At 58.6% G+C, this 57,671-nt stretch carries 49 protein-coding genes and 4 tRNA genes (2 of these 53 running past the window's edge); 31 read left to right on the top strand and 22 right to left on the bottom strand.

Annotated features, from left to right (window positions below; genetic code table 11):
• Together ACQR35_RS11290 and ACQR35_RS11285 are read left to right on the top strand one after the other, a co-directional pair.
• Positions 1-341, top strand: the 3' portion of a protein-coding gene (locus tag ACQR35_RS11290; protein ID WP_430268822.1) for a hypothetical protein. It extends 217 nt beyond the left edge of the window; only the last 341 of its 558 coding nucleotides appear in the window; the start codon falls outside the window, past its left edge; it ends in the stop codon at positions 339-341.
• A 291-nt stretch (positions 342-632) separates the two neighbouring features.
• Complete coding sequence (locus ACQR35_RS11285) at positions 633-902, top strand: hypothetical protein (protein WP_430268821.1); 270 nt, start codon at positions 633-635, stop codon at positions 900-902.
• A 40-nt stretch (positions 903-942) separates the two neighbouring features.
• On the opposite strand, the gene ACQR35_RS11280 is transcribed toward ACQR35_RS11285, so the two are convergent.
• On the bottom strand, positions 943-1,623 hold the full coding sequence (locus ACQR35_RS11280) for a winged helix-turn-helix domain-containing protein (RefSeq protein WP_430270097.1): 681 nt from the start codon (positions 1,621-1,623) through the stop codon (positions 943-945).
• Entirely contained in the window at positions 1,620-2,828 is a 1,209-nt protein-coding gene (locus ACQR35_RS11275; protein WP_430268834.1) for a sensor histidine kinase, read from the bottom strand. Before ACQR35_RS11275 ends, ACQR35_RS11280 begins: the two co-directional genes overlap by 4 nt.
• A gap of 207 nt (positions 2,829-3,035) precedes the next feature.
• Here ACQR35_RS11275 and phoU point away from each other — a divergent pair, with 207 nt between their 5' ends.
• Entirely contained in the window at positions 3,036-3,692 is a 657-nt protein-coding gene (gene phoU, locus ACQR35_RS11270) for a phosphate signaling complex protein PhoU (RefSeq protein WP_430270096.1), read from the top strand.
• A gap of 98 nt (positions 3,693-3,790) precedes the next feature.
• Here the strand turns inward: phoU and ACQR35_RS11265 are convergent, their stop codons facing one another.
• On the bottom strand, positions 3,791-4,537 hold the full coding sequence (locus tag ACQR35_RS11265) for a phosphoglyceromutase (RefSeq protein WP_430268818.1): 747 nt from the start codon (positions 4,535-4,537) through the stop codon (positions 3,791-3,793).
• 144 nt (positions 4,538-4,681) lie between these two features.
• Here ACQR35_RS11265 and ACQR35_RS11260 point away from each other — a divergent pair, with 144 nt between their 5' ends.
• A complete protein-coding gene (locus tag ACQR35_RS11260; RefSeq protein WP_430270095.1) occupies positions 4,682-5,506 on the top strand; it encodes a class I SAM-dependent methyltransferase in 825 nt (274 codons plus the stop codon).
• Between the two features lie 19 nt (positions 5,507-5,525).
• Here ACQR35_RS11260 and ACQR35_RS11255 read toward each other — a convergent pair whose 3' ends face one another.
• On the bottom strand, positions 5,526-5,867 hold the full coding sequence (locus ACQR35_RS11255; protein WP_430270094.1) for a DUF2516 family protein: 342 nt from the start codon (positions 5,865-5,867) through the stop codon (positions 5,526-5,528).
• Between the two features lie 27 nt (positions 5,868-5,894).
• Positions 5,895-7,133: a trans-sulfuration enzyme family protein gene (locus ACQR35_RS11250; protein ID WP_430267534.1), complete on the bottom strand. Its 1,239-nt coding sequence runs from the start codon at positions 7,131-7,133 to the stop codon at positions 5,895-5,897.
• Between the two features lie 81 nt (positions 7,134-7,214).
• Between ACQR35_RS11250 and tmk the strand changes: the two genes are divergently transcribed.
• The 3 genes from tmk (at position 7,215) to ACQR35_RS11235 (ending at position 10,682) form a co-directional block, all read left to right on the top strand.
• On the top strand, positions 7,215-7,916 hold the full coding sequence (gene tmk, locus ACQR35_RS11245; RefSeq protein WP_430267533.1) for a dTMP kinase: 702 nt from the start codon (positions 7,215-7,217) through the stop codon (positions 7,914-7,916).
• Positions 7,913-9,055, top strand: coding sequence for a DNA polymerase III subunit delta' (locus ACQR35_RS11240; RefSeq protein ID WP_430270093.1), 1,143 nt, complete (start codon positions 7,913-7,915; stop codon positions 9,053-9,055). Before tmk ends, ACQR35_RS11240 begins: the two co-directional genes overlap by 4 nt.
• Before the next feature lie 73 nt (positions 9,056-9,128).
• On the top strand, positions 9,129-10,682 hold the full coding sequence (locus ACQR35_RS11235) for an alpha/beta fold hydrolase (RefSeq protein ID WP_430270092.1): 1,554 nt from the start codon (positions 9,129-9,131) through the stop codon (positions 10,680-10,682).
• Positions 10,683-10,687: 5 nt separating this feature from the next.
• On the opposite strand, the gene ACQR35_RS11230 is transcribed toward ACQR35_RS11235, so the two are convergent.
• A complete protein-coding gene (locus ACQR35_RS11230; protein WP_430270091.1) occupies positions 10,688-11,419 on the bottom strand; it encodes an HAD-IA family hydrolase in 732 nt (243 codons plus the stop codon).
• Between the two features lie 382 nt (positions 11,420-11,801).
• Here ACQR35_RS11230 and ACQR35_RS11225 point away from each other — a divergent pair.
• A tRNA-Thr gene (locus tag ACQR35_RS11225) sits at positions 11,802-11,874 on the top strand.
• Between the two features lie 134 nt (positions 11,875-12,008).
• Here the strand turns inward: ACQR35_RS11225 and ACQR35_RS11220 are convergent.
• From ACQR35_RS11220 to ACQR35_RS11185, 8 genes are all read right to left on the bottom strand, one after another.
• Positions 12,009-12,848 carry an aldo/keto reductase gene (locus tag ACQR35_RS11220; protein ID WP_430270090.1) on the bottom strand — a complete coding sequence of 280 codons (840 nt, stop codon included), beginning with the start codon at positions 12,846-12,848 and terminating at the stop codon, positions 12,009-12,011.
• Between the two features lie 104 nt (positions 12,849-12,952).
• Positions 12,953-13,198 (bottom strand): hypothetical protein, encoded by a 246-nt coding sequence (locus ACQR35_RS11215; protein ID WP_430267528.1) that lies wholly within the window; start codon positions 13,196-13,198, stop codon positions 12,953-12,955.
• A 111-nt stretch (positions 13,199-13,309) separates the two neighbouring features.
• Entirely contained in the window at positions 13,310-13,774 is a 465-nt protein-coding gene (locus ACQR35_RS11210) for a hypothetical protein (RefSeq protein ID WP_430267527.1), read from the bottom strand.
• A 9-nt stretch (positions 13,775-13,783) separates the two neighbouring features.
• Positions 13,784-14,395 carry a bacterial proteasome activator family protein gene (locus ACQR35_RS11205; RefSeq protein WP_430270089.1) on the bottom strand — a complete coding sequence of 204 codons (612 nt, stop codon included), beginning with the start codon at positions 14,393-14,395 and terminating at the stop codon, positions 13,784-13,786.
• 46 nt (positions 14,396-14,441) lie between these two features.
• Positions 14,442-14,660 carry a YbdD/YjiX family protein gene (locus ACQR35_RS11200; protein WP_430267525.1) on the bottom strand — a complete coding sequence of 73 codons (219 nt, stop codon included), beginning with the start codon at positions 14,658-14,660 and terminating at the stop codon, positions 14,442-14,444.
• Positions 14,660-17,002, bottom strand: coding sequence for a carbon starvation CstA family protein (locus tag ACQR35_RS11195; RefSeq protein ID WP_430267524.1), 2,343 nt, complete (start codon positions 17,000-17,002; stop codon positions 14,660-14,662). The genes ACQR35_RS11200 and ACQR35_RS11195 overlap by 1 nt, the downstream gene beginning before the upstream one ends.
• A gap of 248 nt (positions 17,003-17,250) precedes the next feature.
• Positions 17,251-17,865, bottom strand: coding sequence for a PadR family transcriptional regulator (locus ACQR35_RS11190; RefSeq protein ID WP_430270088.1), 615 nt, complete (start codon positions 17,863-17,865; stop codon positions 17,251-17,253).
• Between the two features lie 145 nt (positions 17,866-18,010).
• Positions 18,011-18,994: an NAD(P)H-quinone oxidoreductase gene (locus ACQR35_RS11185; protein WP_430270087.1), complete on the bottom strand. Its 984-nt coding sequence runs from the start codon at positions 18,992-18,994 to the stop codon at positions 18,011-18,013.
• A gap of 197 nt (positions 18,995-19,191) precedes the next feature.
• Between ACQR35_RS11185 and ACQR35_RS11180 the strand changes: the two genes are divergently transcribed.
• The 3 genes from ACQR35_RS11180 to ACQR35_RS11170 all read left to right on the top strand — a co-directional run bounded on the left by ACQR35_RS11180 (position 19,192) and on the right by ACQR35_RS11170 (position 25,135).
• Positions 19,192-19,279 (top strand) — tRNA-Ser (locus tag ACQR35_RS11180).
• Positions 19,280-19,457: 178 nt separating this feature from the next.
• On the top strand, positions 19,458-20,240 hold the full coding sequence (locus ACQR35_RS11175) for a VOC family protein (RefSeq protein ID WP_430270086.1): 783 nt from the start codon (positions 19,458-19,460) through the stop codon (positions 20,238-20,240).
• A 353-nt stretch (positions 20,241-20,593) separates the two neighbouring features.
• Positions 20,594-25,135: an ExeM/NucH family extracellular endonuclease gene (locus tag ACQR35_RS11170; RefSeq protein WP_430270085.1), complete on the top strand. Its 4,542-nt coding sequence runs from the start codon at positions 20,594-20,596 to the stop codon at positions 25,133-25,135.
• A gap of 76 nt (positions 25,136-25,211) precedes the next feature.
• On the opposite strand, the gene ACQR35_RS11165 is transcribed toward ACQR35_RS11170, so the two are convergent.
• Positions 25,212-27,233, bottom strand: coding sequence for an FAD/NAD(P)-binding protein (locus tag ACQR35_RS11165; RefSeq protein ID WP_430270084.1), 2,022 nt, complete (start codon positions 27,231-27,233; stop codon positions 25,212-25,214).
• Positions 27,234-27,334: 101 nt separating this feature from the next.
• On the opposite strand from ACQR35_RS11165, the gene ACQR35_RS11160 reads away from it, so the two are divergent.
• The 4 genes from ACQR35_RS11160 to ACQR35_RS11145 all read left to right on the top strand — a co-directional run bounded on the left by ACQR35_RS11160 (position 27,335) and on the right by ACQR35_RS11145 (position 30,672).
• A complete protein-coding gene (locus ACQR35_RS11160) occupies positions 27,335-29,518 on the top strand; it encodes a prolyl oligopeptidase family serine peptidase (protein WP_430270083.1) in 2,184 nt (727 codons plus the stop codon).
• An 89-nt stretch (positions 29,519-29,607) separates the two neighbouring features.
• A tRNA-Ser gene (locus ACQR35_RS11155) sits at positions 29,608-29,695 on the top strand.
• Positions 29,696-29,923: 228 nt separating this feature from the next.
• Entirely contained in the window at positions 29,924-30,319 is a 396-nt protein-coding gene (locus ACQR35_RS11150) for an SRPBCC family protein (protein WP_430270082.1), read from the top strand.
• 50 nt (positions 30,320-30,369) lie between these two features.
• Positions 30,370-30,672 (top strand): hypothetical protein, encoded by a 303-nt coding sequence (locus tag ACQR35_RS11145; protein WP_430270081.1) that lies wholly within the window; start codon positions 30,370-30,372, stop codon positions 30,670-30,672.
• 105 nt (positions 30,673-30,777) lie between these two features.
• Here ACQR35_RS11145 and ACQR35_RS11140 read toward each other — a convergent pair whose 3' ends face one another.
• Positions 30,778-32,997, bottom strand: coding sequence for a RecQ family ATP-dependent DNA helicase (locus tag ACQR35_RS11140; RefSeq protein WP_430270080.1), 2,220 nt, complete (start codon positions 32,995-32,997; stop codon positions 30,778-30,780).
• 162 nt (positions 32,998-33,159) lie between these two features.
• Here ACQR35_RS11140 and ACQR35_RS11135 point away from each other — a divergent pair, with 162 nt between their 5' ends.
• Together ACQR35_RS11135 and ACQR35_RS11130 are read left to right on the top strand one after the other, a co-directional pair.
• Entirely contained in the window at positions 33,160-34,590 is a 1,431-nt protein-coding gene (locus ACQR35_RS11135) for a phosphomannomutase/phosphoglucomutase (protein WP_430270110.1), read from the top strand.
• The gene (locus tag ACQR35_RS11130; RefSeq protein WP_430270079.1) at positions 34,587-35,060 is read left to right on the top strand and encodes a hypothetical protein; all 474 of its coding nucleotides are present in this window, start codon (positions 34,587-34,589) and stop codon (positions 35,058-35,060) included. The genes ACQR35_RS11135 and ACQR35_RS11130 overlap by 4 nt, the downstream gene beginning before the upstream one ends.
• Before the next feature lie 14 nt (positions 35,061-35,074).
• On the opposite strand, the gene ACQR35_RS11125 is transcribed toward ACQR35_RS11130, so the two are convergent.
• On the bottom strand, positions 35,075-35,488 hold the full coding sequence (locus tag ACQR35_RS11125; protein ID WP_430270078.1) for a winged helix-turn-helix transcriptional regulator: 414 nt from the start codon (positions 35,486-35,488) through the stop codon (positions 35,075-35,077).
• Between the two features lie 103 nt (positions 35,489-35,591).
• On the opposite strand from ACQR35_RS11125, the gene ACQR35_RS11120 reads away from it, so the two are divergent.
• Entirely contained in the window at positions 35,592-36,197 is a 606-nt protein-coding gene (locus ACQR35_RS11120) for an NAD(P)-dependent oxidoreductase (protein ID WP_430270077.1), read from the top strand.
• A gap of 76 nt (positions 36,198-36,273) precedes the next feature.
• Here the strand turns inward: ACQR35_RS11120 and ACQR35_RS11115 are convergent, their stop codons facing one another.
• Entirely contained in the window at positions 36,274-38,103 is a 1,830-nt protein-coding gene (locus ACQR35_RS11115; RefSeq protein ID WP_430270076.1) for a phosphoenolpyruvate carboxykinase (GTP), read from the bottom strand.
• Between the two features lie 292 nt (positions 38,104-38,395).
• Between ACQR35_RS11115 and ACQR35_RS11110 the strand changes: the two genes are divergently transcribed.
• Positions 38,396-38,472: transfer RNA gene (locus tag ACQR35_RS11110), tRNA-Arg, on the top strand.
• 165 nt (positions 38,473-38,637) lie between these two features.
• On the opposite strand, the gene ACQR35_RS11105 is transcribed toward ACQR35_RS11110, so the two are convergent.
• Positions 38,638-39,372: a FadR/GntR family transcriptional regulator gene (locus ACQR35_RS11105; protein ID WP_430270075.1), complete on the bottom strand. Its 735-nt coding sequence runs from the start codon at positions 39,370-39,372 to the stop codon at positions 38,638-38,640.
• 447 nt (positions 39,373-39,819) lie between these two features.
• Between ACQR35_RS11105 and ACQR35_RS11100 the strand changes: the two genes are divergently transcribed.
• The 11 genes from ACQR35_RS11100 (at position 39,820) to ACQR35_RS11050 (ending at position 53,206) form a co-directional block, all read left to right on the top strand.
• The gene (locus ACQR35_RS11100) at positions 39,820-41,445 is read left to right on the top strand and encodes an ABC transporter substrate-binding protein (RefSeq protein WP_430270074.1); all 1,626 of its coding nucleotides are present in this window, start codon (positions 39,820-39,822) and stop codon (positions 41,443-41,445) included.
• Positions 41,446-41,561: 116 nt separating this feature from the next.
• Positions 41,562-42,518, top strand: a complete 957-nt coding sequence (locus ACQR35_RS11095; protein WP_430270073.1) for an ABC transporter permease — start codon at positions 41,562-41,564, stop codon at positions 42,516-42,518.
• 3 nt (positions 42,519-42,521) lie between these two features.
• On the top strand, positions 42,522-44,624 hold the full coding sequence (locus tag ACQR35_RS11090) for a dipeptide/oligopeptide/nickel ABC transporter permease/ATP-binding protein (RefSeq protein ID WP_430267505.1): 2,103 nt from the start codon (positions 42,522-42,524) through the stop codon (positions 44,622-44,624).
• Positions 44,621-45,427 (top strand): ATP-binding cassette domain-containing protein, encoded by an 807-nt coding sequence (locus ACQR35_RS11085; protein ID WP_430270072.1) that lies wholly within the window; start codon positions 44,621-44,623, stop codon positions 45,425-45,427. Before ACQR35_RS11090 ends, ACQR35_RS11085 begins: the two co-directional genes overlap by 4 nt.
• A gap of 65 nt (positions 45,428-45,492) precedes the next feature.
• The gene (locus tag ACQR35_RS11080; RefSeq protein WP_430270071.1) at positions 45,493-46,422 is read left to right on the top strand and encodes a dihydrodipicolinate synthase family protein; all 930 of its coding nucleotides are present in this window, start codon (positions 45,493-45,495) and stop codon (positions 46,420-46,422) included.
• A gap of 1 nt (position 46,423) precedes the next feature.
• A complete protein-coding gene (locus tag ACQR35_RS11075) occupies positions 46,424-47,440 on the top strand; it encodes an ROK family protein (protein ID WP_430270070.1) in 1,017 nt (338 codons plus the stop codon).
• Positions 47,424-48,110: an N-acetylmannosamine-6-phosphate 2-epimerase gene (locus ACQR35_RS11070; RefSeq protein WP_430270069.1), complete on the top strand. Its 687-nt coding sequence runs from the start codon at positions 47,424-47,426 to the stop codon at positions 48,108-48,110. The genes ACQR35_RS11075 and ACQR35_RS11070 overlap by 17 nt, the downstream gene beginning before the upstream one ends.
• Before the next feature lie 49 nt (positions 48,111-48,159).
• The gene (locus ACQR35_RS11065) at positions 48,160-49,623 is read left to right on the top strand and encodes a dihydrolipoyl dehydrogenase family protein (protein WP_430270068.1); all 1,464 of its coding nucleotides are present in this window, start codon (positions 48,160-48,162) and stop codon (positions 49,621-49,623) included.
• Between the two features lie 96 nt (positions 49,624-49,719).
• Positions 49,720-50,526: an ABC transporter ATP-binding protein gene (locus ACQR35_RS11060; protein ID WP_430270067.1), complete on the top strand. Its 807-nt coding sequence runs from the start codon at positions 49,720-49,722 to the stop codon at positions 50,524-50,526.
• Positions 50,526-52,577 (top strand): YhgE/Pip family protein, encoded by a 2,052-nt coding sequence (locus tag ACQR35_RS11055; RefSeq protein WP_430267498.1) that lies wholly within the window; start codon positions 50,526-50,528, stop codon positions 52,575-52,577. Before ACQR35_RS11060 ends, ACQR35_RS11055 begins: the two co-directional genes overlap by 1 nt.
• Positions 52,574-53,206, top strand: coding sequence for a TetR/AcrR family transcriptional regulator (locus tag ACQR35_RS11050; RefSeq protein ID WP_430270066.1), 633 nt, complete (start codon positions 52,574-52,576; stop codon positions 53,204-53,206). The genes ACQR35_RS11055 and ACQR35_RS11050 overlap by 4 nt, the downstream gene beginning before the upstream one ends.
• 509 nt (positions 53,207-53,715) lie before the next feature.
• On the opposite strand, the gene ACQR35_RS11045 is transcribed toward ACQR35_RS11050, so the two are convergent.
• The 3 genes from ACQR35_RS11045 to ACQR35_RS11035 all read right to left on the bottom strand — a co-directional run bounded on the left by ACQR35_RS11045 (position 53,716) and on the right by ACQR35_RS11035 (position 56,770).
• Complete coding sequence (locus ACQR35_RS11045) at positions 53,716-54,240, bottom strand: SixA phosphatase family protein (protein ID WP_430267496.1); 525 nt, start codon at positions 54,238-54,240, stop codon at positions 53,716-53,718.
• Positions 54,241-54,297: 57 nt separating this feature from the next.
• Positions 54,298-55,212 carry a winged helix-turn-helix domain-containing protein gene (locus ACQR35_RS11040; RefSeq protein ID WP_430270065.1) on the bottom strand — a complete coding sequence of 305 codons (915 nt, stop codon included), beginning with the start codon at positions 55,210-55,212 and terminating at the stop codon, positions 54,298-54,300.
• A gap of 643 nt (positions 55,213-55,855) precedes the next feature.
• Complete coding sequence (locus tag ACQR35_RS11035) at positions 55,856-56,770, bottom strand: hypothetical protein (RefSeq protein ID WP_430270064.1); 915 nt, start codon at positions 56,768-56,770, stop codon at positions 55,856-55,858.
• Between the two features lie 176 nt (positions 56,771-56,946).
• Between ACQR35_RS11035 and ACQR35_RS11030 the strand changes: the two genes are divergently transcribed.
• Positions 56,947-57,671 carry the 5' portion of a response regulator transcription factor gene (locus tag ACQR35_RS11030; RefSeq protein ID WP_430270063.1) on the top strand. Its footprint extends 16 nt past the window's final position, so 725 of the gene's 741 nt are visible here — the first part of the coding sequence; it begins with the start codon at positions 56,947-56,949; its stop codon lies off the right edge, out of view.

Genomic DNA, 57,671 nt, shown 5'->3' with positions numbered 1-57,671 from the left:
GTTTGATCGGTAGCGTGTTCAACTCTTCGTCGAATGCTGTAACCCTGACGGTTAATGGCGCCGATGGATCCCAAACCAGCATCCCAGTTAAGGCCAACGGCACAACGGGTCTGACTGAAAAGACTGATGCAGCCATCTTGAGCACTGCCGGCGGCAACCCCGGCTCCTTGGTTGAACTCAAGCTCAGCGAAAACGCTAGCCAGCAGACCAGCACCATCAAGGTCCCGGTACTGGATGGCACCTTGACGCAGTACGAGCAGTACTTGCCCACCACGGCGACTTCCGATGCCAGCACCGAATCTGCAACCCCCACTCCCACGGCAAGCAGCACGGGGCACTAGTACCCCTTCAAACATCACTCTGGGCTCTGCGCAAATGCGCGGGGCCCAGAGTTTTTTGTAGGTGAACATTTGGCGTCAAACCGGCTCCCACGGTCCCCAAATCTGGGCTATTACCGAACCTGTGCTGGACCCGGATTCCAGATGTGAGCAATCTAACGCGATCAATTTGTGCTTTGGGGGTGTAACTCACAGGGTTGAGCCGCAAAATAGGTGAAGGACGTAGAAACGAAAGTTTCCGTCTCCCCCTCCTCCACGAATGTCCGCCGCTTTAGTGACCCCCGGGAAACAACCATGACCAGCCTCAGCTACTACTCCACTGAAAATGTCCGCAAAGCCGTGCAGCAGCTCCAGACCCCTGGCCGCTTTTTCACCGCCTATGCACTGACACTTCTGGTTCTGTTGGCACTGATGGTGGGCGCTGGCTCGCTAGGACAATTCACCCTGAGCTTGGGCATCACGGCTGTTGTGGCTTTGCTCTTTGCCGAATTGCTGCTGACCGTAGCCTTTGCCGCCGTGGCAATTTTGGCCCCACTGTACTGGGCACGCCGTCACCGCGCCTAGGCGCTGACTGAATCAGCCAGCGCCTGCTAGTACACGCAGTTTACGGTTCGAACTTGTAACCCAAACCGCGCACCGTCACAAGGTAGCGCGGCACTGAGGGGTCCGGCTCAATTTTGCTGCGCAGGCGCTTGACGTGGACGTCCAAAGTCTTGGTATCCCCCACGTAGTCAGAGCCCCATACGCGGTCAATCAACTGACCACGAGTGAGCACACGGCCCGAGTTGCGCAACAGCATCTCAAGGAGCTCAAATTCCTTCAACGGCAGGGCAACTTGTTCCCCGCCTACGCTGACAACGTGGCGTTCAATGTCCATCCGCACCGGGCCAGCCTGAACGGTGGTGCTGATCAGTTCTTCAGACTCACCCTGGCGGCGCAGCACAGCCCGAACACGTGCCACCAATTCGCGGGATGAGTAGGGCTTGGTCACGTAGTCATCAGCGCCAAGTTCCAGCCCCACAACTTTGTCGATCTCAGAGTCCTTGGCCGTCAGCATAATGACCGGCACGGAGGAGCGCTGGCGCAGTTGCCGGCACACCTCGGTGCCCGACTGGCCCGGCAACTGCAGATCCAAGAGCACCAAGTCAGCGCCGTTACGGTCAAACTCGGTGATGGCGTCCAGGCCGTTATCTGCAACGGCAACCTCAAAACCTTCTTTGCCCAACAGGTAGGACAGTGGGTCGGAAAACGATTCTTCGTCCTCAACAATCAGAATCCGGCTCAAGCGTTGGCTCCTTGTTCGTGAATGCGGGTGTTTTTTCGCTGTGCGAGCGGTGCGATTTGTGCAGAATCGGGGATCTTCGCCGATTCTTCACTTTCCATTTCCGGCAATCGCACCGTAAAAGTTGATCCTTGGCCCGGCTGAGACCACACTGTCACTTCGCCACCGTGGTTAGAAATAACGTGCTTAACAATGCTCAACCCTAGGCCTGTACCGCCAGTGTGCCGGGAGCGTGCAGCGTCCACCCGGTAAAAGCGTTCAAATACGCGCTCTTGATCTTCTGCGCTGAGCCCGTCACCTTGGTCAGTCACGGAAATGGCAATCAGGCCCTCCCGGGACCGAACCCCAATACCCACCTTGGTGTTTTCCGGCGAGTACCTGATGGCATTGTCGATCAAGTTCCGCAACGCCGTAGTGAGTAGATCCGGGTCTCCATAAACCCTGGCCTCCACACGGCCACCCACCACCATCTGAATGTTCTTACTTTCAGCGGGCAGTTTGGAACGATCGACGGCGTCGGCAATGACCGCGTTGATGTCCACTTCGGTGCCTTGCTGGGCAATATTGGCCCCCTGCAGGCGGGAAAGTTCAATAATGTCCTGCACTAGGGCGGCAAGACGTGCTGACTCTTTGTGCATACGCTTAGCAAAGCGGCGCACTGCTTCTTCATCATCCGGACTGGCTTCAAGGGCCTCAGCCAGCAGGGATATGGCACCGACTGGCGTTTTGAGCTCATGGGATACGTTGGCTACAAAATCGTTGCGGATTTCTTCGGTACGGGTAATTTCCGTCCGGTCATCGGCAAGCAACAACACAAATTCTTCACCCAAGAGCGCAGCACGGACTTGAACAATGATGGTTCCCTGACCTAAGGGGCCGCGCGGGAGCTCAAAGCTTTGTTCCAAAATCACACCGTCACGGCGGACCTTGCTGGTCATCTCAAGGAGTTGCTGGTGGACCACGGTGTGCCCGCGGACCAAGCCGTAGGCGTAGGCTGCTGGGCTGGCGCGCACCACACCGTCAATGTCATCAACAATCACGAAGGCGCGGCCCAGAACGGCGAGCACTTCTGCGGAACCTGCGGGCAGCGCTGGTTCGTCAGGGTCTTCGTCAATAAGTCTGCGTTGGCGTTCGCTGGCCCTAAAAGCGAGCACTCCAAAGACACCGAATGACAGGCCGATGAGGCCGGCAATGATGCCGCTGAGCAGTGGATCCACAGGGCTAGCTTATGCGCTGGAGCCGGTGAGAATGTTTCATATGCACCGAAACCGTGATCGGTTCAACTAACGTTCACCTTGTAGGGAGTAACTATTCACCGGCTACTGACAGTGTTACCAGTTGGACTACCAGATTTATGACTCCCGATTGCTGTCCGAGCAATCACAGCAATGTCATGACAACGAAAGGACGCCTCCGTGCGTAAGGTTTTTCAAGACGAGCTCGCGCAGGTGGGCGAAGAACTCATCGAAATTTCCCGGCTCGTCACCGGCGCCATCGAAAAGGCCACCGAATCCTTCGAAGTTGCTGACGTGGATCTGGCCCAAGATGTTATTGCGGCCGACGCCCGGATCGACTTTTTGCAGAACAGCCTCGACGAGCGTGCCATCGACATTCTCGCTTTGCAGGGCCCCGTGGCTTCTGACTTGCGCATGATTGTTGGCTCGTTGCGTATGAGCGCCTCCCTGGAACGTATGGGCGACTTGGCACGCCACGTAGCCCAATTGGCACGTCTGCGTTACCCAAACAACGTTATCCCGGCAGCCTTGCAGGAAACGTTTAAGGAATTCGCCCGCTTGGACATCGAAATTTCCAAAAAGGTCACCGCGCTCCTCGAAACCCGCGACCTCAATGTTGCCCGCGAAATCGCCAAGGACAACATGGCAGTGGACGAGCTTCACTTGAGCGTCTTCAAGGCCATCGCCGCCGATGACTGGAATGAATCCGCAACCACCACGGTGGACGTTGCCTTGGCCAGCCGTTACTTTGAGCGCTTCGCAGACCACGGCGTTTCCGTGGCCCGCAAGGTTAGCTACTTGGTCAACGGTGAATGGCAGTCTGACGAATTCGCCTAAACGGCGCCCCGGAAAGACTAAAGTTCCGACGGCCCCCCCCCCACAAAGTTGGGGCCCCCGCCGTCGGACTTTAAGAAGAAGCGGAACTTCTTCCTGCGCTACTTTTTGCCTTGGTTAGCTACTGCCTTGATGGATGCAGCGGCTGCCTCCGGGTCCAAGTACTTTCCGCCGGCGACCAGCGGTTTGAAGTTCTCATCCAGCTCGTACACGAGCGGGATACCGGTGGGGATGTTCAGTGCGGCGATGTCATCATCGCTAATGCCGTCTAGGTGTTTGACCAGGGCGCGCAAGGAGTTGCCGTGAGCCGTCACCAGAACGGTCTTGCCTGCTTTGAGGTCTTCCTTGATGTCTGATTCCCAGTACGGCAGCAACCGCTCAAGGACGTCCTTGAGGCACTCGGTGCGCGGAACCCCGTCACCAAGGTCTGCGTACTGCGGATCCCCAACCTGGGAGAACTCGGAGTCATCAGCCAAGGGCGGCGGCGGTGTGTCGTAAGAACGACGCCACTGCATAAACTGCTCTTCACCGTACTCGGCCAAGGTCTGAGCCTTGTCCTTGCCCTGCAAAGCGCCGTAGTGGCGTTCGTTCAGGCGCCAGTTACGCTTGACGTCAATCCAGCCGCGGTTGGCCTTTTCCAGGGCCAAGTTGGCGGTGTTTATGGCACGCTTGAGACGCGATGTGTAGAGGATGTCCGGGAGGATGTTGTTCTCCACGAGCAACTCCCCGCCACGGACAGCTTCCGTGCGGCCTTGCTCATTGAGGTCAACGTCCACCCAACCAGTGAACAGGTTCTTGGCGTTCCATTCGCTGTGGCCGTGGCGCAGCAGAATCAGCTTGTAAGTCATAATTCGTATCCTATCGGAGCCGTCCGGGGCGTGGTTGGCGTTACGTTTCACAACGCGGGGTCACTTACGGCCCATGTTGGCGGCAAACATGGGCCGTAACTGACCCCGCGTTGCGTTGGAGACAGCGGAGGATAAAGTTGGGCCGTGGTGCAAAAGGCGGAACGAATCAGTGGCAAGAGCGGAAAACCGCTTGGCAACGTCACTCGAGGCACCACAAACCCCAACCGTATGCGTCGGGTGGACCGTTGGCTCTCCGGTACACAAGCGCACCGTTTGCGGGCCGCTGAGACTCCGCTCATCGTTGACCTAGGTTACGGAGCGTCCCCGGCCACGGCTGTGGAACTTTTCACTCGGATGCGCCAAGTGCGCGCCGACGTTCAATTGATTGGGATTGAGATTGAGCCCGAACGCGTGCGCGCGGCTCAGGCCCTTGAAGTGGACGGCCTCAGTTTTCAGCTGGGCGGCTTTGAACTCGCCGTTCCCACAAAACCGATAGTGGTCAGGGCTTTCAACGTGCTGCGCCAATACCAAGAGAACGATGTTCCTGGGATCTGGAGACTGGTAGGTAGCAAGCTCGCACCTGGCGGACTCTTTGTGGAGGGCACGTGTGACGAAGTGGGCCGCCGGGCCAGCTGGGTGGCGGTGGATGCCACCGGCCCGCAAACGCTTAGCTTCTCCATGCGGTTCGGTACTTTTACGCTGCCTTCAGAGGTGGCCGAACGCCTGCCCAAAGCGCTTATTCACCGCAACGTCCCCGGCGAGCAGATCCACACTTTTTTGCAAGCCATAGACCGCTGCTGGCTCGAGTCAGCGCCGCTTGCATCTTTTGGGAACCGGCAGCGTTGGGTACGGATGTGCCAACAACTTCGCGCGGAGAACTGGCCAATTTACGACGGCGTCTCCCGCTGGCGTCTTGGGGAACTCACCGTGGCTTGGGACGCCGTAGCGCCGGAAAACTTTAGTTTCTAGGGCCGATTACCAGGGGCCGTTACCAGGGGCCGTATGGGCCCATGTTGCCCGGGCGCCCCTTGCCGGTTTCCTTGACCTCGGGGCGCACGTCCGCAAGGTACACACAAGCTGCAGTAACCGCCGCCAGGCCAAAGAGACCCAAGGTCCCACCGCCGGTGACGATGGAGAGCACACCAACAAATGCGGCAGCGCCGGTGACAGCCATCCAAAACGTTTTAGTCCGTTTGTACGCTGCTGTGTAAGCGGCAGGTTTGTGGCGCAGGGCATCAACAAAAGCCCACAGTTCTAGGCCAAGTGCCACTATCCCTAGGACGAGGTATACGAATGATGTGGAGTAATAAACGATCGCTGCGCCAGTCACCATCTCAGCCTAAGCTACCAACGCACGCTAGGAGGTTAATGAAGCCAAAGAGTCGAGGCCTTGAGCTAGGTCTGCCCACAAGTCCTCGGCGTTCTCAATCCCCACACTGAACCGAATCAGGTTCTCCGGGACGCTTTCCGGCTCTGCCTTATGACGACGACGGCGCTCCACCAACGATTCCACCCCACCAAGGGACGTGGCTGGCAACCAGAGCTTGAGTGAACGAACTAGCGCGTCCGCAGCAGCCGCACCGCCGGTGAGGCTTTCTGCGGAGTCTTGGGCCGACGTCGTGCTTTCACTGCTGGTGCTGGTTGAATCGATGGCCCGGACTTGAATACACAGCACCGAGCCAAACCCGGACATTTGATTTTTGGCGCGCTCGTGACCGGGATCGGTGGGCAAACCCGGGAATCGGATGGCCTCAACTGCGGGGTGGTCTTTGAGCCGATCAGCCAAGAGCATTGCCGTGGCCTGAGAGCGCTCAATCCTCAAGGCCAGTGTGCGCAAACCGCGCAGCGCAAGCCATGCCTCAAAGGGGCCGGCGATGGCTCCGTGAATGGTTCGGTGGTGAAGGAGATCTGCCCGTACTTCCGGGTTACTCGTCACAAGTGCTCCCAACACCACGTCCGAGTGGCCAGCCAAATATTTGGTCACCGAGTGCAGCACAATGTCAGAACCCAAGGACAAAGGCTTTTGCACAAGAGGCGTGGAGAAAGTGTTATCCGTGACCACAATGGCACCAATTTTGTGGGCAGCAGCAGCCAGCGTAGGAATGTCCGCGATGCCCAACATGGGGTTAGTAGGGCTTTCAAGCCACAACATTGCGGCGTTAACACCGTCCGCCGTGAGTGCTTCCAAAACGGCATCCGTGTCAGCGATGTCCACGGTCCGCAAAGTCAGGAAGCCTTTCTCGGCAAGTTCGCTGGCCATCTGCAACGAGCCCGCATAACTGTGCGAGGGCATCACCAGCACACCCTGGGCCGGGATCAAGGAGAGAGCCGAGCTCACTGCAGCCAATCCTGAGGAGTACAAAAGCCCCGGTAATTCGGCGCCTTCAAGCTGAGCCAGCGCGTCCTCAAACGGCTCCCACGACGGGTTAGCGTAGCGGCCGTAACCACGGTCACCATCACCCAAAGAACCGGTTCCAAAATAGGTGGAGGACAACACGATGGGCGGATTAACCGGCTGATCGCGTTCTCGGGGCGGGCGTCCCGCAGCAACAACAACAGTGTCAGGAGAAAGCGCGCCATGGTCCGAGAGTGTCATAAGCCAACATTAAGGCTCCAGAAGTGCGGGCCGTTAACTGTTAAGAATTTTTCTGTCCCACCCTCCCGGTAGGCTGGAGCAGTGACCGAGCAGAAGCATGTACGCCCCAGCACCGTATCCGGGCCGCGCACAGGGCTGTTTATTGCCTTCGAAGGCGGCGACGGTGCCGGCAAGTCCACCCAGTCACGGCTCCTAGCCGAGGCACTGAGTGAGCGCGGAATGACGGTGGTTCAGACCCGTGAACCCGGCGGAACGGCCATCGGCGAAAAGCTCCGTTCCTTAGTACTCGAACACGGGCATGGCACCATCGATTCCCGCACCGAAGCACTGATGTACGCGGCCTCGCGAGCCGCTCACGCCGAACAACTCATCAAGCCGGCCCTGGACCGCGGCGAGGCAGTTATCACCGACCGCTACATTGACTCCTCCGTGGCCTACCAAGGTGTGGCACGCGGACTGGGAAGCGAAGAAATTCGCGGGCTCAACGAATGGGCAACCGATTCGCTCTGGCCTGATTTCACAGTGGTTTTGGACGTCTCCCCCGAACACGGCCGTGCACGCCGTACCGCCGGAGCTGCAGTGGAGGACCGGCTGGAATCCGAACCAGATACCTTTCATGCCATGGTCCGGCAAGCCTTTTTGGACGTTGCCGCGAAACGCCCCGAAATGTACCTGGTCATCGACGCTTCACTACCCATCGAGACCATTTCGGCCCAGATTCTTGAGCGCGTGGAAGGTGTTTTTGCAGACCGCCGAGCACAGCCTGCTGGTGAGCGGCAATGAGTGTCTGGGACGAGCTCGGAGGCCAGCCCGCCGTCGTCGAGCAGTTAAAACAGGCAGTCAACGGTGACCGGCTCTCACACGCTTGGCTGTTCACAGGACCGCCAGGTTCCGGGCGTTCCAACGCCGCCAAAGCATTCGCTGCCGCCCTCAATTGCGAACGCGAAGACGTTGCCGAACGCGGCTGCGGGCAGTGCCCTGCCTGCCTAACCATTCTGGGCGAAACGCACCCTGACGTGACTTTTGTGCGCACCGAAAAGGTCACCATCACCATTGATGAATCGCGTGAGCTGGTGGCCAAAGCAGGTAATCGCCCCGCAACGGGGCGCTGGCGGATCATTGTGGTGGAAGACGCCGACCGAATGGCCGAGCGCACCACCAACGTGCTCCTCAAAGCCATCGAAGAGCCCACACCCCGCACCATCTGGATGCTCTGCGCGCCCTCGCCTGCCGATGTTTTGGTCACCATCCGTTCGCGTTGCAGGCCAGTGGGTTTGCGCCTGCCGCCAGCTGCCGACGTTGCGGCTTTGTTAATAAAGCGCGACGGCGTGGATCCAGCTTTGGCGCAGACCGTGGCACGTGCCGCGCAAAGCCATATTGGTATTGCCCGCCGTCTGGCTAAAGACCCTAACGCTCGCGAACGCCGGACCGCCACAGTAAGGCTTCCGCTCGCATTGCGTGGGATTACGGCAGCGGTTCTGATGGCAGAGGAGCTGACCAGCATTGCTACCGATGAGGCGCAAAGCTCCAATGACGAACGGGACGCTCAAGAAAAGATTGCTTTGCTGGCCTCACTGGGTGCTCCGGAAACAGGGACACTCCCACCGGCCATGCGAGCCCAACTTAAACAGCTTGAGGACGATCAAAAACGGCGCGCCAAAAGGTCCATCACCGACTCTCTGGACCGGACGCTCACTGATCTACTCTCGTTCTACCGAGATGTGCTGATGGTTCAGCTGGGGCACGGAGTGGAGTTAGTCAACGTTGAGCTCAGCGCCGAAATTGAAGAGTTCGCCAACAACTCCAGCCCAGAGAAAACACTGGCAAGAATGGACGCGATCAACACCACACGCCGTCGTATTGTCACAAGCAACGTGGCGCCGTTACTGGCTGTAGAGGCCATGGCAGCTAGCCTAATTTGAGTACTGAATCAGTCGGTGTGGAGACCGCCGACCAAATCTGCCCGCTTTCTGCGCGCCGTTCGAGGAGTTACGCATGAGAATTGCCCACCGTCTGCGTGCATCCGTTGCCGCACTCGCTTGCGTGGCACTACTTTCGGCTTGCACACCGTGGGGGCAACAGCCGGGATCGGCTGCACCGTCGGCAACTTCGCAAGCCAACGAAACGGCGATTGCTGGCTCTGCCCCGGAACTGAAAAAGTTCTACACTCAGTCCGTGGCTTGGGAGCCGTGCAAGGAAAAAGACGAAGCTGGCATGAGTTGCGCCAAAATTATGGTGCCCTTGGACTATGCCAAACCAGACGGTGCCACAATTGACATCCAAGCCATCAAAATCCCGGCCACCGGCAAAAAAATCGGTTCCTTGCTGACCAACCCCGGCGGCCCAGGCGGCTCCGGAATTGAGTTTGTTCGCGACGCCGGAATGACCAACTTCAGCGCAAAGGTGCGCGCGTCCTACGACATCGTGGGCTTTGACCCGCGCGGTGTGCGCTCTTCCGCTCCGGTGACGTGCCTGACGGATAAAGAACGTGACGAATACCGTGCCATCGACTACAAGTTGGACACCGATGCTGGCCTAGCCAAGTCCCAGGCGGACAACAAAAAGATCATCGCCGAGTGCCAGAAAAAGACCGGCGAGATCCTGGGCCATGTGGACACCGTCAGCGCCGCTAAGGATCTCGATGTTCTGCGCGCAACGTCTAACGACGCCAAGCTCAACTACGTGGGCTACTCCTACGGAACGTTCTTAGGTTCCACTTACGCCCAGCTCTTCCCGGACAAGGTGGGCCGGGTAGTACTGGATGGTGCGCTGGACCCGGCTTTGAGCAACGAAGAGCTGACTCTGGGGCAGGCCAAGGCATTCGAAGCCGCGTTGAAGACGTACGTCACCAGTTGCCTCCAAGGCAGCGATTGCCCCCTCAGCGGTACGCCGGATGAAGGTATGCAACAGATCCGGGATCTGATCGCTAGCTTTGTGGCCAGCCCGCAGAAAAACACCGACGGTCGTGTTGTTACGGCCAGCAGTTTTGTGAGCGGCCTGATTCTTCCGCTCTACAACGACGCCAACTGGCCCATGCTCACGAGCGCCCTGTCCTTAGCGATCAGCGGAGATCCCAGTGCCATGATGTACCTTGCAGACTTGGGTGCGGACCGCTCCGCTGATGGCAGATACACCTCCAACAGCACCTTCGCTTTCAACGCAATCAACTGCTTGGACTACCCGATGGTCAGCGATGTGGCCACCATGCGCCAAGACGCTGAAGTCCTCAAGCAGGCCTCACCGACCTTCGGGGAATTCTTTGCCTACGGCGGATCCAACTGCGTGGGTTGGCCGTACAAGCCGCTGCGCACCCCCGCCCCGGCTAGCTACACAGGTGAGAACACCGTCGTCGTGATTGGAACCACCGGGGACCCGGCCACGCCATACGCTTGGGCTGGCGCGCTGCGCAAAGAAATGGGCAACGCGAGTCTGCTGACGTGGAAAGGCGAAGGTCACACCGCCTACGGCCGTTCCAATGAGTGTGTGCGCAATGCGGTGGACGGCTACCTAGTGGACGGGAAAACGCCCAAGGACGGCACAATTTGCTAGCGTTTTTAGCGGCCTTGTAGGACCGCCGGCAGTTCCTTAATGGAAGGAACGACGACGCCAGCACCTGCTGCTCGCAGGGCCGCCTCAGTGTGGGCGCCGGTGAGCACTCCGGTCACCACACCGGCTCCGGCGCGTAACCCTGCCAGCATGTCCGAGGTGGTATCGCCAACTACAAGAACCTCGCGGACGTCGTCGAGGTCTAGGGCTAGCACTGCTGTGAGGATCATGTCCGGGTACGGGCGGCCGCGGCCAGCGTCTGCCGGGCACAGGCTCAAATCCGCCATTCCCATCCAGCCCAAAGACTCAAGAATCGTGTTTTGGGTGTGCCGGCCGAATCCCGTGGCCAGGCAGATCTGCAGTCCTGCCTCACGGAGCCATGCGATGGTATCCGCTGCACCGTCAATAGCGCGGACTCCCCCGTTTTTGACCAGCTCGTCGTAAACGGTTTCAAAGGTCCTGTTGGCCGCAGCTGCTTGACCCGGATTGTGCTCAAAGAGGTGCTCAAAGACGGTGATTTTGGAGATGCCCATGGTGTCGCGCGCGTAGCCGAGCATGGAGTCATATTGCGCACTGCCTGCGCTGATTCCCTGTTCCTGGAGGGCCCGGGCCATGGCTTGCTCAGTGATGCCGTCATCCGTGATGGTGGTGCCGGACATGTCCAAAATGGCTAGGCGAAGGTTCCGCACCGGTGTGATGAAAGGGGTCTGCTGGCCTGTTGTACTGTTGTCCACGCTCATGGTGTTGCTCTCCCAAGGTCGAGCGATCCCGCGGCAGCGCCATTGTTGCCACGAATATCGCAGTTAAGTTCTGGCTCGGCGCACTTTGGCCGCCCATCTGAACACCAGAGTGACGGATCTGCAAAACCAACTCCTAAACCCTGACCGACCGCAAGATGAACAGCCGTATCCTGGCTCATCAAACTTTTTTGGAATTCTGTAGGTTTTCGCGTCATAAAGTGCCGTGCCGTGTCTCTGCATAGCTGGGCTGGAACCGTCATATGGGGGCGGTTCCAGCCCTTGGTTTATCCTCGGCTGGGGCTGCGTTTTGACCGTAACGCCGGGCCTCCACTACAGTTGATTCTTGCGTGATTCATCCGCTCGCCCGGATGAACCTCGTGTTGCTTCCTTAGCTCAGTCGGTAGAGCGTTTCACTCGTAATGAAAAGGTCATCAGTTCGATTCTGATAGGAAGCTCGAAAAGCCCCGCGAATCCACGGATTTTGCGGGGCTTGTTTTTTGCCTGGAGACTTCCGCTACAAAATAGGACATCCGCACCCAAAATCCCGGGTGCGGATGTCCTATTTTGTAGCGCTTATGTGGCGAGTTGCCTACTGGAAGTCAGAGACTGCCGGGTCGGCCCCGATGCGGCCTTCGGCACCCTTGTCCAGTGCGGTGATTGCTTCGATGTCCTCGGCGTCAAGGGTGACGTTCAAAGCAGCGAAGTTCTCCTGAATGCGGGATTCGGTCACGGACTTGGGGATCACCACGTTGCCGATAGCCAAGTGCCAAGCAATAACTACCTGAGCGGCAGTGGCGTTGTGCTTCTCAGCGATGTTGGTGACAACATCGTTGCTCAGCAGCTCACCGCCCTGACCCAGCGGGGACCAAGCCTGAGTCAGGATGCCCTTAGAAGCGTTGAATTCACGCAGTTCGCTCTGGTTGAAGAACGGGTGCAGTTCGATCTGGTGGATGGCCGGAACAACGCCGGTAGCGTCGATGATTTCCTGCAGGCCTTCCTTGGTGAAGTTGGAAACACCAATGGACTTGACCCGGCCCTGCTTCTGCAGCTCGATGAGTGCTTTCCAGGTGTCAACGTACTTGTTCTGCTTCGGCTGCATCCAGTGGATGAGGTACAGGTCAAGCGTTTCCAGGCCAAGTCGCTCCATGGATGCCTCAAAGGCCGCCAGTGTGGACTCGTAGCCCTGGTCAGCGTTCCACAACTTGGTGGTGATGAAGATGTCCTTGTGGTCCAACCCGGAGGACGCAATGGCGCGGCCTACGCCTGCCTCGTTGCCGTAAATCTTGGCGGTGTCGATGTGCCGGAAGCCAGCCTTGAAAGCCTGACTCACAACCTTTTCAGCGACATCGTCTTCTACCTGCCATACGCCGTAGCCGAGCTGCGGGATGGTGTTGCCGTCATTGAATGTCAGATTCGGTGAAGAAGTCATGGTTCCATCCTGCCAAAGCAACACAGCAAATTACAGGCAAAAGCAGCTGCATCCGCTATATGCGTAACCTCAAAAATGTGCCTCAAAGCAGGAATAAAACGCTCTTAGTCTCGCGAGTAGCTGCTAGCTAGTTCGGCCAGCTGTTCGGTCACTGCGCCGCAGCCCTCAAAGAATCCGAGTTCCAGGTGATTGTCCCGGTCAGCCTTGTCCTTATGAAGCGCTCTAGCCGTGTAAAGCGTGCCGTCCGGGTGGTCTTCAAACGTAAAAACACCTGTGATAAACGGGGTAGTGACACGCCTCGGGAGCCGGAACCCACCACGTGGCAAACTCGCTAGGATCAGACCACGCACGCCACACCTTGGCACGTGCGGCAGAAATGACGGTTCGGACGCCAAGATCCAGCCCCTCGTTGATTCGTTCGATGCCCATGGTGACTCCTCACGTTAAAACTCAACCAAAAACTACAGCTGGGCCTGCTCGCTTAGCTGCCGTTCGGCGTCGTGCACGTGGGCGGAAACAGCCTCCGCACGGCGCCGGACTGACACCGCCGTGTCTGACACCGGCCCTTTACCGGGCCCCACAGCGAGCCGAAGCATCGCCGCTGCTTGGGCGGTTGTGGCCAAATCATTGCCCGCGTTGGACAGCGCCCGGTGCACGGCTGCCAGCTGAATCGGCACCTCTAGCTCTTCACTGGGATGCTGCTTTTGGGCCGCGGCGCACACTGCCCGGACCCGTGGCAATAGCTGCGAGAGATCGTTCGCGATCAACACCAACTCGTTGTAGAGAGCATCGTCCTCAACGCCCTCAAGGACTTGGTGATACCTGTCCAAACCACGCTGAAAACGATCGTGAGCGCGCCGCCACAAACCTTTGCCTAGCTCTTTATCGTCCCGCTTGCCCTGCCGTGCCACAGAAAAAATCCCCATCAGTTCGGCCTACAAGTACTGGCCTGGGCCGTGGTCAGGATCACGACGGCGGCCCGCGGCTGGGTCTTGAGGCGCACCGGCGTCCGTGGCACCGGTTGGGCTTGGTGCACGTTGCGGTTCACCGTTCTCACCAATGATCACCCCGGGCGCAATCACCGTACCGGGCGGCAATTGGCGCAATTGAAGCTGTGCGGCGGTCTGCTCCCGGACGGCATGCTGGGCAGCGATGGCCGTCTGAATGCCGTGGAACAGTCCCTCAAGCCAACCCACCAATTGGGCCTGAGCGATCCGCAGCTCAGCATCGGAGGGCGCAGCATTTTCCGGGAACGGCAAACGAAGCCGTTCAAGTTCTTCGACGAGTTCCGGTGCCAAGCCGTCTTCAAGCTCCCGGATGGATCGTGTGTGGATCTCAGCTAGGCGAATACGGGCAGCATCATCTAGCGGGGAGCTCTTCACTTCCTCAAGCAGCTGACGAATCATGGTCCCTATGCGCATCACCTTGGCAGGCTCATCCACCAAATCGCTCAGGTTCAACGCTTCGGACTTAGCCTCCGGAACAGTGGTTCCCTCCACCGGGACGTCCTCCCCTTGGCGTGGTGCGGTGCGGTTCTCCTCAGTCATAGCCCCATACTCTCACGAGCCACAGCTGAGGAGCCCCGCACCTACATCAGCAGCAGCGGCCCTCTGGGTTTGCCTCTTGCCGTGCCGTTTTGTCCCGCCAGAATTCACGTTCCGTCAACGGCTCGCCGCTGCACTGGGCCTCTTGATGGAACTCGAGGTACCGCTGGTAAGCGTCAGCCCCCATCACGCCACCAAGATAGGCACTGAACTTCTTGAACCCTCCACGCAAAGCTCCAAGCGTGACGGGTGAGGCGGCCACTTTCATTAGTGGTGCCCGGCCTTGTGCAAACGTTTCTCCGCTGGCAACGCGGCCCACTGAGCCAGGATTTCCTTCTCCGCCGCAGTGCTGGACAGCCCTGCCGGGGCAAATACCTTGGACGCCACAGCCGGGTCCTCATTATTTGCGTTGGCAATTCCCGCCCGCGAATTTTTGAAGGCCTGGATGGTGGCAATAATCGCCGCAATGATCACAATGATGGAAAGCGTCACAAAGATCACCGAGAGCCATCCCTGGATCATGGTGTTGCGAACAACAGCCTCCATGGCCGGCACATTCTTGGCCGTCCCAAAGGACGTCTTCCCATCAGCGAGCGCCTTGGCAAACGCCGAGTTGTTAGCGAAGTAGCCCACCGCGGGTACGGGCGAGAAGATCTTGTACATACTCGCCGAGATGGTTACCACTGCAGCGAAGGCAAGCGGCAGGGCCACGATCCACAAGTATTTGAAGGTGCCGCGCTTAGCCACAATGGCCATACACACAGCCAAGGCGATTGCGGCGAGCAGCTGGTTAGCGATACCAAACAGCGGGAACAGAGTGTTGATGCCACCGAGCGGATCGGTAACACCCATCAACAGCACAGCCCCCCAGAGCGCAACCATAATTGCGGTGCACAGCCACGCCCCCGGACGCCATGAGGCTTCCTTGAACTTGGGAACAAAGTTGCCAATAGAGTCCTGCAGCATAAAGCGGGCCACACGCGTTCCGGCGTCAACGGCGGTGAGAATAAAGAGCGCCTCAAACATAATGGCGAAGTGGTACCAGAACGCCATCATGGCTGTACCACCAATAAATTGCTGCATGATGTGGGCCAACCCAACAGCCAGAGTTGGTGCACCACCAGATCGGGAAATAATGCTCTCCTCGCCCACATTCTTAGCCGTTTCAGCCAAAACGTCAGGGGTGATGTTGACCCCGGCTAGGCCTAGGGAGTTCACCCAGGCGGCTGCTGATTCAACGGTCCCGCCGGTCAGAGCCAATGGAGCGTTCATGGCGAAGTAGATGCCACGGTCAATGGAGATTGCAGCTACCAACGCCATAATCGCCACAAAGGATTCCATTAGCATTCCGCCGTAACCGATGTAGCGGCTTTGACGTTCCTTCTCGATGAGTTTGGGGGTGGTTCCGGATGAGATCAGCGCGTGGAATCCGGAGAGCGCACCACACGCGATGGTGACAAATAAGAAGGGGAACAAGGATCCGGAGAACACCGGCCCGTTGTCTCGGCTGGCGAACTCGCTAAATGCCGGGACAGTGATTTCCGGGCGGACCACAATAATGGCCAGCGCGAGCATCACAATCACACCGATTTTCATAAATGTAGAGAGGTAGTCGCGCGGTGCCAGCAGCAACCACACTGGCAACACTGCAGCGATGAAACCGTAGATGATCAAGCCCCATGCGATGGTGACCTTGTCCAGGTGGAAGAACGCTGCACCCCATTCGGTACCGGCCACAGCGCCGCCGCCAATGATGGCAGCCATCAACAGAACAAAACCGATGATGGAAACTTCCATCACCTTGCCCGGGCGGATAAAGCGCAAGTAGATGCCCATAAACAGTGCGATGGGGATGGTCATTCCTACCGAGAACACACCCCACGGGCTTTCACCCAAGGCGTTAACAACAACTAGAGCCAAGATGGCCACAATGATGACCATAATCAGCAAGGTGGCAACCAGTGCTGCAGTTCCACCGATCACGCCAAGTTCTTCGCGAGCCATCTGGCCCAGCGAACGTCCACCGCGGCGCATGGAGAAAAACATCACGAGGTAGTCCTGGACGGCACCGGCCAAAACTACACCAACAATGATCCATACAGTGCCCGGTAGGTAACCCATTTGGGCGGCAATGATGGGGCCAACCAAGGGACCGGCGCCGGCAATGGCGGCGAAGTGGTGACCGAACAACACGTTGCGATCGGTGCGAACGTAGTCCTTACCGTCAGCTTTGTACTCGGCTGGTGTGGCGCGACTGTCATTAGGTTTGAGCAGGTGCTTTTCAATGAACTTTGAATAGAAGCGATAGCCAATCAGGTATGTACACACCGAGGCGAAAACAAACCAAATGGCATTGACGGTCTCCCCACGAACCAGGGCAATCATCACCCACGCGAGCCCACCGAGCAGCGCGATGGCCACCCACAAAGCGATCTTGCCGGGCGTCCATGCCCGGTCTTCGCGGTCCAACCGTTCCGGGTCAACTGCTACCGGCGGCAAGTTGGGGTCACTCACCAAAGTGTCGCCGTTAGTGGTTTTTTCGTCGTTCGCCGGTTTGGCCCCGATCTTCTCGGGGTTCACCCGTTTTTGACCGTCAGGTACTCTGCCCATGTCTCCTCCTTGAGTTGGCCGCAGCCTCTAGTGCCGCCGTCGTACAGTGTACGTGTGATGACTACTGAGTGCGGTGATGTTGCCACAGCGGTTCGGTTTACGTTTCGCTCCTGCACAGCACCATAGTCCAGCGGGAGGAACTTTGGCACGACGACGGCACCTAGCTAGCGCCGTTGCGCCCTCACCAAAGGTCCGGCTCACGGAGGCGAGTTCCAAGACCTGCTGACGTGCTACGGAAGTCACTAGAACTACTCGGCCGGTCGTGTGACCGGGGCAGCGGTCACCGTGGTGCGCGGAACTTGATTAAGGTCTGGGTCATTGATGCTGGCAGCACGGCTCGCAGCAAGTTGCGCCAAGCGTGCCTCGCACAGGTCCAGCCAACGGACTTCTGCCTCAGTCTGAAAAATCAGGGAATCCAGCACCAACAACCAGGCAGTGTCAGAACTGCGTTGGTTAGCTGCAGTGTCCCGGCGAGCCTTGGTGTAATCCTGAAGTGAGCGCATGGAGGCCACACGCTGGGCGGAAATGATTGCCGGCACATCAACGCCGGGCAGTGTTACAGCAAGCGCCAGCTTGATGGCCAGCTCATTGCGCGGCGGGTTGCTCCGCTCCACGGGGGCGGCAAACCAGCCTTGAACTTCCGCAGTCCCGGCCGGGGTGATGCTGTAGATGACGTGGCCTTCGCCGTCGTCCCCGTCTTTAAGAACCAAACCGTCGCGCTCAAGGCGATCCAAGGTGGTGTAAACCTGCCCAATGTTCAACGGCCATGTTGATCCTGTGCGCTCCTCAAACTCAACCCGCAGATCATACCCGTAGCGGCGTTGATCTTGCAGGAGTGCGAGCAGGCTGTGGCGGATGGACATAAGTTCCTTTTGCTGGGCTAGCGATTCCGCGGCAAACATCCGCCCCCCAAAGACGGATGCATACTGCGTATAGATCGAGCGTAGTGGCAGCGAGGACGTCAATCAATCACAACGCGATTCGCCGCCGGCCAAATTCGCTAGCCGACTAGAGCAGTAGAAGTACCTTGCCCACATGATCGCCTGAATCGAAATACCGGTGCGCGGCTCGAACCTGGTCCAGCGCGAAGGTTTTGGCAACCAGCGGTTTCACAGTGCCATCGGCAACCAGCGGCCAGACGGCGTCACGCACGGCATCCATAATCACACCCTTTTCTGCCACGGCGCGTGGGCGCAAACTGGTGCCAATGACGGCCAGACGCTTGGCCAGTAGCTTGCCAAGATCCAGCTCAGCGCGGCGCCCACCTTGGAGCCCAATGACCACTAGACGGCCGTAAGTCTCCAACGCGTCAATGTTCTTATCCAAGTACTTGGCACCTACGACGTCGAGGATTACGTCTGCGCCTTTGCCACCGTTTTGGGCGCGGAGACTGTCAACAAAGTCCTCGCGTGTGTAATCGATGGCAATATCGGCGTTCAGGTACGCCTTGGCGGTACTGACTTTTTCTTGACTACCTGCCGTCGTGGCCACCACCGCACCAAAAGCCTTGGCCATTTGAATGGCCATCGTGCCAATCCCGCCGGTGGCACCGTGAATCAACACGGTCTCACCAGCCTGCAGCTGGGCCGTCATATACAAGTTTGAATAGACCGTGGCGGCGACTTCCGGCAAGGACGCAGCGGTGACCAGGTCAACGCCCTCAGGAATGCGCAAAACTTGCTCGGCCGGGACGGCGACCTGCTGGGCATAGCCACCGCCTGCGAGCAGCGCAACAACCTTGTCCCCCTTGGAGAACGGCTTAGCAACGCCCGGGCCAAAACCGGAGATCCGGCCGGAGACTTCTAGACCCAAAATTTCTGAGGCACCTGGCGGCGGCGGGTAGTGGCCTTTGCGCTGTTGAACGTCTGCACGGTTCAACCCAGCAGCTACGACGTCGATCAGCACCTCACCTGGACCCGGAACCGGAGCTGGAACGTCACGCACCTCAAGGACCTCAGGCCCACCCGGTTCCGTTACAAAAACAGCCTTCATCATTCACTCCAGCATTGGGGGTTGCTTGCTTCATGACCGCCACTCCCAACCGATCGGCGGGAGAACTACGGGCACATTGCCACGACGCAAACGGCGGCAAAGTTCCATTCTATTTGCTTGACACTCTCCGCAGTATTTTGTCTGCGAAACCTGCCGGTTTTTGCCGCACGCACGGCTTGTGAAACACTTATGCGCAGGGAAGGTTGTCCGAGCGGCCGAAGGAGCTAGTCTTGAAAACTAGTAGGCGGTAACCCCGTCTCATGGGTTCAAATCCCATACCTTCCGCGTAAAAACTCAGGCGGCCCCGGAAACGGGGCCGCCTGAGCTGTATCCGGAGCCAGCCAAAGGCCATTGAAACTGTCAGTGACCACGCATAAAGTCAGGCTTGGTTGAACATTCTTTTCCTTGCCCAACCTTTCTTCCCTCCGGACCGCCCAGCGCCGTCCATAGAAAGTGAGTAGTTATGCCTTCTCCCAAGATCAATGCCGGCGCCCCCTGCTGGATTGACCTCATGACCTCAGACATTGAACAAGCGAAGGAGTTCTACGGCGAGCTCCTAGGCTGGACTTTTCAAAGCGGTGACGAAGAGAAGTACGGCGGCTACGTGATGGCTTTTAAGGACGGCAAATCAGTTGCTGGCCTCATGCAGAAGCAAGAGGACATGGCAGACATGCCTGACGTTTGGTCTACATACCTCCTCACCGAGGACGCTGATGCAACCGCCGCCGCTGTCAGCGAAAACGGCGGCCAAGTGTTTATGCCTCCCCACACCGTTCCCGACCAGGGCCGGATGGCGATCTTTGGAGACCCCTCTGGCGCGGCTATTGGCGCTTGGGAAGCTGGCGCCCACAAGGGGTATGAGGTTGCTGCCGAGCCCGGTGCACCAGGTTGGCACGAACTACACACCAACAACTACCCGGCAGCCGTGGAGTTTTACCAAAAGGCCTTCGGCTGGGACACCACAACCATGGCCGACTCCCCCGAATTCAAATACACCACCTTGGGTGCCGGGAATGACTCAGTAGCCGGAATCTACGACGCCGCAGCTGACCTAGCCGATGGAGCCCCCTCCAGCTGGCACGTCTACTTTGTGGTGGACAGCACCGGTGACAGCGTCACTGTGGCCACGAACAGCGGGGCTCAGGTCCTAACTCCGGCCGAAGACACTCCCTTTGGCCGGATGGCAACACTGGCTGATGCCAGCGGTGCGGTTTTTAAGCTGATTCAGAACATGCCGCAGGGCTAATAGCCAAAGAACAACACAACACTTGCTTGACCTCAACCGGCCAGCGCCAGCTCAACTCTTGTTGACAAGGCGCTGGGCGGTTTTTGCGTTATGCTCAGCCATCGTGGGCGTGACCCGCTTCACACACGCGCAACTCGGCCTTTCCGAATCGCCCGTTGACACGAAAATCCCGCGGCAGCTCTGGCCTCGACACCAGAACCTACCGTATGGCAATCTCGCGTTCACCCTGGGCTGTTTGGATCTCCCGTGGACACGTCTGGCCGAATACATTGATCGGCCTACTGCCGGTGGCACCCCTCCGGCACTGGATAAATGCCCCGCTCCCCAAGGGGCACCACAGTGAAAGTAAACGAATGAATCACTCCACCACACGGGCTGCGCTTGGCACAGTCCTGGCGGCAGGGCTAATTGCAGCTCCGCTGTCAGCGGCGCCGGCATTTGCCGTAGATGCCGCAGTCGCAGCAGGCACTTCGCCAGTTGTTATCAACGAGGCCTATCTCAGTGGCGGTAGCGCCGGGGCCGCTTACAAAAACAAGTTCGTTGAGCTCTACAACAGCTCTGACGCACCTGTTTCTCTAGACGGCTGGTCACTCCAGTACCGTTCAGGCACCGGCACCGCGGCCCCCAACGGTGTTGCTCCCCTTGCAGGAACCATCCCCGCCAAGGGCTACTACCTGATCAAGGGCGCCACCAACAGCGCAACCTCTACCGCAGCTGATCTTCCCGCAGCGGACACTACTTCCACCGCCTTTAATCCCTCAGGCACTTCCGGCACCGTACTCTTGGCCAAACAAGCCACCGCAGTGAACCCCTTGGCTGTCGGTTCGGTGATTGAGCCAGACGGTGTTGCAGACATTCTCGGTTACGGAACCTCAAACACTTTTGAGACAAAGGCGGCAACAGCCCCGTCCGGAAACACCGACGTTAAAAGCCTGAACCGCACCAACTTTGCTGACACGAATGACAACTCCGCAGACTTCACCCTCAACGCTTCGATCACCCCTCAGGGCTCGGCAACGGCACCTGTTGATCCCCCGGTAGATCCGCCCGTTGACCCGGTTGGCACCAAACCCATTGCCGAAATCCAAGGAACCGGCACCGCCTCTTCCATGGTCGGCAGCACCGTTTCTACGCTTGGCAAAGTCACCGCAGCGTTCCCCACTGGCGGAATAAACGGCTACTACATTCAGACCCCCGGCACCGGTGGCGATTTGGATCCAGCCACACACACCGCATCTGACGGCATCTTTGTCTACTCACCCGCCACGGTTGCATCAGTGAAAATCGGCGACTACGTCCAGGTCACCGGAGCGGTAGCCGAATACTTCGGTATGACGCAGCTGAACGTCGCCGCTGCTGCGGACCTCAAGCAACTCACCGAAGCCGCACCAGAGGTCAAGGCCACCACCTTCACCCTGCCCGCTTCAGAGACAGTCCGCGAGTCCCTTGAAGGTATGCTCCTAGCACCTCAAGGCCCTATGACTGTGAGCGATAACTACTCGTTAAACCAGTACGGTGAAATCGGCTTGGCTGGCGGAACCACCGCTTTGCCGCAGCCCACCGCCGTCGCGCCTTACGGTTCGGCTGAATACAACGCAACGGTTGCTGACAATGCAGTGCGCGGCATCAAGCTCGACGACGGTGCCACCACCAACTTCTTGGGCAGCACCGCGAACAAAGCTTTGCCTCTGCCGTACTTGACCACCACGGATCACGTCCGTGTTGGTGCACCGGTTAGTGTCAAAACCAATGTGGTGCTGGGCTACGCAAACAACGCGTGGAAGTTCCAGCCGCTCACGCAGCTAACCCCTTCCAACGCTGCCAGCGTTCAGCCGGTCAGCTTTGGTGATACACGCGCTCAGACTCCGGCCGCCGTGGGAGGCAACTTAAAGCTTGCCTCCTTCAACGTCCTGAACTACTTCACCACCACCGGCGATCAGCTCAGCGGTTGCACCTACTACACCGACCGTGCCGGTGCACCCATCAGCATCAAGGGCGGCTGTGACGCTCGCGGTGCTGCGAATGCTGAGAACCTCAAGCGACAGCAAGACAAGATTGTTGCAGCGATTTCCAAGTCCGGCGCCGATGTAGTGACGCTGATGGAAGTTGAAAACTCCGCTCAGTTCGCCAAAAACCGTGACGACGCGCTCTCCCAACTGGTTGCGGCACTCAATGTTGTGACCCCGGGCGTTTGGGACTATGTTCACACACCTGCCAACGCACCGCCGCTGGCCGATGAAGACATGATTCGTACTGCATTTATTTACAAAAAGGCCGCCGCTGAGCCGGTGGGCGAATCCATCATCCTTAACGACACCGTTGCTTTTGCGAGCGCACGTAAGCCTTTGGCCCAGGTGTTCAAGCCGGTTGGAGCAAGTGATGACAAGAAGTTCATCGCGATTGCCAACCACTTCAAGTCCAAAGGTTCCGCAGCAACTCCCGATGACACCGATCAGGGCCAAGGCAACTCCAACCTGGCACGCACCGCACAGGCCAAAGCGCTCGTGGCATTTGCTGATCAGTTGAAGCAGGACAAGGGCACCAACAAGGTCTTCCTGATTGGCGACTTCAACTCCTACGCCAAGGAAGACCCAATCAACGTCCTTACGGCCGCTGGTTACGTCAACCAAGATGAGAAGGCCAAAAACGCTGACGGCTCCGCCAAGCACTCCTACCTCTTCGGTGGACTGGTGGGATCCCTTGACCACATTCTGGCTTCCCCGGAAGCCAACGCTGTAGTCACCGGTACTGACATTTGGAACATCAACTCAGTTGAATCCGTAGCCCTTGAGTACAGCCGCTACAACAACAATGTCACCGACTACTACGCTCCAGATCAGTTCCGGGCGTCCGACCACGACCCAGTGGTGGTTGGCCTGGACCTGCCAGCAACCCCGGCCACGGTTGACTTGAACCTTTTGGGTATCAATGACTTCCACGGCCGGATCGATTCAAACACTGTCAACTTCGCGGGAACCGTTGAGAAGCTCCGTGCCGCCGCGGCACCTGGCGCAACTGCGCTGCTGTCCGCCGGTGACAACATCGGCGCTTCCTTGTTCGCTTCGGCGGTAGCGAAGGACCAGCCCACCATTGACGTCCTCAATGCGCTTGAGACTCGAGCTTCGGCTGTGGGTAACCACGAGTTCGACGGCGGCTGGGCTGATTTGCGCGACCGGGTGATCAACGGTGGCACTAACGCCAAGTTCCCGTACCTGGGTGCGAACGTTTACAAAAAGGGCACCAAGGAACCAGCCCTTCCCGAGTACACGGTGATTGACGTCAACGGCATCAAGGTGGCCATCATCGGCACAGTGACGCAAGAAGTTCCCTCATTGGTAACCCCCGGCGGCATCTCGGACTTGGACTTCGGGGATCCGGTGGAGGCAATCAACCGTGCTGCTGCAAAGATCACGGCAGAGAAGCTCGCCGATGTGATTGTTGTTGAAGATCACGACGGCGCCGGTTCCGGTACGCCCGATGGAGCCACTTTGGAGCAGGAATTGGCAGCTGGCGGATCCTTCGCGAAGCTGGTCAACGAAACGTCTCCCGAGGTTGACGCAATCTTTACCGGCCACACCCACAAGGAATATGCCTGGAACGCACCTGTTCCCGGCCAGCCGGGCAAAACCCGTCCTGTGGTTCAGACCGGTAACTACGGTGAGAACATCGGCCAGATCCAACTCACCGTTGATACCGCTACCAAGGAAGTCACTGCTTCCAAGGCTGCAAACGTCAAACGCATCACGGATGCAGCAGTTGACCTGGTAGCTAAATACCCCCGTGTTGCAGCAGTCGACGCCATCGTCAAGAAGGCACTGGCAGCTGCTGACGCCGTGGGAAGCCAGCCGATTGGCAAGGTCACAGCCGATATCACCACCGCATTCAGCGCCGACCCCGCAGGTGGAGCCGCCAAGCGCGATGACCGTGGTAGCGAATCAACCCTGGGTAACCTGGTTGCCGATTCACTCGTGGACACGCTCAAGGACCCCACGCTAGGTGGTGCCGAGATCGGCGTCGTCAACCCTGGTGGTCTGCGTAGCGAGCTGTACTACGCTCCGGACGGAACCATCACCTACGCGGAAGCAAACGCTGTTTTGCCGTTCGTCAACAACTTGTGGACCACGTCCTTGACCGGTGCACAGTTCAAGACTCTGCTTGAGCAGCAGTGGCAAACCAACGCTGATGGCACCATTCCTAGCCGCACTTACTTGCAGCTGGGTCTGTCCAAAAACGTCAACTACACCTACGATGCTGCACGCCCGGCCGGGGACCACATCACCTCGATCCTGGTCAACGGTGCAGCTATTGATCCGGCGAAGTCCTACCGGATTGGTACGTTCAGCTTCTTGGCCCAAGGTGGCGACAACTTCCGCATTTTCAAGGAAGGCGCCAACACCAAGGACACCGGCCTGATTGACCGTGACGCATGGATCAAGTACCTGCAGGCTCACAACCCGGTTTCCCCGGACTTCGCACGCCGCAGCGTTGCCGTGGTCAACACCACTGCAGCAACGGTCAAACCGAAGGACCCGATCAACCTGACGGTGTCCAAGCTGGATCTCACCTCGCTGGGTAGCCCAGTGAACAAGAGCCTCACGGCCGTGTTCACCGATGCCGCCGGGACTGTCACCCAGCTGGGTTCCGTACCGGTAAGCGCAGGTGCAGCCACCGTTGGCGTGGCTGTTCCCAACGGTGCGGCTGCTGGCACGGGTACTCTGGTGCTCACCGCTGCCGAGTCGGGAACCAAGGTCACTGTACTTGTCACGGTGGCCAAAGCTGGACCATCTCCGGTTCAGTGCGTTGCCCCGGTTCCGCCCACCCAGTGGTATGACGTGGTCGGTTGGATCAAATACGGCGTGGCGCTCTTGAAGTACCAGCTCTGCTTGCGCCGCTAGTCTGAATCACCCTTAAAAAAGCATGCTCACCGTGTAACAGCGGTGAGCATGCTTTTTTAAGTTGTGCGGGCTGAGTTCAGATCCCCAGGATGTGCCGTGCGATCTCGTCGGCGTCGCGCAGGGTCCGTTGGCCGCTGCGGTACTCCTCAACGGGGTTTCCGGTTTGGTCCCGCCCAAATGCTTCAGCGGCAATGGCTGTACCCCATTGTGTTGCGCTCAATTGCAGACTCAAAACATAGAGATCTGGCTGTTCCTGGCCGAGTGCATTCACAGCCCGGTACGGACCCGGCACCACGTCAAGGCCTGTTGCTTCAAGCGGAGTACCGCCGCCTGCAAGCATCATTCGGGGGCGCACCAGCCCATCAGCCAAAAGTTGTTTGAGCAGCACTGACTCGTTCACTGCCACCCGGTTGCTCGGCGCTAGAGCCTCAATCACGGTACGCGCGGTTACGGCCTCACCAGCCACCCACGGCGAACTCGCGGTAAACAGCCCCGCAGCCCTGTCAACAGAAATACTCGGATCCGGCCCCACAAAATGAACAAGTCCGGCCCGCACCAGTGCGGTCAGCTGTTCTAAGCGCAACGCCGGGGGCCCGGACGCCAAGCCTTCCACAAAGCTCTCGAACCAGCCGCGCAGTTCGGCGAGCCATGAGTCTTCGGTGATTCCGCCGTCGGCCACTGCTGTTTTCAGTAGCGCACGTCCGCGGTGAAGGGCGCCGATGGCCATTTTGACCGGGTCCTTTTCGCCAGCTGCGGAGCCTAGAGCGTCCTCGTCCAAGTACTTCAGGACAGCTTGATCAAACGCCTCACGGTTGGCGAAACTCTGTCCAGCAAACGGGGTAGCCAATCCCAACAAGTTAAGCGCATGCTCAGGTGCCACGTGCCGGGTAACAAGCTCAGCAACCACCTTCTCCCAATGATTGCCGGGTACATCTACCTGGGCATCGGCCGTCAAAGCGGAGTCAAGTGACTGCAAAAACTCATCGCGGTCCGTCACGGCGTCTGGGTGATGAGCTGCGAGGGTGGAGTAATACGTCCATACAACATCGCGGTGCAACAGCGGCCAGAAATCGTGATCGAACCCGGGAACTGCATCATTAGCCTGGATACTTGCTACGGCATCCGCGGTGAAGAACCGCAAGTGCACGGAGCTCGCATAGTAGGCATCAAGGCGAGCCTTGGCCCGGTACGGACCACCGCGCCTTGAGGCTGCGTAGAGGATGGGCTCCTGGCCTGAAGGGATGTACTCTAAGGTCTCCCCGGCCCTCTTGCCCGGCCGGAAAGTGCCACCGCGGCCCAGCGTTAGTTGACCCATCACGTCAAAGAAATTCAGGCCCATCCCCCGCACTAGGACAGGCTGCCGGGCCGGGATCAGGGTCCAGTCAACATCGGCTGGAACTGCTGGTGGAAAGTACTGCAACCCCAGTTTGACGGCAGCATCGGCGAGTTCTTGTTGGGCCGAATTCAGCCGCGATTCCACGTGCCCCAGCGCCAGCACCACACGGTCAACACTCACGGAGGTGCCGTCAGAAAGTCCAACGACGAAACCATTGGTGGGCGTAACTGCGGAAGTCTGGTCGCGGCGTCGTACTTTTACTGCCTCTGCGCTGTGAGTTTGGACTTCTACCCGTTCGGCGAGCGCCTCATTGTTTTGTGCGGCGGCCAGGACTGCTCCAAACGTGTCAGCCAAGTACCGCCCGTACAGTGCGCGTGAGGGGAAATCGGTGGACTTCAGAGTCTGCAGCTCGGCCCGTTCGCCGTCTGTTAGGTGCTGAGCGGGCTGGCTTGCGTTGGCTGCACGCCACTGTTCAAAACTGCCCCCGGTCAACGCTGGCGCCACCTGGGGGTCTTCTGGAATGAGCGTGGGGTAAAACGACTGTGTGTTCATCACATACAAACGGGACTGATCGGGACGCCACACGTGACCTGGGCCGGCTTGATACGGATCAATAACGTGAATGCGTAAGCGACGGAAACGGTTTTTTACTGGGGAAAGCTGCAACTCGCGTGCAAAATTAGCCAGCAATCTTTCCACAACACTGCTGCCGCGGGGTCCGGCGCCCACCACTGCCACACTGATTTCTTCACGATCCGCCACGCCGTAAAGCCTATCGCCCCGCTACGACATCCCATTCCGCGTGGGGTGGGCTGTGCAGATATGACAAGACCACTCACAGCGAACATGCCTAGGATGTGTCCATGAGCGCCACTGAAGCCGAGCAAAATAATCCCGCCGCCCCGCAGAACGCCGTTGCACCGATGCCCACAGATGAGAATCAGTGGCTCGAAGACATCCATGGCGAGGAGCAAATGGCTTGGATCCAGGAACAAAACGCCCGCACCGAAGACCTCCTAGAGGACGCCGACTATGTGGCGCTCGAAGGCGAGATTCTTGAGGTTTTGGACTCGAGCGATCGGATTGCCATGGTAGGCAAACGCGGCCAGTGGTATTACAACTTCTGGCGCGACGCCGAACACCCCAAAGGCCTCTGGCGCCGCACCACGTGGCAGAGCTATCAGAGCGATGCGCCGGAATGGAATGTTTTGCTGGACATTGACGCTCTCGCCGCTGCCGAAGGGACCGAGTGGGTGTGGCACGGCGCCCACTTCTTGCGCCCCGCCCTAGGGCAGGCTCACCGAACCGCCATGATCGCCCTCTCCCCAGACGGCGGGGACGCTGTGCGCTACCGCGAGTTCGACGTCGAACGTCTCGCCTTCGTTGACCCGACGGCCGGCGGTTTTGACATCCCCACCGCTAAGGGCGGGATTTCTTGGGAGGATGCTGACACTCTCTTGGTTTCCACCACTGCTGAGCGTTTGCCGCAGACTTCGTCGTCCTATTCACGCACTGCTGTTCGGCTCAAGCGCGGGCAGTCGCTGCGTGATGCCGAGCAGATTTTTGAAGTCCCGGCCGAGCACATGCGTGGCGCTGTTTTTCACGATTCCACACCAGGGTTTGAGCGCACAGTCGCCATCGACATGATCGACTTCTTCAACGTTTCAACGTTCGTTTTGCAGGATGATCAGTGGGCCAAAATTGAGGCCCCCAGCAGTGTTGATAAGGACATTCACCGCGAATGGGTAGTCTTCCGGCCACGGGAAAGCTGGGAAATTTCCGGCTCGGTTTATGCTGCAGGATCGCTTCTGGTGGCCCCGCTGGAGGATTGGCTCGCGGGTGAGCGCACGCTTCGGGTGCTCTTTGAACCGGATGCTCACACTTCTTTGCAGTCCTATAGCTGGACTAGGGACTTCCTGTTGTTGAACCTTTTGGCGGACGTATCCTCTCAAATTCGTGTTCTTGACCCGTCACAACCGGACGCGGATCCGGCAAAGGGCTGGGCGTGGCGTCAGTTGGACGCGTGCCCGCCGCTGCATGACGTCAATGCTTTTGCCGTTGATGATCAGGACACTACTGCTGAAAATGCTGGCAATGACTACTGGCTGGTGGTCACCGGATTTTTGACTCCGAGCACCCTGTTGCGCGGGCGTTTGGGGGACGCCGCTGATTCATCGGCTGCAGTGATCAAAACTGCCCCGTCATTCTTTGATGAGTCCGAGTTTGAAGTTCAACAGCACTTTGCTACGTCCAAAGACGGCACCAAGGTGCCTTACTTCCAGGTGGGGCCAAAAAATCTAGTGCTCGACGGCGGTAACCCCACCCAGCTTTCCGGGTACGGCGGCTTCGAAGTCTCCCGCACACCCGCCTATAGCGGCACGATTGGTAGAGCCTGGCTGCGCCGCAAAACCACTGGAGCATCTGCGGGGGCTGAACGTAGCGGAGTGTTTGTGGTGGCCAATATTCGTGGCGGCGGCGAATATGGTCCCGCGTGGCACAGTGCGGCGTTGCAAGCGAACCGCCACCGGGCGTACGAGGACTTCGCAGCAGTTGCCACGGATCTGATCCGGCGCGGTGTCACCAGCCCTGAGCATTTGGGGTGTGCCGGTGGATCCAACGGCGGTCTGCTAGTGGGAAACATGCTGGTCCACTACCCCGAGCTGTTCTCCGCGATCTCTTGTGGTGTTCCATTGCTGGACATGCGCCGGTACACCAAGCTCTCCGCAGGGTACTCGTGGATCGCAGAATACGGGGACCCAGACCGGCCTGAACAGTGGGAATTCATCAAAACCTTCTCCCCGTATCACTTGCTGCGCGACGGGGTTGAATATCCAGATTCGTTCTTCTGGACGGCAACCTCGGATGACCGGGTGGGCCCGGTGCAGGCACGCAAAATGGCTGCGAGGATGCAGGCGATGGGCATTCGCAACGTCTGGTTCCATGAAGCGGTTGAGGGTGGGCACTCGGGAGCTTCCGACAACCGACAAGCAGCTGCTCTTCAGGCGCGGAGCCAGCAATTCCTGTGGCGGTCCTTGAGCGGAGACTAAAACAAAGCAGCCTAGAACGTCCTTGCATTCCCACGTTTTGCACTAACCGCCCAGTCTTCGGTACTCTTGCTGGGCTAGTAATAGCAATTGGAGACGTGCCAGAGCGGCCGAATGGGCTTCACTGCTAATGAAGTGTGGGGCACAACTCCACCGGGGGTTCAAATCCCCCCGTCTCCGCATTGGTCCTGAGCCGTGACATCGTTTACGAACGAGTCGCGGCTCAGGACTTTTTTGTTGGTACGCGCACCTCCTGATCCCCCACCTTCCGCCGAGTTGGCACTTCGCGCGGATGTTTCGCGCAAACACCCGCGCGAAGTGCCAACTCGGCGGGGTCCATTCCGGCTTTCGGGCCAAAGGTCTCCAGGGTATGCACCATTTGAGGCGGAAGTGTGCTGAACTGGCGGCATGCTCTATCCCGCACTCCACCTTTCGATCAGTATTGCGGCCCCGCCCTCTAGGGTTTCCGAGTTCGCGGGCAATCCAGCCAATCTTCCGCACTGGGCCGCGGGACTGAGCGCCGGTATCCGCTATGAAGACAGCAAGTGGGTCACAGACTCACCCATGGGCTCCGTTGAGGTTCGTTTTCGCGGCCCCCTTGAGTACGGCATTGTTGACCATGATGTGATTCTCCCTGACGGAACCTCGGTCCATAATCCCTTGCGCGTCCTCTCTAATGGCACCGGTAGCGAAGCAGTTTTCACCCTTTACCGGATGCCACATGTCACGGATGAGGAATTTGATCGCGATGCAGAGTTGGTTCGGGCGGATTTGGCCCGGCTGAAGGACCTCCTCGAACGCTGAGTGATGCGAGAATGAGGAGCCAATATGTGCACTCAATGAGTAAGGAAAACATGGCCTCCCTACCAGCTGTCGCTTTGACCACCGCAGGACTCGTAGGCGGTTTCGCCACCGCGCGCTCCACCAAAAATCGCCCACTCGGCGGTGCCGTTTTAGCCGCCGCTGGCTCTGGTGCGTTTGCCGTGTGGAAGAAGGATTCGGGTCTACCAGCGGCAATCGGGCTGACGGTTTTGTACTTGGGCGCGTTCGGTGGTTCTCACCTGCTCGCCAAGAAGATTGGGGCTTGGCCGGCCGTTTGGACTGTCACAGGAGCAACCGCTATAGCATCGCTACTGACCCCTAAAAAGAAGTCCTAAGCTTCTTGGTAAAGTTCGCGGCGCTTAGGCGCTGAACGACGCAACGTGCGCCGCGAATCTGCCCTTCCGTACCCGTGGACGACCGAGCGTTTAGCTTGCCAACTTCTAGCCTGCTTGGGCGAGGGCGAACGGCAGGACTGCTCCGGCGCCGGCTTGACGGAGCGCACGGGCTGCCACGGTGAACGTCCAACGGCTATCCACCAGGTCATCGATGAGCATCACGGTTTGCCCTGGCCTAGCCGCAAGCTGTTGAGCCATCGCCGGCGGGACCACAAACTGATCCCACACGGCTGCAAGACGGTATGCACTGTTACCGCCGCGAGCCCCAGCAGGCCCACCATGAATGGCTTCAAGTTCGCCCAAAAGCTCAATCCGCCCGATCTGCGATAGGCCCCGCGCCAATGAACGGATCAGCTCGGGTTTACTGCGTGAGGGCATAGCCACAATGACATCCGGCCTTCCAACGCCGCTCCAGGCCACGGCACGTCCTTCCGTGCTACCCCAGTCACGCAGTACTTGCACACAGGCCTGGAGCATGGATGGATCAATGCTACGGTCCGGGGCTCCCGTGGCGAAAAGTTCGCGTAGCGCTCCTCCCCACCCCAGATCGGTCATTCTGGCCAACAGCCTGCCCTCGGAGGCTGACTCGTCCGGCTTGATCTTGCCCTTGACCGGAACGCCTAGCCGGTCCATGCCTGTAGGCCACTGCAAACGGGGTTCCAAGGACACACCTGCCCGGTTGAGAGTTTCTCCTGCGGCGCTTGCGGCTTCATCGTCAATGTCCGTGGGGAACCAGCGCCCCGCACAGTTGTCGCAACGCCCGCAAGCATGCGCATTGTTGTCATCCAACACGGAGGTAATGAACTCCATCCGGCAACCAGCGGTGTCTTGATAAATCACCATCAGGTCTTGCTCGTGCACCCGGGCCTCAGCAATGCGTTCGTAGCGTTCGCTGTCGTATTCCCACGGTGTCCCGGTGGAACGCCAACCACCGCCCACTCGCTCCACGGCAGCATCAACAGAGAGCACCTTTAGCAACAGCTCAAGGGGCGTCCTGCGCAAATCAACTCGGGCTTCTAGCGCCACGGTGGACAGGGTCCCGTTGGCTTGGTTGAGCGCGTCCAAAACTGCTGCGGCCTTCTCCGGCGACGGCATGGACGCGGTGGCGAAGTACTGCCAAATGTCTTTGTCCTCGGACCCGGGCATCAGTAACACGTCGGCGTTGGCCGATCCACGGCCAGCACGGCCCACTTGTTGGTAGTAGGCAACGGGTGACGAGGGTGCACCGAGGTGGATGACAAAGCCCAGATCTGGTTTGTCGAACCCCATACCTAGGGCCGAGGTGGCCACGAGCGCTTTTACCTCGTTGTCCTTAAGCAGCTGCTCGGCCCGTTCACGCTCGGCTGGATCAGTTTTGCCCGTGTAGGAAAGGACCTTGTGCCCCGCCTCAGCCAGAAGCTTAGCGGTGTCCTCAGCTGCTGAGACCGTAAGAGTGTAGATAATTCCACTGCCGGGCAGCTCCGATAGGTGGGTCAAAAGCCAGGCCAGCCGTGTGCGGGAGTTCGGTAATTGAAGGACACCAAGGCGCAGTGAGTCACGTCCTAGTGGGCCGCGAATGGTAAATACGTCCTCGCCCAGTTGCTCCTCGATGTCGTGGACTACGCGTGAGTTAGCCGTGGCTGTAGTGGCTAGAACGGGTACGCTCCCCGGCAATTCCTTGATCAGTTCCGCGATGCGCCGGTAGTCCGGCCGGAAATCGTGTCCCCAGTCAGAAATGCAGTGCGCTTCATCAATGACTAAAAGCCCGGTACGCCGGAGCAACTCAGGTAATTGTGTCTCGCGAAAGCTAGGGTTGGTGAGACGTTCAGGTGAGACCAAAAGAACGTCAACCTCGTCCGCCGCCAATTGCTCCCGGACACGGTCCCAGTCGAGCTGGTTCGCCGAGTTGATGGCCACGGCCCGCACTCCTGCCCTAGCTGCTGCAGCCACTTGGTCCCGCATCAAAGCCAGCAATGGCGAGACGATCAGCGTTGGACCGGCGCCGCGGCGCCGCAATAGCAGGGAGGCAACAAAATACACTGCCGACTTTCCCCAACCCGTACGCTGGACAACCAAAGCCCGCCGTCCGCCGTCGACCAACGCTTCGATAGCCTCAAACTGACCGTCGTGAAAGCGCGCTTCGGGTGATCCCACCAGCTCCCGCAATACGGTCAAGGCTTGTTGCTCAGTTTCGCCTGCAGCACCCCATGAACTTGCCACCGAGAACGAAGAGTTTTCAGCGCTAGTAGCCGTGTCAATGCCGGAAGGGTTGTTGTGGGGAGCCATGCCTTCAGTATTCCAGCCGCTACTGACACCTCAACGCCGGCCCCGCGCTATGTGGAAAAACAGCGCACTTTGGCCGCACCGGACTCCTATGTGGACAACGCCACAGACATCAGCCACTCCCGCCTGTGGAAAACCGCCGCCTTGCCCGTCCTGCCGTTTAGGATGGAGAGCGTGACTAACGATCAGCAGAAGAACCATGACCTCTCGGCTTCCTTCAAGGCCTACGACGTACGCGGCATTGTGGGCGAATCCATCACCGCAGAAATCGTTGAAGCCGTGGGCGCGTCCTTTGTTGACGTACTTGAATTAGCTGGCCAAACAGTGCTGGTGGGTGGCGACATGCGCCCCTCCTCGCCTGAATTCTCTAAGGCTTTCGCCAAGGGCGCTGCTGCTCGTGGCGCAAACGTCAAGCTTCTGGACCTGATCTCCACTGACGAGTTGTACTACGCGTGTGGTGCTCTGAACGCTGCAGGTGCCACCTTCACTGCTAGCCACAACCCTGCCGAGTACAACGGCATCAAAATGGCCAAGGCCGGCGCTGAGCCCATCTCCTCAGAGTCAGGTTTGAAGGAAATCCAGGCAGCCACCGAGGCCTATCTCAACGCTGGCATCATCCCTGCCGTGGAGAAGACCGGCGTTATTAGTGTTCAGGACGTCCTGAAGGACTACTCCGAATACTTGCGCAAGCTGGTCGATTTGAGCGGATCCCGCCCGCTAAAAATTGTGGTGGACGCTGGAAACGGCATGGCTGGTCTCACCACGCCAGCTGTGCTGGGTGGTCAGCTCCTCCCGGCTCTTCCATTTGAAATTGTGCCGCTGTACTTCGAGTTGGACGGCTCCTTCCCGAACCACCCCGCCAACCCGCTTGAGCCGGAAAACCTGCGCGATCTTCAGGCCGCGGTTCTGGAACACGGTGCTGACATCGGTTTGGCGTTCGACGGCGACGCCGACCGTTGCTTTGTGATTGACGAAAAGGGCGAGCCAGTTTCCCCCTCCGCCATCACGGGTATGGTGGCCCGCCGCGAAATCGCCCGGGCCAAGGCGGCCGGCGAAGAAACACCGATCATTATCCACAACCTGCTCACTTCCAAGGCGGTACCTGAGCTTGTAGAGAACGACGGCGGTAAGGCCGTCCGTACGCGTGTGGGCCACTCCTTCATCAAGGCAGTTATGGCCAAGGAAGGCGCCGTATTCGGCGGCGAGCACTCCGCTCACTTCTACTTCCGCGACTTCTGGAACGCCGACACCGGCATGCTCGCTGCCATGCACGTTTTGGCTGCTCTGGGCGAACAGGACGGCCCGCTGTCCGAACTTGGCCGCGAATACGAGCCGTACGTGTCTTCCGGTGAGATCAACTCCGAAATTGAAGATAAAGCGGGCGCTGTTGAGCGTGTGCGCGTTGATTTCGAGAGCGAAGACATCACCATTGACCACCTCGATGGCAGCACCTTTACCGCTAATGACGGTAGCTACTGGTTCAACCTGCGCCCGTCCAACACGGAACCGTTCTTGCGTTTGAATGCTGAAGCCAAGGACCGCGCAACCATGGAGAAGGTCCGCGACCGCGTTTTGGCTCTAGTTCGCCAGCCGTGAGTGAACAAGGTAGCTGGCGCGACGGGGTAAATCCGCAGAGTGCCGAGGATCTAGAGAAGCTTTTGGGCACCGGCATGGGTGCCGCGCAAGAGCAACTCGAGCGCCAAGGTACTTTTATCCCTTTCGCTTTGGTGGTTGAGAACGACGGCGAGTTGAGACTTGTGATGGTGGCGCCGGATGAGCCGGAAGCCGCCGAAGAGGGCAACGAAGCTGAATTCGACGCTGACGTGATGATCGCTGACCTTGTGGAGCTCCTGCGCCAAAACCGCGAGGATTTCCGGGCCGCTGCGATCGTTTGCGATATCACCCTGACCGAAGAGGACTCTGACGCAATTCACGTTGCCACCGAACACCAGGATGGCTCAACGTTCGCCGCTGTACTGCCCTACGCGTTCAACCAGCCCACCGGCGATTGGACGTTTGGTTCTTTGATGGCGGACACCAACGAGCCCCTGGTCTGGACCAGCTAAAGCCGCTGGAGCAGCTAGCTCAGGCTAGCGGCCTCGGCTGCATCGTCAAATGCTGTGCGCGCTTGGATAATACTGCCCGCGTTGCCCTCGGCCCAGTCGCGTACGGCAGCAAGTGGGCCCAAAAGGCTGCGGCCCAGCTCAGTCAGTTCATACTCGACTCGTACCGGCACCTCGGCGTAGACGGTGCGGGAAACTAGACCGTCGCGCTCCAACGTCCGCAAGGACTGAGATAGAACCTTGGGGCTAATGCCTTGGACGAGAGTGCGAAGTTCACCAAAACGTTGACGCCCCGGTTCGAGCACCTGCACAATCAGCGGAGTCCACTTGTCTCCGATCCGCTGCAGAACCAGCCGTGAAGGGCAATCCATGTCCAGCACGTTAAACGGCAAAGCATCAGCCTGCCCTGCAGCAGACTCAAGAGTATCCATAAGGTAACTATAGTACGTTGAAGTACTTGGTAACCAATAGATACTATTGGGGTTATCGGGCAGTCCGTCACATACCTTTTGACCCAAACCACAAGGAGTCAGCATGAAAATCGCCGTCTATGGAGCCACCGGAATGGTCGGCAGCCGCATCGCTGCCGAAGCAATTTCCCGCGGTCACGAAGTTACCGCGCTGAGCCGCCGTGGTGCTGGCGTCGAGGGCGCCACCGCCCAGGCCGCTGAGCTCTCCGATTTGGCAACACTCAAGGACGTCGCCTCAAAAAACGACGTTGTTGTCCTGTCTGTTCCCCCGGCACGCGATGGCAGCTCCCACGAGCCCACCATCGAGCTACACACAAACATCGCCAACTCTGAACTCGACGCTCGGCTGTTTGTGGTCGGCGGCGCTGGTTCGCTGATGGCCGGCGACGTGCGGTTGGTTGACACTCCGGGCTTCCCGGAGGAATACAAGCCCGAGGCTCTGACCTTCAGCGACGTCTTGGAAATTTACCGCGCCGCTCCCGAGGGCCTTGACTGGACCATGCAGTCCCCCGCGCCGATGATCATGCCGGGCGAGCGCACCGGGAATGTCAGCATCGCCCAGGACACCCCAGCTGGCGACTCGATCTCTGCAGAGGACTTCGCTGTGGCCGCACTGAATGAAATCGAAGAACCTCACTTCAGCCGCAAGCGCTTTACCGCAGCTAACTAATAACTGCTTAAATGACGACGTCGGGTGCTCACCTTGTGAAGGGTGAGCACCCGACGTCGTCATTTAAGTGGGATTCCTAGCCCAAGCGAGCCTTCAGGTCTGCGAGCTCTGCAGAGAGCGACGCTGGCAGTGAGTCGCCGAAGTTGTTGTACCACTCATCAATGCTGGTGACTTCTTCGCGCCATTCATCGGCGTTGACTTCAACAGCTACTTCAACATCAGCGGGCGTAAACCCCTCCAGGCCGGTCAGGTCTAGTGATTCCCCGGTGGGTACAAAGCCGATAGCGGTCTCCCGCGCGTCGGCCTTACCTTCAATGCGCTCCACGGCCCACTTCAGAACACGCGAGTTGTCACCAAAACCGGGCCATGCGAAACCGCCTTCCGGGGTGCGGCGGAACCAGTTGACCAAAAAGATTTTGGGCAAACGAGCCGGGTTGGCCTTGGATTCAATTGAGTCCCAGTGCTTGAGGTAATCGCCGGCATCGTAGCCAATAAAGGGCAACATTGCCATGGGATCGCGGCGAACCCGGCCCACTGCGCCAGCAGCGGCGGCTGTGGTCTCTGAGGACAGCGTGGAGCCCATAAAGATTCCATTGGTCCAAGAACGTGCCTCGGTCACTAGGGGAATAGTGGTTTTGCGGCGGCCACCGAAGAGAATGGCGTGAATCTCTACACCGTCCGGGCTGTAGTATTCCTGGGCCAGCATGTCGATCTGGCTGATCGGCGTGCAGAAGCGGGAGTTCGGGTGGGCGGCCGGGCGGCCGGATGCGGGCGTCCAATCGTTACCTTCCCAGTCAATAAGGTGAGCGGGCACTTCCTCGGTCATGCCCTCCCACCAGACACCGCCGTCGTCCGTCAAGGCCACGTTGGTGAAGATCGAGTTGCCCTTGGAGATGGCGCGCATGGCGTTCGGGTTGGTTCCCCAGCCCGTGCCAGGAGCCACACCAAAGAGACCGTATTCAGGGTTTACTCCGCGAAGCTCGCCATCCTTGCCTATGCGCATCCAGTTGATGTCATCACCAAGGGTCTCGGCTTTCCAGCCCTCAATGGTGGGGTCGAGCAAGGCCAAGTTGGTTTTACCGCAGGCCGAGGGGAACGCTGCCGCTATGTTGTAGGCCTTGCCCTCCGGGCTGGTGAGCTTGAGGATCAGCATGTGCTCGGCCAGCCAGCCTTCGTCACGGGCAATCACCGAGGCGATGCGCAGTGCGTAGCACTTTTTGCCGAGCAGGGCGTTTCCGCCGTAGCCGGATCCGTAGGACCAGATGGAGCGCTCTTCGGGGAAGTGAACAATCCACTTGTTCTCGTTGCAGGGCCAGGCGACGTCTTCCTGGTCTTCTTCCAGTGGAGCGCCGACCGAGTGCAAAGCGGGGACAAAAAAGGCCTCCGCGGCTTCCATCTTGCGCAGCACGTCTGTGCCGATGCGAGCCATAATGCGCATTGAGGCCACAACGTACGCAGAGTCAGTGATTTCCACACCGTACTGAGGCTGCTCAGCATCCAGGGGACCCATAACAAACGGGATCACGTACATGGTGCGTCCACGCATGGAACCCGCAAACAGACCCTGGAGCTTTTCCTTCATCTCCGCAGGTGCCATCCAGTTATTGGTGAAACCAGCGTCGCGCTCATCTTTGGAGCAAATGAACGTCTGCTCTTCAACGCGTGCCACGTCCGCAGGATCAGAGAATGCCGCGTAGGAGTTGGGGAACAATTCCGGATTCAACGTGGTCAGAGTTCCGGACCTGACCAGCTCTGCCGTGAGGCGGTTATTCTCTTCCTCCGAGCCATCAACCCAGTGAATGGCGTCCGGCTGCGTGAGCTCGGCGACTTCTTCAACCCAAGCTAGAAGTCCGCTATGGGTGGTCGGTGCATCGGCAAGAAGCGGCAAACGCGTCAGATCGCCCATTTCTCTTCCCTTCGTTGGGCCAGTGGTGTGTGATAAATGCTAGGCGCGGGAACCTTTGCAACTTTGAGATCAGACATGGGACCTCTTCACTCGGCGGGTGGCAATTCCGCGGATTCTAGCGATCAAGCGTCCATCGCAAGGTCCATTTTTGTGACTAAGCTCACCTAGACCGGTCTAGTTAGGGAGATCACCATGCGGCCGATTTGGAACTCTGGGCAAATCTCGCGTAAAGTATTTCAAGGTTCGAGCGGGAACAACGCTTCAGAAATGAAGAGCCCAACCGAGTCAAAATGCGCCCATAGCTCAGCTGGATAGAGCGTCTGTCTACGGAACAGAAGGTCAGGGGTTCGAATCCCTTTGGGCGCACCAATCAAGTCCCGCACAGGAAACTGTGCGGGACTTTTTCGTTACCGGGCGCAGTGCCCCACACTTCCCCATCCCAAGCGTTGATCACTCACACAGGGCCGAGGAAAACGAGCGTGGCCCCACCCGAAAGCCAGGCAGGGCCACAACAGCGTTGAGAAGATGCTGCGTTTATTCAGCAACAGCCTCGGTGATCCGCAAACGAATGCCGTCGAAGTGACGGTTGAGCCGCTCTGAGGCAAGCGCCTTGTCCCCCTCGGCTACCGCTACATAAATCTCACGGTGGATCTTGGCGGTTTCTTTCAGATCCTCGCGCCCGGACTTGCCGGCACCAACTTCCGTGTGAATTTTCCGGTACACCTTCCAGAAAACACCCATCAGATTGATCAGCAGTTCGTTGTTGAGCGGCTCAAAGAGTCGGTGGTGAAATTCGGCGTCGGCCTCAACAAAGTTCTCGCCAGCTGCGGCTTGTTCTTCCATTTGGATCACAGCTGCTTCGATGGCAGCCAACTGCTCCTTGTCCATCACGTCCATGGAGCTGCCAATCAGACCGGACTCAAGCGCTTGGCGCACATCAACGAGCTGCAGCGCTTCCAAACCCTGGTGACGCAGTGAGAGCCGGCCGCGGAAAGTCAGTCCATCGGCGAGCGCATCGAAGTTACTGGGTGCAACAAACATTCCAAAGCCATGCCGGATCTCAATCACGCCCAGCGCCTGAAGGACTTTGAGGGATTCACGGAGGGTGTTGCGGCCAACACCGAGGGCAATGGACAGTTCATTCTCGGTGGGAAGTGGATCCCCAGCTTCGAGTTCACGTTCAAGGATGAGATCCATAATGTCCGCTTGGAGGGCGCGGAGCCTTGCTTGGGCGCTAAATCGTGCTTGCGGAACTGCGCTGGTTTTCATGCCGGACTCCTTGCCAAAGCACCCAAGCGCGAGGGTCGTCACCGCCAGATCGGCGATTTTGTGGGGCGAGAATGCTCATTTCTGAAGCTTTACTCTCCCACAATTGTTCCTGCGCCACACGGTGCACGGTGTTATATTGAGCGCAGGCGCAGGCGCCGTGTGCCATCGTGACTTTGTCATATGATATCGGATGTCCGACCTTCACAAAAGTAGCCGGCCGAATTTATTCCCTGCGCGCGAGTAGCAACGCGCAAGAACCCCAGCAACAGTCGCGCACCAGCCGTCAACAAACCACCCAGCAAACCTGCGAGCACTTCGCCTCCACCCCCACGTAACCCACTTGTGACCAAATTCTTGCTTGACGTTCATGTGTGACGCCCCTTACAGTTTCACTACGAGCATCGGATGTCCTACGTCCGATAACTACATTGAATGGTGAGGCACCACATGAGCAAGACTCTTGCGAACCTGCCGCTGGTCAAAGACGCCAGCCGCCGCAACTTCCTGAAGCTGACCGGGGCCGTGGGCGCCGCTGCAGCTTTCACCACCACACTGGCCGCTTGCGGTTCCAGCTCCAGCACCGCCCCTAGCGCCAACAACTCCGGCGAGGTCAACAAGGACCTCACCATCGAAGCTGGTATCTCCTACTCGCTTTCCACTGGCTTTGACCCGATGTCTTCCTCAGGCGCGACTCCTTTGGCTGCCAACCTGCACATCTTCGAGGGCCTCGTTGAGCTGCACCCGGCTACTCGCGAACCGTACAACGCGCTCGCCGCTGCGGACCCCAAGAAGGTTTCTGACACCAGCTACACCGTCACCTTGCGTGATGGCGCAACTTTCCACGACGGCACCCCGGTCACCGCCGAGGACGTTGTTTACTCCTTCGAACGCGTGCTGGACCCGGCCAACAAAGCCCTGTTCGCTCAGTTCATCTTCTTTATCAAGAGCGTCAAGGCCACCGATGCCAAGACTGTCGAGTTCACTCTCAACCAGCCTTTCGCCGGATTTGGTCCTCGTATCTCAGTGGTAAAGATTGTCCCCAAGGCAATCGCTTCCAAGGACCAGGCCGCATTCGACGCTAAGCCGATTGGTACCGGCCCGTACAAGTTTGTCTCCGCCGCTAAGGACGACAAGATCGTCTTCGAGCGCTTTGACGCCTACAACGGCCCTAAGCCAGCACTGGCCAAGGGAATGACCTGGTTCTTGCTCAATGACGCAGCTGCTCGTGTGACAGCTGTTCAGTCCGGCCGCGTTCAAGCAATTGAAGACGTTCCCTACTTGGACGTTGACAGCCTCAAGTCCAAGGTCAACGTTGAATCTAAGCAGTCCTTCGGCCTGTTGTTCCTCGCGTTCAACTGCACCAAGGCACCGTTCAACAAGAAGGAAGTCCGCCAGGCACTGCACTTCGCCTTGGACACCGATGCCATTATCAAGACGGCACTTTTGGGTAACGCCGCAGCAGCGAAGTCCTTCTTCCCTGAAGGCCACTCGGCTTACCAAGAAGCCTCGACTGTCTACAACTTCGACGCCGACAAGGCAAAGAAGCTGCTCGCTGACGCGGGCGTCTCCAACCTTTCACTGACGTTGACCACCACGGACACCGCGTGGGTCAAGGACGTTGCACCGTTGATCAAGAAGTACTGGGATTCAATCGGCGTCAACACCACTCTGGAGTCTTTGGCTTCGGCAGCTGTGTACGCGCCGGAAAAGGTGGGTGGACTCAAGTACGACGTCCTCGCAGCACCCGGTGACCCTTCGGTATTCGGTAACGACGCTGACATCCTGCTCTCTTGGTGGTACCGCGGCGACGTCTGGGCTAAGAACCGCTTCGGCTGGAACACCACCCCGGAATACGCCAAGGTCACTGCCGCTATGGATGCTGCAACCAAGGGCACCGAGGCTGAGGCTAAGGCTGAGTACAAGAAGGTCATCGACATCATTGCCGAGGAAGCCCCCTTGTACCCGATCTTCCACCGCAAGCTCCCCACCGCGTGGGATGCCAAGAAGCTCAAGGACTTCCAGGCACTGCCGACCACAGGCGTGAGCTTTGTGGGCGTAGGCCGCACGTCCTAGCAGCTAGAAATTTTCACAGACCGGAGGGGCTGTGGCCCGATGGCCACGGCCCCTCCGGCACGTGAATCCCAACATCATGACGTGGCTCACACCGCGCGGATAAACCGGAGATGTAAATGGCAATGTTATTGCGACTGCTGGGACGCCGGCTCGCAGCACTCCCCTTAATGATCCTGGGTGTAACCCTGTTGGTCTTTGTGGTGCTGCAGTTCGCACCAGGTGACCGTGCGGTTGCGGCCCTTGGTGAAGGCGCCTCGCCCGAAGCCTTGGACAAGTACCGCCAAGACAATGGCCTCAACGACCCACTCTTTATCCAGTACTTTGCTTACTTGGGCAAAATGCTGACCTTGAACTTTGGCAACACTTTGCCCCCGGCCCGGCCCATCACCGAAGTGATCAGCCAAGCCTTCCCGCTGACACTCCAGCTGACCTTCGTTGGTGTGATCATCGCCGTCATCTTGTCACTCGTCTTTGGTGTGCTTGCCGCACTCTACCGGGACACGTGGGTTGACCAAATCGTCCGGGTTTTCTCCATCGCAGCCATCGCAACGCCGTCGTTCTGGTTGGGTATTTTGCTGATCCAGTGGTTCGCCCTTGGAACCGATTCACTCTTCCCCTCCGGTGGTATGGCTGATCCGTCTGAAGGCTTTGGCGGTTGGTTGCGTTCCATCGCACTGCCGGCCTTGGCACTGGCTATCCCGGTTTCTGCTTCCCTGATTCGAGTGGTCCGCACCTCGATGGTGGAGGAACTGGACCGCGACTATGTCCGCACCGCCATCGGTAACGGCGTGCCCTACCGCGAAGTGGTCTCCCGCAACGTACTGCGCAACGCACTGGTCACTCCGGTGACCGTGCTGGGACTGCGCATTGGCTATTTGCTGGGCGGCGCCGTCGTGATTGAAATGATCTTCTCCCTCCCCGGAATGGGACAGCTAATCCTCAACGGCATCACCAACAAGGACACGAACCTGGTTCAGGGTGTGGTTCTGGTGATCTCCGTGACGTTCGTTTTGGTGAACATCCTGGTGGACCTGCTGTACCTGCTCATCAACCCCCGAATCAGGACGGTCTAAGTCATGCGTAGCAAACTTGCCACACGTCTGAGCGAACCCGGCGTACGTTTTAAAGCTCTCCCCCTGGGCTCCAAGATCGCCCTGGTTTTTTTGGTATTTATTGCCGTTATGGCCATCATCGCCCCGCTCTTGGGGCGCGACCCGCTGGCCAATGACATCCCCGCGCAAGCACCAAGCGGGGATCACCCCTTTGGTACCGACCGCATTGGCCGTGACGTTTTGGCCCGCCTCATTTGGGGCGCACAAACCTCACTCATGATCGGCTTGGGCTCCGTTGCCCTGGCGATTATCATCGGCGCAACGCTTGGTTCCCTCGCAGCGACCTCGTCCAAAGCCGTGAACGAGATCATCATGCGCATTATGGACATCCTTATGGCGTTCCCGGGTATCGCCTTGGCAGCAGTGCTGTTGGCGTCCTTTGGTAACTCCGTCCCCACGATTATTGTGGCGATCGCGATTGTTTACTCGCCCCAGATTGCCCGTGTGGTCAGGGCCAACGTTCTCTCCCAGTACGGCGAAGACTACGTCCGGGCAGAGCGCGTGATTGGCGCAGGCCGCACCTACATTTTGCTCAAGCACATTGTGCGGAACACCGCCGCTCCCGTGCTGGTTTTCGCCACGGTGATGGTGGCAGATGCGATCATCCTCGAAGCCTCACTCTCCTTCTTGGGAGCCGGAATCCAGGACCCCGCACCGTCATGGGGCAACGTGATCTCCTACGGCCGCAACTTGGTTCTCTCCGGCGGATGGTGGGCCACTACCTTCGCTGGTCTGATCATCCTCTTGACCGTTTTGGCGCTGAACATTCTTGCCGAGGGCCTCACCGATGCGATGGTCAATCCCAAGCTTCGCAGGGCTCCGGTAGTGAACGACGACGACGGTTCCGCCGCCGCTGTTACAGCCACTTTGGTGGATGAAACAGTTGCGACGACGCCTACCGCGCCTTCCGTGGTTGAGACTCACGAACTCGACGCAGCGCTACCAGCCGTAGAGAATCCCTTGGCCGAGGCACCAAGCACTGACATCCTCAAGGATGTAAAGACCGCTTTGGTTAACCCGCACGCTCTCTTGGACGCCGAACTGGCGCACTTGGCCACTGTTGAGGCCACCCGCACGGACCGGCTCCCACAGGTTGGCGCCGAAGCCCGCAACGTCCTTGAGGTCAAAAACCTCTCTATCCACTTCCCGGGCCGCTTTGGTGATGTCCCGATTGTGGACAATGTCTCCTTCACCGTCCGTGAAGGCGAAACGATGGGTTTGGTGGGTGAATCCGGTTGCGGAAAGTCCATCACCTCCCTGGCGGTTATGGGTTTGCTGCCCAAAACCGCGCAGATCTTTGGCTCCATCAAGTTTGATGGCAAAGAGCTACTGGACCAGTCCACGAATCAAGCTGACGTCAAAGCCTACGAAGGTCTACGCGGCGAGCAGATCGCCATGGTCTACCAAGATGCTCTGAGCTCCTTGAACCCCTCGATGAAAATCAAGGAACAGATGGAGCAGCTCACCAAGCGTGGCGGCCGTAAAACCCCCACCGAGCTTCTGGAAATGGTCAAGCTGGACCCCGTCCGTACCCTGGCAAGTTACCCGCATGAGCTATCCGGCGGCCAACGCCAACGTGTGCTGATTGCCATGGCACTCTCCCGTTCTCCCAAGATTGTGGTGGCCGATGAGCCCACCACGGCCTTGGACGTCACCGTTCAGAAGCAGGTTGTGGATCTGCTCAACGAACTGCGCGAACAGCTGGGCTTTGCCATGGTGTTCGTCAGCCACGACCTTGCTTTGGTGGCCTCCTTGGCACACCGCATCACCGTGATGTACGCGGGCCAGGTGGTGGAGTCCGCGCAGGCTTCCGAGCTCTTGCAGAATCCCAAGCACGAATACACTCGCGGGTTACTTGGCGCTGTGCTCTCCATCGAGGCCGATGCCGTGCGTCTGCACCAGATTCCAGGCACCGTGCCCTCGCCCCGGGATTTTGCCACCGGCGACCGCTTTGCCCCGCGCTCCTTGCGTGAGGACGCAAACCCGGACCAGAAATTGGTCTTTACCAAAATCAGCGAAGGCACGGATCACTACTGGGCCAGCCACCTGAAGGAGGACGCAAAGTGAGCGAGTCAACTGGCAAGCCCGTTATTGAGCTCAAGGACGTTAAGGTCTTCCACAAAACCCGTTCGGGCGGATTGTTCAAACCGGGCATCGTCAAAGCGGTCAACGGTGTGGACTTTACGATCAGCCGCGGCGAGACCGTAGGAATTGTGGGCGAATCCGGTTGTGGCAAGTCCACTTTGGCATCCGTCCTGGTGGGTTTGCAGACGCCAACCTCCGGCGAAGTTCTCTTCCATGGGCGCCCAGCAATTAAGCGCAACGCAGCCATGCGCAAAGAATTTGGCCGCTCCGTCTCAGTGGTATTCCAGGACCCCGCAACGGCGTTGAACCCGCGCATGACCATCCAGGACATCCTCACGGACCCACTCCAGATTCACGGCATTGGGACCCCGGCTTCTCGCGCCGCCAAGGTTAAGGACCTTTTGGCGCTGGTTGGTTTGCCGCAATCGGCAGCCGAGGTCACGCCGTCGCAAGTCTCCGGTGGCCAACGTCAGCGTGTGGCGATTGCCCGCGCATTGGCGCTGGACCCGGACATCATTGTGGCCGACGAACCCACCTCCGCGTTGGACGTCTCAGTGCGCGCCCAGGTGTTGAACCTGCTCTCTGACCTGAAAAAACAGCTCAACCTCGGCATGGTGTTTATCTCCCACGACATCCAAACCGTTCGCTACGTTTCTGACCGCATTTGCGTGATGTACTTCGGCGAAATTGTTGAGCAGGGCCCCGCGGAGCAAGTTTTCGACAACCCGAGCAACGACTACACCAAAAAGCTTTTGGGCGCTGCCCCGAGCCTTTTGCACATCTAGGGCTTTTGCCCTTCTAACGCTCACAACATTTTTTAGATTTCATTACTAGTCAATTGGAGTTTCTTGTGTCTTCCCAGTTCCACGGTGTTATCCCTCCCGTAGTTACACCCCGCCACCCTGATGGCAGCATCGATACCGCCTCGCTAACCAACCTCACCAAACACTTGCTCGACGGCGGCGTGGACGGTCTATTTGTTCTAGGCTCTTCCGCCGAGGTTCCGTACATGACCAACGCCGAGCGTGATTTGGTGGTCTCCACCATTGCCGAGGCCAACAACGCCGCTGGCGATGCACGGGTGCCGCTGATTGTGGGCGCCAACGAGCAGACCACCAACCGTGTGATCGAAGAAGCCAAGCGAGTTATTGATCTTGGTGCTGAGGCAATTGTGGTGACCTCGATGTACTACGCGATCGGCAACGTCCAAGAAACTGAAACCCACTACCGGGCTATCCACGAGGCCATTGATAAGCCGATCTTCGCTTATGACGTGCCGGTCCGGACTCACTTCAAGCTCCCCACCGATTTGTTGGTCAAGCTCGGTAAAGAGGGTGTGATTGCCGGTGTGAAGGACTCTTCCGGTGATGATGTTTCCTTCCGTCAGTTGTTGTTGGCTGCCAAGGACGTACCGAACTTTGATATCTTCACGGGTCACGAAGTAGTTGTGGACGGCGCGCTTCTGGGCGGCGCTCAGGGTGTTGTTCCGGGCTTGGGCAACGTTGACCCGCGCGGTTACAAAAACCTTTATGAGGCAGCACAGGCCGGCGACTGGGCCAAGGCTGCAGCCGAGCAGGACCGTCTTGCTGACGTCTTTGAGATCGTTTACACCCCGAACGGTCGTGTTTCTGGTGGTGCTGCAGGTTTGGGCGCCTTCAAAACCGCTCTGCAGGTGATGGGGATCATCGAGTCCAACACCATGAGCACCCCGATGCTCTCCTTGAACGCCAAGGAAACGGCTGCCATCAAGGGGATCCTGCAGCGCAACGGCCTGGTCTAGTTTGACCTACGTAATCGGAGTGGACTTAGGCGGCACCAAAACTGCCGCCGGGCTGATCTCTGGCGCGGGTGAAGTTCTGTTCACCGATGTCATCCCAACCTTGAACCGCAGTGGTGGAGAAGCGATCCTCAACGCGACAGCGGCGCTCATCTCCTCACTGCGGGTCAAGGCTGCGGGTCAAGGGCTTGAGGTTTCCGGCGTTGGTATTGGTTCCGCGGGAGTGATCGACGCCGAGAATGGCTCGGTGCTTTCGGCCACCGATGCGATTCTGGGCTGGACCGGCACTGAGATCACGGCTGGCCTGGCAGGCCGGCTGGCGATTGACCCGGCGAACGTTCTAGCGGTGAACGATGTTCACGCACATGCCCTGGGTGAGGCGTGGCGCGGGGCGGCAGCCAATACTCGTAGTTCACTCATGGTGGCGTTTGGCACCGGCGTAGGTGGCAGTTTTGTGCTCAACGGCCAGCCGCTTTTGGGGCACCACTTTGTGGGCGGGCATGTAGGCCACTTCGCTTCCCCCTATGCCTTCCACAATGGTGCCCCCATCCCGTGTGTATGCGGCCATTCCGGTCATGTGGAGGCCGTCGCTTCCGGACCTGCAATCTTGGAGTCCTACCGCCGCTTTGGGGGCCATAGCGACCTTCCTGACACCAAAGCAGTTTTTGAACTTGCAGCAAGCGAAGACCCGGTAGCGAACATGGCAATCGGTGTGGGCGCCGGGGCTGCCGGTCAGGCCATTGGCGGTTTGGTCAACGTCTTGGATCCCGAGGTTGTGGTGATTTCTGGCGGTTTAGCTGATGCTGGAGATCGCTGGTGGCTGCCCATGGAACGAGCACTGCGGGCGGAATTATTAGCTCCGGTGGCCCCGGTTCCCGTGGTCCGCGCTAGTTTGGGTAATGCCGCAGCCCTAGTGGGTGCCGCCAGCTTGGTGTTCACTCGTCTGGCCCCGCAAACAACATCCCAGTTCACCATCACTGAGAAGAAAAACGAAGGATCTGACCGTGCTACTGACCTCTGACGCTCTTGAAGCTCTGCGCCATCAACTGATCGTCTCAGCCCAGGCTTACCCGGGCGAGCCCATGCGTGACCCACGCACCACGGCTCAAGTGGCGGCGTCGGCTGTTATAGGTGGCGCGGCAGCCATCCGCGTTCAAGGCCTAGCGGATGTTCAGTTCACCCGTACGGCCGTGGAGGTTCCGGTCATCGGTTTATGGAAGGACGGGCACAGCGGCGTTTTTATCACCCCCACGCTCCGCCACGCTCTTGCCGTAGCTAATGCTGGCGCGCACATTGTGGCCATCGACGGCACCCGCCGGGAGCGGCCTGACGGGCTATCGTTCGCGCAGACGGTGGCGGGCATTCACTCCGATTCCCATGCCCTGGTGATGGCCGATTGTGGGTCCTTTGACGATGCTGTGGCAGCAGTTGAGGCCGGTGCTGACCTGATTGGCACCACCCTCTCCGGTTACACGGGTGAGCGCCCTAAAACTGATGGGCCTGACCTAGAGCTTTTGAACCAGATTGCCCAAGCAAATCTCGGCAAACCGCTGATCGCTGAAGGCCGGATCCACACTCCCGCGCATGCGCGCCAAGCGCTCGACGCCGGGGCGTTCGCCGTGGTTGTGGGTACTGCCATCACCCACCCCGCAAGCATTACCGGCTGGTTTAAGGGAGCCATGCACGCCTAGCCCGCTACCCCCTCTCCCGTGGTTGAAGGCCGCGGGGTAGTGTGGGGAAATGAGCGATCATGCAGAACAATCAAGCTTTGATGTTGTAGTCATCGGCGCCGGTGCGGTGGGCGAGAACGTAGCTGACCGTGCCGTCCAAGGCGGCTTGACCGCTGTGCTGGTCGAGGCCGAATTAGTGGGTGGTGAGTGCTCCTACTGGGCGTGTATGCCGTCCAAAGCTCTGCTTCGCCCGGGCACGGCATTGCATGCGGCGCAGTCAGTGCCCGGCGCCCCAGCGGCCGTCACCAAAACCCTGGATGCAGCGGCAGTTTTGCGCAGCCGGGATGCCTTCGCCTCACATTGGCAAGACGATTCCCAAGTTGAATGGGTCAAAAGCGCCAACATTGACTTTATCCGCGGCCATGGTTGGATTACCGGCGAGCGCGAAGTTCACGTGAGCGGGACTGACGGCGTTGAGCACCAGATCACCGCCAACCACGCAGTGGTGATCGCTACCGGCTCACACCCCAATATTCCTGACCTTGAAGGCATTGAGGATGTCCCCTACTGGACTACCCGTGAGGCAACCTCAAGCAGCGAGATCCCGCGCCGCCTCATTGTCCTAGGCGGCGGTGTGGCAGGCTCCGAACTCGCTCAGGCATACGCGCGCCTCGGCTCAAGCGTGAGCCTGGTGGCCCGCAGTGGTTTGCTCACTAGCTTCGCCAAGCCAGCGGCGGATTTGGTCACCGCTGGTCTGCGTGCGGACGGAGTGGACGTTCACCTAGGTACTGCCGCGAAAAAGATCACAGAGAACGACGACGGCACGATCACCGTTGAGCTGGACGGCACCTCGCTCACGGCAGACAAAGTTTTGGTCGCCATGGGTAGGCACCCCGCTTTGGAAGGGGTGGGCTTGGAGCACGTGGCGGGTCTGGCTGCGCCTCAAAACGATATGTGGCGCTTCGGCACTGACACTAGTGGCGCCGTCGTTCTTGAAGAATCCGCTGCCACTAGTACCCCGTGGCTCTATGCCGTGGGCGACGCTTCCGGCGGTCCCATGCTGACTCACCAAGGCAAGTATCAGGCGCGGATCTCTGGGGATGCGATTGTGGCTCGCGCCAAGGGCGATTTTCCCACGGAGAACAAAGCGTGGTCCAAGCTCGCGCACACTGCCAATGATCTGGCTGTTCCCAGTGTGGTGTTCACGGATCCGGAGTTGGCCAGCGTTGGCCTCAGTGAGGACAACGCCAAAAAGCAGGGATTCACGGTCTCCACCGTGGAGCTACCCATTGCAGTGGCTGGCTCTGCTCTGCACGCCGAAAACTACAAGGGCTGGGCTCAATTGGTCATTGATGAGGACCGGAAGGTGATTCTGGGCGCTACGTTCGCCGGGCCGGACGTAGCCGAGTTACTGCACGCCGCCACCATAGCTGTGGTGGGCGAGGTTCCCTTGGACCGTTTGTGGCACGCCGTCCCTGCTTATCCCACGGTGAGTGAAGTGTGGTTGCGGCTCTTGGAGAAGTACGGCCTGTAGCTCAGAAGGCATTGAGCGCAACAACACATTCCTTCTATTTGTACTGACCGGTCAGTTTGAATAGACTTGAGGTGTCCCCCCAACGAAAGGGCCGCCGTGCTCTCTGCTTCTGACCTCCAAGTGAAAGGCCGCCGCACCGATTTGTTGCGCGCCACCACACTTGACGTCCAACGCGGCCAACTTCTCCTGGCCTATGGCAACAACCAAGAGGAACGTACGGCGCTTGCCCTCACACTCAGCGGACGGATGAAACCCAGCAACGGGACCGCCCAATGGGATGGTCACCCCAAAATCAAAGCCCTCCGGCTCGCAAGCGCATTGGTTGACTCCCCCACCATCAACGAACCCGAACAGCACCTGAGCGTTCGGGACCTCGTCACCGAAGACCTTGCGCTCATCCCCCGCCGCTACCGTGGCGCGCTGCTGAGCAAACCATGGCTCAAAATCAATCGCTTCGAGGACATTGAAAGCTTGTGGGTTGAACAATTGGCCCCGGCCCGGCGCCTCGAACTACTCACAGCCCTTGCGTTGGCCAACCCGGCCACTGACTTGCTGATTGTTGACTCCCCGGATCGGCACAGCGCCCACCCCGCGGATTGGCTCCCTCGCCTGGAGCAATTGGCGTACGACGCCGGGCGGCCACTAGCGATTGTTGCGACAGTTTCTGCCGTTCCCAGCACGTGGGACGGCCCCTCGGTGGAGATCGGAAACGCAGCAGAGACTGAGCCGAACCTTGAACCGGAAGCCGAGGCTCCATCAGAGCACCCGGCTGAAAGTGCTGCCAGCGACGAAGCACCGACTGACGTGCCCGCTGAGGCTCAGGCTACTGCCGCCACCGAGCCGCCGCATCACGGGAAACACGCCGATGAATCAACCAGAACACAAGCGTTAGAGGAACTGTAGTGACTGTTTTACGACTAGCAGGCTCCGAGCTCAAGCGCATGACCGGTGGGATCCTGCCCAAACTCACCATCATCGCCCTAACCCTGGTGCCGCTGCTCTACGGCGCCGTGTACCTCTACGCGAACTGGGATCCTTACGGCAATCTTGATGGCATCCAAGCAGCCCTTGTTGTTGAAGATGAAGGCGCTACCAGCACCCCTAGCAATGGTGAGAAAGCCACCACCCTTCACGCCGGGCAGAAGGTAGCGGACAGCCTCATAGAGGGCCATGTCTTCGACTGGAAAAAGGTCAGCTCTGCCGAGGAAGCAGACCAAGGCGTCCGTTCCGGCGAGTACGCATTCGCCTTGAAAATCCCAAAAGACTTCTCAAAAAACCTGCTCTCCCCCTCGAGCTTTGATTCCGCCAACCAGGCCATGTTGAACGTCACCACCAATGACGCCAACAACTATTTGCTGAGCACTATTGTGAGCAAGTTGACCACGGCTGTCCACGAATCAGTAGCCAAGGAGGTTGGTGAGGAGACAGCCAACCAGCTCCTCACCGGTTACGGCACTATTCACACCCAGATTGTTAAGGCGGCGGACGGTGCTGGCACATTGGCCGACGGCGTTGGCACACTTGCCGATGGCACTGTGACATTACATTCGGGAACCACCCAACTGCGCAACGGTGCCCAGCAACTTGTTGATGGACAGGTCCAATTGCGCGACGGTGCCAATCAGCTCTCCGCTGGCGCAAACTCGTTGAATAGCGGGCTCACAGAACTCAAAAACAAGACCGCAACCTTACCGGCAGACACAGCTGCACTAGCCAATGGCGCTGCCCAGGTTGCCGCCGGTAACGCCACACTGAACACCAAGGTTCAAAACGTCGTCAGCCAGTTGCAAACCGTGGATGCGGGGGTGCGTCAGCGTGTTGTGGATTCAACCGCACGGCTGGTCACTGCAAAGGTCATCGACCAGACTCAGGCGGACAAAATCATTGCTGATTTTGATTCCACCGCGGCTTCGAGCCCGGTTGCGGACATCAAAAACACCATCAGTACTGATGCCGCTAGTATTCAAAAGCTCGCCGATGGTTCCGCCGCGGTATCCGCTGGTGCCGGCCAACTCGCTGCAGCAACACCGGCGCTGACGGACGGAATTTCGCGAGCCGCTGATGGTTCATCCCAGCTCGCTAGCGGGGCTTCCACCCTGGCTACGGGCCAACAAACAGCGCTCAACGGTGCCGTGAGTTTGCGCGATGGTGCTGTGAAGCTCGACGACGGGGCGGCCAGCCTGCAGAACGGCGCCAAACAGGCCAGCGACGGTGCGCACACCTTAGCCACCGAACTCAAAAAGGGCGCTGGCGAGATCCCCAACCCGAATGACAAGCAGAAGTCCTCCCTGTCCAAGGTGATCTCTGATCCGGTGGCAGTCAATGATGTCTCCCAGGCTAAGGCCACCTCCTACGGTGCAGGCTTGGCGCCGTTCTTTTTGACGCTTTCCTTGTGGATCGGCGCTTTTATGCTGGTTCAAGCCATGCGACCTATGACCACCCGCGCATTGGCCTCGAATGCACCTAGTTGGAAAATCGCCATGGGTGGCTGGTTGCCGTTCTTTGTGGTTTCCGCAGTTCAAACAGCAATCTTGTGGGCCGTAGTGACCTTTGGGCTCAAGCTTGAATCCGCCAACCCCTGGCTCACCATACTGTTCTTGTTGTTTGCCGCGATGGCCTTTACCGCCATCATTCAAGGAATCTGCGCCCTCTTGGGCACACCCGGAAAATTTGTGGTCCTGATACTTTTGGTTCTGCAATTGGTGTCATCCGGCGGAACATTCCCTTGGCAAACCACACCCCAACCGTTCCACGTGATCCATGAAATTCTGCCCATGGGCTACGTAGTCACCGGGATGAGGCACCTGATCTACGGTGGTGACCTTTCCATGATTGGGCCCACCATCCTTGGTTTGCTGGGCTACTTCCTCTTGGGCCTCACCTTCTCCATCTTGGCGGTACGCAAACACAAGTTCTGGACACTCAAAACCTTCAAACCGGAGATCGCAGTATGAGTCAGCTTGCAGCTAATTCAGCCGCCACCGCGGAGACCAAGCGCTTACGCCCGGCACGCACCAACGCTACGCGCCAGAAGCTTTTTGACGCAGCGATGCACCTCATTGGGGAACGAGGTGCTTCTGGCGTCACGGTAGATGAGATCGCTGCAGCAGCTGGGGTTTCCAAGGGAACCGTGTATTACAACTTCGGCAGCAAGTCAGACCTGGTGGCCCAGTTGGTCCGCCACGGTGTAGATCTGATGCTCGAACAATTGGCCGAGACCAAGGCCGCCGAAGATCCGATTGAATCCACCCGGAACATGATTGATCAAGCGATTCAATTTTTGTCCGAATATCCATCCTTTGCCCGACTCTGGGTGAGCGAAAATTGGAAGATCCCCAGCGAGTGGCACGAGGTATTCACCGAGCTGCGCGGAAAACTCCTGGCAGTTATTGGAGAAGCGCTGGACGGAATTGCCCTGAAGTACCCGGTAAACCCGAAGATTGCCCGCGGAAGCCTAGAAACGGCTATTTTTGGTGCGTCTTTTGTGGTGGGTCTTGATGTGCAGACGTACCACCCGGAGCGGACCCGCGCTCAGAGCGTGGATGCCATTATGACCTTTGTCCACGGGTACGTTCTGCCCTGATTCCTACGGGATAATGGAAGGCATGCGCCACCTGAGTACCAGCGTCAAGATTGTTATTGGCGCAGCTGTAGGCATGGTGGTTCTGCTGATCCAGTTGGCCATCACGCTGGACACTATTGCGTTTTACGCCCTGCTAGCCGTGACGTTTTTGGGTTATCTTGCGGGCCTCTACGCGTTGATTGAACGACGCCGCTACCGGCTCCTTGCGCTCGCTGGTGTGGGAACCATATTGTTCATCGCCTTCGGCATAGCGTTTTTGCGCGCTTGGGGCATTGCCTTTACTGATGCAGCCAGCGCTGGCAGCTCGTTGCGCCGGCGTAACTCTGACGCATACTTTTATCTTTCAGCGGCATCCTTGCTGGGCACACTGGGGATGCTATTCGTGAGCTCCCTGTGGCCGGTCAGGCGCGCCAAGGCAGTCCGGCGCAGCAAGCCCACGCAACGGAAACGGCCACCCACAACTAGCAAGCGTTCCGTGGCTCCGCCGCGCAGTACTAGAGCGAGGCCGGTTACGCCCGCGGTACGGCGAAGTGCGTCAGCTTCGCATCCGCCCCGTCCAGCTCGGCCCAAGACTTCTCCAGCTCCAAAACGGCCAAGCCGGTAGTGGGATAGCCCGAGGCAAGATCCATATAAGCGTCCTGATCTGACTCACGTGAGGCCAAATGTAGAACCAGCTCTTGGACACCGGGCATGTGAGAGATCACCATCAGCGTGGTTACGGTATCAGGCACATGGTTGATCACTGTGAGCATTCTGGTGGCACTGGCCGAATACAAACCGTTTTCCAGTTTGGGCGTCGGCGCCTTGTCGCCCAGCTCATTGCAAACCCAAGTACACGTCTGCCTGGTTCGTAGCGCCGAGGAACACAAAATAAAGTCCGGGATCACGCCGTGCTCAACCAACCATCGCCCTGCCATGGGCGCATCACGGTGTCCACGTTCTTCTAGCGGACGGTTATGATCATCAACGCCAGTAGGCCAGTCGGCCTTGGCATGGCGCAAAATCACAAGGCGTTTGATGTGATGCTGATTCATGCCCTCAAGCCTAGCTTTCGATGCCCACTAGTTCGACGGCGGTGCGCAGCTAAGGGACTAGATGGAGTATTCGGGGGCAGCCCAGACGATGACCTCGGGGTGCTCATAGAAGCGGTAGCCCTGGCCACGTACGGTGCGGACCGTGTTGGCAAGACGTCCCAGCTTGGAGCGGAGGCGGCGAATGTGAACGTCGATGGTGCGCTCGTTCGGGACGTCCTGAGCGTTGCGCCACAGACCATCGAGCAATTCTTCGCGGCCCACGGTGCGAGTACCGTTTTCAACCAAGTAGTTGAGCAACTCGAATTCTTTGAAGGTCAGATTCAGTGACTCGCCGTCGAGGGCAACCTCGCGGCGAGCAAGGTCAATCAGTACACCGGAAGGGCGCGGTTCCTGTCCTTGCGGGACACGTGCCTGCTCTGCACGCTGTCGAGCTACAACTGCGGGGTCACCGAAGGTGGAGCGAACCACGTCCAGGGCGGAACCCTGGGCTGACGCCGGGGCAATAGCCACTGCTGCGTAGCTTTCGGCTCCCGCAACCAGCTGCTGAGCGTAGGCACGAATTTCCTGAGCAAGCTTGGCGATTGAGGTACCAGCAGCTGCAGCAGTTTCTTCGTCAACGCCCATGTAGAGGACAAATCCGCGTGCCACGCTGTCATTGGGAACGGAGCGGAGTCCGCCAGCGTTAGCGCCTGCGGTTTGAGCGCCGCCTTGGCTGATCACTGGGGTGGGCGCGGTGATCGGCGCAGCGTCGTTACCCACGGAGCGCAGCGGTGCGAAGTTGTTCTGGTGGTAGCTGGCGGGAACGTAACCCGGAGCGTTGTTGTATTGCGAATTGTTGTACTGCGCGTTGTAGCCACCCTGGCCCTGTTGAGCGGGTGCTGAGCCAGTTCCGAACTGAGCACGCTGGCCGGAATTCACGGCGCGGTTAGCGTTACGAACGGAGATGTGGACGTATCGGGATGCAACTGACATGGGAGTCTTTACCTCAATGTGAATAGCCGTCATCGCGGCTTCGAATACTCAAAATTTCCCGCAATGAATGATGGGGAGCGCCCGACGCTGGGCAGGTGGACGATTACCTATGACTTATGGGTGGAGAGTCAGGCGCACATTCGACAACGGCGAATCTCGTGACCAACGGGTGTGTTGGGACGGATAACTGCGGCTGCAGATGCTGTTGAGTACTTGTTCACAATGGAAGTGTCCTACGTAACAATGAAAACTTGCAAGTAACAAAGCCCTAAAAAGTCCGCATTATGAGACAAAGCTGTCCATTGTGTTGAGGATCACAATTCGGCAGATTGCTGAGAATAACAGTTGTTTTTGCCACGGTGGCGCTTGGATACGCACTCATCCGAAGATAATTCGGCCATCTCTGATTTATGACGGAAAATATTCTAGATTTCATCGTATGACGCGATGTGTCCTCCGACGCCCACTCCGTGGACGCCGGGAAGACAGGCGGGCAAGAAAAAAGTCTTGGGCGGCGGCGTTGTGCCGTCGCCCAAGACTGGGTAGTGGAAACCACTCTCTACTACTCGGCCTAGGCCCAGTAGTAGGTTCACCGCTTCCCGTCCGTGTCAGAAGAGCCAAAGAAAGCGGTTAACAATTCACATTAATTGGTGTTCGTCGTAGCTGTTGTCAATTGAATTGATTCTGCTGCGTAAGAGTCGCCGTTCTTGAGAGCGGAAATCCTTACCGTGGCTCCCTTAACAACGTCGGCGATGGTCGGCGTCGTAGTTTGGGTACTGGTTTGCCGCCGGCCAAAGCCGCCGCTGGAAACTGTCACCCCCGTGCCGATGGAATAGCTGCGCGTAAAGCCGTCGGCGCTTTTGACGGTGACAGACGTACTGCTGACCTCAGTGACCGTCCCGGTTTGTTCGCCAACCGTGACGTATTTCTGGTTCCGCAACACAACGTACTCGCCGTGGACGGAATTGAGAGCGGCAATATTTCCCGGACCGGCCATACCGCCGTCCATCCCACCCATCCCGCCACCAATCTGGTCGTCTTGCGCACCGGGGCCCATCTGGCCGTCCTGCGCTTGACCGTCAAGGCCTTGGCCACCGGCGATTCCATTAGCACCAGTGCCGTTGTTGGCGGCAGAGTTATTTCCAGCCACAGCCACAGCCGCTGCAGCACCGCCAGCAATAACCACTGCAGCACCGGCAGCGATGACGGTCTTTTTCACCGTCCATTGCGACGCCGGTTTGGCACCTTGCGCGGGTGCTCCCCACGCGGCGGGCTCAGCGTACTGATGGTTCTGGTACGGAGCGCCTGAATGCTGCTGCTGCGCATACTGGCCGGTCTGCTCCGTGGCCTGCGGGTACTGCTGCTGAGCATTCTGGAACTGGTCAGCTGAATACTGCGGCTCCTGGATCTGCGGCTGCTGGGTTGGCTGGGTTGGCGCGAATCCGCCCGAGGCCGGATCATAGGCCGGCTGAGGGACCGCACGTGTTGGTGGGACTTGGTTAATCTGGGGGTTCTGCGTGGTCTGATCTTCGCCGTTGCGGTTATTTTCTGTGCTCACTGCGATTCCTTCGCCATGGGTGGGGTAGCTTCTCCACCAGCATCCAAAGAAACCCTGTGTTGAGGCTGTGCACCGAGACAGCCGTGCCTGTGCATCCAGCTAGGTAGGCTAAGACGCACAGGCAGCTCACAGCTTCGGCTCAGCGGCGAACTACACACAGAGTGGAGAGTTATTCCATGGCCACACCGCACTCCATGACAAATAATCTTCCCGCCCTCAGCCACCCAGACGGATCCCCCATCCGTGCACTCGTAGTGGATGACGAACCGAGCCTTTCCGAGCTGATGAGCATGGGCCTCCGAATGGCTGGCTGGTCAGTCGCCGTTGCCGCTGACGGCCCTACAGCTGTAAAAACTGCCCGCGAGTTCCGCCCGGACGTTCTGGTTTTGGATGTGATGATTCCAGGGTTCGACGGCGTTGAGGTACTTCACCGGGTCCGTCAATTTGCGCCTGAGGTACCTGCCCTGTTTCTGACAGCTAAGGATGCTGTGGAGGACAGGATTGTGGGCCTTGCGGCCGGCGGTGACGACTACGTCACCAAACCGTTCAGCATGGAAGAAGTCCTGTTGCGTCTGCACCGTTTGGTTCAGCGTTCTGGCATTGCTGCTCAGGACTCAGCCGAGCTGGTGGTTGGAGACCTTGTCTTGAATGTGGACACTCGTGAATGCACCCGTGCTGGGGAAGAAATCAGCCTCACGGCAACCCAGTTTGAGCTGCTGCGTTACTTGATGGAAAACCCCAAGCGTGTGGTTTCCAAGTCGCAGATTTTGGACCGGGTATGGGACTACGATTTCGGCGGTCAGGCGAACATTGTGGAACTGTACATCTCCTACTTGCGCAAAAAGATTGAATCGGGTCACCCTCCCATGATTCACACCATTCGCGGCGCTGGTTACACCAT

The organism is Pseudarthrobacter sp. J1738, assembly GCF_050490315.1.
Taxonomy (GTDB): Bacteria; Actinomycetota; Actinomycetes; order Actinomycetales; family Micrococcaceae; genus JBNPEO01.
Note: the sequence above shows the minus strand (reverse complement) of the source record. Positions and strands in the feature narration are given on the sequence as shown.

What these genes read in the sequence shown, in the direction of transcription:
- ACQR35_RS11285 (WP_430268821.1), top strand. Translation starts at nt 633, where the DNA reads ATGACCAGCCTCAGCTACTACTCCACTGAAAATGTCCGCAAAGCCGTG.
- ACQR35_RS11265 (WP_430268818.1), bottom strand. Translation starts at nt 4,537, where the DNA reads ATGACTTACAAGCTGATTCTGCTGCGCCACGGCCACAGCGAATGGAAC.
- ACQR35_RS11250 (WP_430267534.1), bottom strand. Translation starts at nt 7,133, where the DNA reads ATGACACTCTCGGACCATGGCGCGCTTTCTCCTGACACTGTTGTTGTT.
- ACQR35_RS11240 (WP_430270093.1), top strand. Translation starts at nt 7,913, where the DNA reads ATGAGTGTCTGGGACGAGCTCGGAGGCCAGCCCGCCGTCGTCGAGCAG.
- ACQR35_RS11235 (WP_430270092.1), top strand. Translation starts at nt 9,129, where the DNA reads ATGAGAATTGCCCACCGTCTGCGTGCATCCGTTGCCGCACTCGCTTGC.
- ACQR35_RS11230 (WP_430270091.1), bottom strand. Translation starts at nt 11,419, where the DNA reads ATGAGCGTGGACAACAGTACAACAGGCCAGCAGACCCCTTTCATCACA.
- ACQR35_RS11220 (WP_430270090.1), bottom strand. Translation starts at nt 12,848, where the DNA reads ATGACTTCTTCACCGAATCTGACATTCAATGACGGCAACACCATCCCG.
- ACQR35_RS11210 (WP_430267527.1), bottom strand. Translation starts at nt 13,774, where the DNA reads ATGGGGATTTTTTCTGTGGCACGGCAGGGCAAGCGGGACGATAAAGAG.
- ACQR35_RS11205 (WP_430270089.1), bottom strand. Translation starts at nt 14,395, where the DNA reads ATGACTGAGGAGAACCGCACCGCACCACGCCAAGGGGAGGACGTCCCG.
- ACQR35_RS11200 (WP_430267525.1), bottom strand. Translation starts at nt 14,660, where the DNA reads ATGAAAGTGGCCGCCTCACCCGTCACGCTTGGAGCTTTGCGTGGAGGG.
- ACQR35_RS11195 (WP_430267524.1), bottom strand. Translation starts at nt 17,002, where the DNA reads ATGGGCAGAGTACCTGACGGTCAAAAACGGGTGAACCCCGAGAAGATC.
- ACQR35_RS11190 (WP_430270088.1), bottom strand. Translation starts at nt 17,865, where the DNA reads ATGTCCATCCGCCACAGCCTGCTCGCACTCCTGCAAGATCAACGCCGC.
- ACQR35_RS11185 (WP_430270087.1), bottom strand. Translation starts at nt 18,994, where the DNA reads ATGAAGGCTGTTTTTGTAACGGAACCGGGTGGGCCTGAGGTCCTTGAG.
- ACQR35_RS11175 (WP_430270086.1), top strand. Translation starts at nt 19,458, where the DNA reads ATGCCTTCTCCCAAGATCAATGCCGGCGCCCCCTGCTGGATTGACCTC.
- ACQR35_RS11170 (WP_430270085.1), top strand. Translation starts at nt 20,594, where the DNA reads ATGAATCACTCCACCACACGGGCTGCGCTTGGCACAGTCCTGGCGGCA.
- ACQR35_RS11160 (WP_430270083.1), top strand. Translation starts at nt 27,335, where the DNA reads ATGAGCGCCACTGAAGCCGAGCAAAATAATCCCGCCGCCCCGCAGAAC.
- ACQR35_RS11150 (WP_430270082.1), top strand. Translation starts at nt 29,924, where the DNA reads ATGCTCTATCCCGCACTCCACCTTTCGATCAGTATTGCGGCCCCGCCC.
- ACQR35_RS11145 (WP_430270081.1), top strand. Translation starts at nt 30,370, where the DNA reads ATGGCCTCCCTACCAGCTGTCGCTTTGACCACCGCAGGACTCGTAGGC.
- ACQR35_RS11140 (WP_430270080.1), bottom strand. Translation starts at nt 32,997, where the DNA reads ATGGCTCCCCACAACAACCCTTCCGGCATTGACACGGCTACTAGCGCT.
- ACQR35_RS11135 (WP_430270110.1), top strand. Translation starts at nt 33,160, where the DNA reads ATGGAGAGCGTGACTAACGATCAGCAGAAGAACCATGACCTCTCGGCT.
- ACQR35_RS11125 (WP_430270078.1), bottom strand. Translation starts at nt 35,488, where the DNA reads ATGGATACTCTTGAGTCTGCTGCAGGGCAGGCTGATGCTTTGCCGTTT.
- ACQR35_RS11120 (WP_430270077.1), top strand. Translation starts at nt 35,592, where the DNA reads ATGAAAATCGCCGTCTATGGAGCCACCGGAATGGTCGGCAGCCGCATC.
- ACQR35_RS11115 (WP_430270076.1), bottom strand. Translation starts at nt 38,103, where the DNA reads ATGGGCGATCTGACGCGTTTGCCGCTTCTTGCCGATGCACCGACCACC.
- ACQR35_RS11105 (WP_430270075.1), bottom strand. Translation starts at nt 39,372, where the DNA reads ATGAAAACCAGCGCAGTTCCGCAAGCACGATTTAGCGCCCAAGCAAGG.
- ACQR35_RS11100 (WP_430270074.1), top strand. Translation starts at nt 39,820, where the DNA reads ATGAGCAAGACTCTTGCGAACCTGCCGCTGGTCAAAGACGCCAGCCGC.
- ACQR35_RS11095 (WP_430270073.1), top strand. Translation starts at nt 41,562, where the DNA reads ATGGCAATGTTATTGCGACTGCTGGGACGCCGGCTCGCAGCACTCCCC.
- ACQR35_RS11090 (WP_430267505.1), top strand. Translation starts at nt 42,522, where the DNA reads ATGCGTAGCAAACTTGCCACACGTCTGAGCGAACCCGGCGTACGTTTT.
- ACQR35_RS11065 (WP_430270068.1), top strand. Translation starts at nt 48,160, where the DNA reads ATGAGCGATCATGCAGAACAATCAAGCTTTGATGTTGTAGTCATCGGC.
- ACQR35_RS11050 (WP_430270066.1), top strand. Translation starts at nt 52,574, where the DNA reads ATGAGTCAGCTTGCAGCTAATTCAGCCGCCACCGCGGAGACCAAGCGC.
- ACQR35_RS11045 (WP_430267496.1), bottom strand. Translation starts at nt 54,240, where the DNA reads ATGAATCAGCATCACATCAAACGCCTTGTGATTTTGCGCCATGCCAAG.
- ACQR35_RS11040 (WP_430270065.1), bottom strand. Translation starts at nt 55,212, where the DNA reads ATGTCAGTTGCATCCCGATACGTCCACATCTCCGTTCGTAACGCTAAC.